This is a genomic window from Shouchella xiaoxiensis (assembly GCF_016907895.1).
Classification (GTDB): Bacteria; Bacillota; Bacilli; order Bacillales; family Bacillaceae_D; genus Shouchella; species Shouchella xiaoxiensis.
This window is the reverse complement of sequence record NZ_JAFBCV010000013.1, coordinates 56,352-111,711: the sequence shown is the minus strand read 5'-3', so window position 1 is coordinate 111,711 and position 55,360 is coordinate 56,352. Positions and strand designations below refer to the sequence as shown.

Annotated in this window: 67 protein-coding genes and 9 tRNA genes (2 of these 76 only partly in view); 55 read left to right on the top strand and 21 right to left on the bottom strand. The window is 38.7% G+C overall.

The window, feature by feature from the left end:
• From JOC54_RS17880 to JOC54_RS17865, 4 genes are all read left to right on the top strand, one after another.
• Positions 1-252, top strand: partial view of an alpha/beta fold hydrolase domain-containing protein gene (locus JOC54_RS17880; protein ID WP_204467971.1) — the end only. It extends 444 nt beyond the left edge of the window; only the last 252 of its 696 coding nucleotides appear in the window; its start codon lies beyond the left edge, outside the window; it ends in the stop codon at positions 250-252.
• 30 nt (positions 253-282) lie between these two features.
• A complete protein-coding gene (locus tag JOC54_RS17875; RefSeq protein WP_204467969.1) occupies positions 283-1,065 on the top strand; it encodes an NAD-dependent epimerase/dehydratase family protein in 783 nt (260 codons plus the stop codon).
• Between the two features lie 107 nt (positions 1,066-1,172).
• Complete coding sequence (locus JOC54_RS17870) at positions 1,173-1,829, top strand: cobalamin B12-binding domain-containing protein (RefSeq protein WP_204467967.1); 657 nt, start codon at positions 1,173-1,175, stop codon at positions 1,827-1,829.
• Positions 1,819-2,562 (top strand): STAS domain-containing protein, encoded by a 744-nt coding sequence (locus tag JOC54_RS17865; RefSeq protein WP_204467965.1) that lies wholly within the window; start codon positions 1,819-1,821, stop codon positions 2,560-2,562. The genes JOC54_RS17870 and JOC54_RS17865 overlap by 11 nt, the downstream gene beginning before the upstream one ends.
• 30 nt (positions 2,563-2,592) lie before the next feature.
• Here JOC54_RS17865 and JOC54_RS17860 read toward each other — a convergent pair whose 3' ends face one another.
• On the bottom strand, positions 2,593-4,197 hold the full coding sequence (locus tag JOC54_RS17860) for a peptide chain release factor 3 (protein WP_204467962.1): 1,605 nt from the start codon (positions 4,195-4,197) through the stop codon (positions 2,593-2,595).
• Between the two features lie 144 nt (positions 4,198-4,341).
• Here JOC54_RS17860 and JOC54_RS17855 point away from each other — a divergent pair, with 144 nt between their 5' ends.
• The 5 genes from JOC54_RS17855 (at position 4,342) to JOC54_RS17835 (ending at position 8,632) form a co-directional block, all read left to right on the top strand.
• Entirely contained in the window at positions 4,342-4,524 is a 183-nt protein-coding gene (locus JOC54_RS17855; protein WP_035420024.1) for a ComZ family protein, read from the top strand.
• Entirely contained in the window at positions 4,521-4,844 is a 324-nt protein-coding gene (locus JOC54_RS17850; protein ID WP_204467960.1) for a hypothetical protein, read from the top strand. The genes JOC54_RS17855 and JOC54_RS17850 overlap by 4 nt, the downstream gene beginning before the upstream one ends.
• A gap of 140 nt (positions 4,845-4,984) precedes the next feature.
• Positions 4,985-5,920, top strand: a complete 936-nt coding sequence (locus JOC54_RS17845; protein WP_054793143.1) for a beta-ketoacyl-ACP synthase III — start codon at positions 4,985-4,987, stop codon at positions 5,918-5,920.
• Positions 5,921-5,969: 49 nt separating this feature from the next.
• Positions 5,970-7,211 (top strand): beta-ketoacyl-ACP synthase II, encoded by a 1,242-nt coding sequence (gene fabF / locus JOC54_RS17840; RefSeq protein ID WP_204467958.1) that lies wholly within the window; start codon positions 5,970-5,972, stop codon positions 7,209-7,211.
• Positions 7,212-7,339: 128 nt separating this feature from the next.
• Positions 7,340-8,632 (top strand): acetyl-CoA hydrolase/transferase family protein, encoded by a 1,293-nt coding sequence (locus tag JOC54_RS17835; RefSeq protein WP_204467956.1) that lies wholly within the window; start codon positions 7,340-7,342, stop codon positions 8,630-8,632.
• 60 nt (positions 8,633-8,692) lie between these two features.
• Here the strand turns inward: JOC54_RS17835 and JOC54_RS17830 are convergent, their stop codons facing one another.
• From JOC54_RS17830 to JOC54_RS17820, 3 genes are all read right to left on the bottom strand, one after another.
• Positions 8,693-11,137, bottom strand: a complete 2,445-nt coding sequence (locus JOC54_RS17830; RefSeq protein WP_204467953.1) for a CBS domain-containing protein — start codon at positions 11,135-11,137, stop codon at positions 8,693-8,695.
• A 71-nt stretch (positions 11,138-11,208) separates the two neighbouring features.
• Positions 11,209-11,661, bottom strand: a complete 453-nt coding sequence (locus JOC54_RS17825; RefSeq protein ID WP_204467951.1) for a hypothetical protein — start codon at positions 11,659-11,661, stop codon at positions 11,209-11,211.
• A gap of 90 nt (positions 11,662-11,751) precedes the next feature.
• Positions 11,752-12,345: a cell wall hydrolase gene (locus JOC54_RS17820; protein ID WP_035420037.1), complete on the bottom strand. Its 594-nt coding sequence runs from the start codon at positions 12,343-12,345 to the stop codon at positions 11,752-11,754.
• Between the two features lie 408 nt (positions 12,346-12,753).
• On the opposite strand from JOC54_RS17820, the gene JOC54_RS17815 reads away from it, so the two are divergent.
• Positions 12,754-13,398, top strand: a complete 645-nt coding sequence (locus JOC54_RS17815; RefSeq protein ID WP_204467949.1) for a CAP domain-containing protein — start codon at positions 12,754-12,756, stop codon at positions 13,396-13,398.
• A gap of 40 nt (positions 13,399-13,438) precedes the next feature.
• Here JOC54_RS17815 and coaA read toward each other — a convergent pair whose 3' ends face one another.
• Both coaA and JOC54_RS17805 read right to left on the bottom strand, forming a co-directional pair.
• Positions 13,439-14,389 carry a type I pantothenate kinase gene (gene coaA / locus JOC54_RS17810; protein ID WP_035420038.1) on the bottom strand — a complete coding sequence of 317 codons (951 nt, stop codon included), beginning with the start codon at positions 14,387-14,389 and terminating at the stop codon, positions 13,439-13,441.
• Positions 14,390-14,505: 116 nt separating this feature from the next.
• Positions 14,506-15,258 (bottom strand): GTP pyrophosphokinase, encoded by a 753-nt coding sequence (locus JOC54_RS17805; RefSeq protein WP_035441869.1) that lies wholly within the window; start codon positions 15,256-15,258, stop codon positions 14,506-14,508.
• A 79-nt stretch (positions 15,259-15,337) separates the two neighbouring features.
• Here JOC54_RS17805 and JOC54_RS17800 point away from each other — a divergent pair, with 79 nt between their 5' ends.
• The 4 genes from JOC54_RS17800 (at position 15,338) to JOC54_RS17790 (ending at position 17,780) form a co-directional block, all read left to right on the top strand.
• Positions 15,338-16,162 carry a DUF2268 domain-containing putative Zn-dependent protease gene (locus JOC54_RS17800; protein WP_204467947.1) on the top strand — a complete coding sequence of 275 codons (825 nt, stop codon included), beginning with the start codon at positions 15,338-15,340 and terminating at the stop codon, positions 16,160-16,162.
• Positions 16,163-16,223: 61 nt separating this feature from the next.
• Positions 16,224-16,970 carry a YjbA family protein gene (locus tag JOC54_RS17795; RefSeq protein ID WP_204467945.1) on the top strand — a complete coding sequence of 249 codons (747 nt, stop codon included), beginning with the start codon at positions 16,224-16,226 and terminating at the stop codon, positions 16,968-16,970.
• Positions 16,971-17,093: 123 nt separating this feature from the next.
• Positions 17,094-17,222, top strand: a complete 129-nt coding sequence (locus tag JOC54_RS23255) for a hypothetical protein (RefSeq protein WP_275582726.1) — start codon at positions 17,094-17,096, stop codon at positions 17,220-17,222.
• A 57-nt stretch (positions 17,223-17,279) separates the two neighbouring features.
• On the top strand, positions 17,280-17,780 hold the full coding sequence (locus JOC54_RS17790; RefSeq protein ID WP_035441873.1) for a MarR family winged helix-turn-helix transcriptional regulator: 501 nt from the start codon (positions 17,280-17,282) through the stop codon (positions 17,778-17,780).
• A 66-nt stretch (positions 17,781-17,846) separates the two neighbouring features.
• On the opposite strand, the gene trpS is transcribed toward JOC54_RS17790, so the two are convergent.
• Entirely contained in the window at positions 17,847-18,836 is a 990-nt protein-coding gene (gene trpS, locus JOC54_RS17785; RefSeq protein WP_204467943.1) for a tryptophan--tRNA ligase, read from the bottom strand.
• Positions 18,837-18,958: 122 nt separating this feature from the next.
• Positions 18,959-19,123, bottom strand: coding sequence for a hypothetical protein (locus JOC54_RS17780; RefSeq protein ID WP_158332289.1), 165 nt, complete (start codon positions 19,121-19,123; stop codon positions 18,959-18,961).
• A gap of 47 nt (positions 19,124-19,170) precedes the next feature.
• Here JOC54_RS17780 and JOC54_RS17775 point away from each other — a divergent pair, with 47 nt between their 5' ends.
• A complete protein-coding gene (locus JOC54_RS17775) occupies positions 19,171-19,731 on the top strand; it encodes a TlpA family protein disulfide reductase (protein WP_204467941.1) in 561 nt (186 codons plus the stop codon).
• 2 nt (positions 19,732-19,733) lie between these two features.
• Here JOC54_RS17775 and JOC54_RS17770 read toward each other — a convergent pair whose 3' ends face one another.
• Positions 19,734-20,258, bottom strand: coding sequence for an HD domain-containing protein (locus tag JOC54_RS17770; protein WP_035420047.1), 525 nt, complete (start codon positions 20,256-20,258; stop codon positions 19,734-19,736).
• Positions 20,259-20,346: 88 nt separating this feature from the next.
• Between JOC54_RS17770 and trhA the strand changes: the two genes are divergently transcribed.
• The 9 genes from trhA to pepF all read left to right on the top strand — a co-directional run bounded on the left by trhA (position 20,347) and on the right by pepF (position 28,120).
• Positions 20,347-20,997, top strand: coding sequence for a PAQR family membrane homeostasis protein TrhA (trhA, locus tag JOC54_RS17765; protein WP_035440632.1), 651 nt, complete (start codon positions 20,347-20,349; stop codon positions 20,995-20,997).
• A 180-nt stretch (positions 20,998-21,177) separates the two neighbouring features.
• Positions 21,178-21,408, top strand: a complete 231-nt coding sequence (locus tag JOC54_RS17760; protein WP_035420048.1) for a MerR family transcriptional regulator — start codon at positions 21,178-21,180, stop codon at positions 21,406-21,408.
• Positions 21,409-21,430: 22 nt separating this feature from the next.
• Positions 21,431-22,657 carry a putative glycoside hydrolase gene (locus JOC54_RS17755; RefSeq protein WP_204467939.1) on the top strand — a complete coding sequence of 409 codons (1,227 nt, stop codon included), beginning with the start codon at positions 21,431-21,433 and terminating at the stop codon, positions 22,655-22,657.
• A 140-nt stretch (positions 22,658-22,797) separates the two neighbouring features.
• Positions 22,798-23,367 (top strand): GNAT family N-acetyltransferase, encoded by a 570-nt coding sequence (locus JOC54_RS17750; protein ID WP_035420049.1) that lies wholly within the window; start codon positions 22,798-22,800, stop codon positions 23,365-23,367.
• A gap of 18 nt (positions 23,368-23,385) precedes the next feature.
• On the top strand, positions 23,386-23,523 hold the full coding sequence (locus tag JOC54_RS17745) for a hypothetical protein (RefSeq protein ID WP_204467937.1): 138 nt from the start codon (positions 23,386-23,388) through the stop codon (positions 23,521-23,523).
• A gap of 237 nt (positions 23,524-23,760) precedes the next feature.
• Positions 23,761-24,156, top strand: a complete 396-nt coding sequence (spxA, locus tag JOC54_RS17740; RefSeq protein WP_035420050.1) for a transcriptional regulator SpxA — start codon at positions 23,761-23,763, stop codon at positions 24,154-24,156.
• A 213-nt stretch (positions 24,157-24,369) separates the two neighbouring features.
• Entirely contained in the window at positions 24,370-25,011 is a 642-nt protein-coding gene (mecA, locus tag JOC54_RS17735) for an adaptor protein MecA (RefSeq protein ID WP_035420052.1), read from the top strand.
• A 106-nt stretch (positions 25,012-25,117) separates the two neighbouring features.
• On the top strand, positions 25,118-26,263 hold the full coding sequence (locus JOC54_RS17730; protein ID WP_204467935.1) for a competence protein CoiA: 1,146 nt from the start codon (positions 25,118-25,120) through the stop codon (positions 26,261-26,263).
• Positions 26,264-26,308: 45 nt separating this feature from the next.
• Positions 26,309-28,120: an oligoendopeptidase F gene (gene pepF / locus JOC54_RS17725; RefSeq protein ID WP_204467933.1), complete on the top strand. Its 1,812-nt coding sequence runs from the start codon at positions 26,309-26,311 to the stop codon at positions 28,118-28,120.
• 1 nt (position 28,121) lies between these two features.
• Here pepF and JOC54_RS17720 read toward each other — a convergent pair whose 3' ends face one another.
• From JOC54_RS17720 to JOC54_RS17710, 3 genes are all read right to left on the bottom strand, one after another.
• Positions 28,122-28,316, bottom strand: a complete 195-nt coding sequence (locus tag JOC54_RS17720) for a hypothetical protein (RefSeq protein ID WP_148298557.1) — start codon at positions 28,314-28,316, stop codon at positions 28,122-28,124.
• A 192-nt stretch (positions 28,317-28,508) separates the two neighbouring features.
• Complete coding sequence (locus JOC54_RS17715; protein ID WP_204467931.1) at positions 28,509-29,405, bottom strand: ClpXP adapter SpxH family protein; 897 nt, start codon at positions 29,403-29,405, stop codon at positions 28,509-28,511.
• Positions 29,406-29,422: 17 nt separating this feature from the next.
• Positions 29,423-29,815, bottom strand: a complete 393-nt coding sequence (locus JOC54_RS17710; RefSeq protein WP_204467928.1) for a globin domain-containing protein — start codon at positions 29,813-29,815, stop codon at positions 29,423-29,425.
• A 162-nt stretch (positions 29,816-29,977) separates the two neighbouring features.
• On the opposite strand from JOC54_RS17710, the gene JOC54_RS17705 reads away from it, so the two are divergent.
• Positions 29,978-30,625, top strand: a complete 648-nt coding sequence (locus JOC54_RS17705; RefSeq protein WP_239586807.1) for a lytic transglycosylase domain-containing protein — start codon at positions 29,978-29,980, stop codon at positions 30,623-30,625.
• 15 nt (positions 30,626-30,640) lie between these two features.
• Here JOC54_RS17705 and JOC54_RS17700 read toward each other — a convergent pair whose 3' ends face one another.
• Positions 30,641-31,234 carry a CYTH domain-containing protein gene (locus tag JOC54_RS17700; RefSeq protein ID WP_204467926.1) on the bottom strand — a complete coding sequence of 198 codons (594 nt, stop codon included), beginning with the start codon at positions 31,232-31,234 and terminating at the stop codon, positions 30,641-30,643.
• 124 nt (positions 31,235-31,358) lie between these two features.
• On the opposite strand from JOC54_RS17700, the gene JOC54_RS17695 reads away from it, so the two are divergent.
• From JOC54_RS17695 to JOC54_RS17665, 7 genes are all read left to right on the top strand, one after another.
• Positions 31,359-31,733 carry a UPF0738 family protein gene (locus tag JOC54_RS17695; RefSeq protein ID WP_204467923.1) on the top strand — a complete coding sequence of 125 codons (375 nt, stop codon included), beginning with the start codon at positions 31,359-31,361 and terminating at the stop codon, positions 31,731-31,733.
• 21 nt (positions 31,734-31,754) lie between these two features.
• Complete coding sequence (gene yjbM, locus JOC54_RS17690; RefSeq protein ID WP_035420061.1) at positions 31,755-32,381, top strand: GTP diphosphokinase; 627 nt, start codon at positions 31,755-31,757, stop codon at positions 32,379-32,381.
• Positions 32,382-32,397: 16 nt separating this feature from the next.
• Complete coding sequence (locus JOC54_RS17685; RefSeq protein ID WP_204467921.1) at positions 32,398-33,198, top strand: NAD kinase; 801 nt, start codon at positions 32,398-32,400, stop codon at positions 33,196-33,198.
• Positions 33,191-34,093: an RluA family pseudouridine synthase gene (locus JOC54_RS17680; protein WP_204467919.1), complete on the top strand. Its 903-nt coding sequence runs from the start codon at positions 33,191-33,193 to the stop codon at positions 34,091-34,093. The genes JOC54_RS17685 and JOC54_RS17680 overlap by 8 nt, the downstream gene beginning before the upstream one ends.
• A 71-nt stretch (positions 34,094-34,164) precedes the next feature.
• A complete protein-coding gene (fabI, locus tag JOC54_RS17675) occupies positions 34,165-34,944 on the top strand; it encodes an enoyl-ACP reductase FabI (protein ID WP_204467916.1) in 780 nt (259 codons plus the stop codon).
• Positions 34,945-35,003: 59 nt separating this feature from the next.
• Entirely contained in the window at positions 35,004-35,381 is a 378-nt protein-coding gene (locus tag JOC54_RS23250) for a DUF1360 domain-containing protein (RefSeq protein WP_367617822.1), read from the top strand.
• Entirely contained in the window at positions 35,381-36,451 is a 1,071-nt protein-coding gene (locus tag JOC54_RS17665; RefSeq protein ID WP_204467913.1) for a glycosyltransferase, read from the top strand. Before JOC54_RS23250 ends, JOC54_RS17665 begins: the two co-directional genes overlap by 1 nt.
• Here JOC54_RS17665 and JOC54_RS17660 read toward each other — a convergent pair.
• The 3 genes from JOC54_RS17660 to JOC54_RS17650 all read right to left on the bottom strand — a co-directional run bounded on the left by JOC54_RS17660 (position 36,436) and on the right by JOC54_RS17650 (position 38,942).
• A complete protein-coding gene (locus JOC54_RS17660; RefSeq protein ID WP_204467911.1) occupies positions 36,436-37,398 on the bottom strand; it encodes a CgeB family protein in 963 nt (320 codons plus the stop codon). The genes JOC54_RS17665 and JOC54_RS17660 overlap by 16 nt on opposite strands.
• Positions 37,395-38,126: a hypothetical protein gene (locus tag JOC54_RS17655; RefSeq protein ID WP_204467908.1), complete on the bottom strand. Its 732-nt coding sequence runs from the start codon at positions 38,124-38,126 to the stop codon at positions 37,395-37,397. The genes JOC54_RS17660 and JOC54_RS17655 overlap by 4 nt, the downstream gene beginning before the upstream one ends.
• A 108-nt stretch (positions 38,127-38,234) precedes the next feature.
• Positions 38,235-38,942, bottom strand: coding sequence for a BMQ_0737 family morphogenetic spore coat protein (locus JOC54_RS17650; protein WP_035420072.1), 708 nt, complete (start codon positions 38,940-38,942; stop codon positions 38,235-38,237).
• Positions 38,943-39,380: 438 nt separating this feature from the next.
• On the opposite strand from JOC54_RS17650, the gene JOC54_RS17645 reads away from it, so the two are divergent.
• A complete protein-coding gene (locus JOC54_RS17645; RefSeq protein ID WP_204467906.1) occupies positions 39,381-40,631 on the top strand; it encodes a nucleotide sugar dehydrogenase in 1,251 nt (416 codons plus the stop codon).
• Positions 40,632-40,641: 10 nt separating this feature from the next.
• Complete coding sequence (locus JOC54_RS17640) at positions 40,642-41,598, top strand: NAD-dependent epimerase/dehydratase family protein (protein WP_204467903.1); 957 nt, start codon at positions 40,642-40,644, stop codon at positions 41,596-41,598.
• Here the strand turns inward: JOC54_RS17640 and JOC54_RS17635 are convergent.
• On the bottom strand, positions 41,587-42,021 hold the full coding sequence (locus JOC54_RS17635; protein ID WP_204467901.1) for a hypothetical protein: 435 nt from the start codon (positions 42,019-42,021) through the stop codon (positions 41,587-41,589). The two genes, JOC54_RS17640 and JOC54_RS17635, sit on opposite strands and share 12 nt — an antisense overlap.
• Before the next feature lie 89 nt (positions 42,022-42,110).
• Here JOC54_RS17635 and JOC54_RS17630 point away from each other — a divergent pair, with 89 nt between their 5' ends.
• Both JOC54_RS17630 and JOC54_RS17625 read left to right on the top strand, forming a co-directional pair.
• A complete protein-coding gene (locus JOC54_RS17630) occupies positions 42,111-43,745 on the top strand; it encodes a glycosyltransferase (RefSeq protein WP_204467898.1) in 1,635 nt (544 codons plus the stop codon).
• 52 nt (positions 43,746-43,797) lie between these two features.
• Positions 43,798-44,886, top strand: a complete 1,089-nt coding sequence (locus JOC54_RS17625; RefSeq protein ID WP_200870821.1) for a glycosyltransferase — start codon at positions 43,798-43,800, stop codon at positions 44,884-44,886.
• Here the strand turns inward: JOC54_RS17625 and JOC54_RS17620 are convergent.
• The gene (locus JOC54_RS17620; RefSeq protein ID WP_204467896.1) at positions 44,860-46,236 is read right to left on the bottom strand and encodes a glycosyltransferase; all 1,377 of its coding nucleotides are present in this window, start codon (positions 46,234-46,236) and stop codon (positions 44,860-44,862) included. The genes JOC54_RS17625 and JOC54_RS17620 overlap by 27 nt on opposite strands.
• A 102-nt stretch (positions 46,237-46,338) precedes the next feature.
• Positions 46,339-48,612: an ATP-dependent helicase gene (locus tag JOC54_RS17615; protein WP_204467894.1), complete on the bottom strand. Its 2,274-nt coding sequence runs from the start codon at positions 48,610-48,612 to the stop codon at positions 46,339-46,341.
• Between the two features lie 79 nt (positions 48,613-48,691).
• On the opposite strand from JOC54_RS17615, the gene hlpB reads away from it, so the two are divergent.
• The 12 genes from hlpB (at position 48,692) to JOC54_RS17555 (ending at position 52,346) form a co-directional block, all read left to right on the top strand.
• A complete protein-coding gene (hlpB, locus tag JOC54_RS17610) occupies positions 48,692-48,997 on the top strand; it encodes an HNH nuclease-like protein HlpB (RefSeq protein ID WP_204467892.1) in 306 nt (101 codons plus the stop codon).
• A 58-nt stretch (positions 48,998-49,055) separates the two neighbouring features.
• Complete coding sequence (locus tag JOC54_RS17605) at positions 49,056-50,039, top strand: ATPase, T2SS/T4P/T4SS family (protein WP_204467890.1); 984 nt, start codon at positions 49,056-49,058, stop codon at positions 50,037-50,039.
• A gap of 20 nt (positions 50,040-50,059) precedes the next feature.
• A complete protein-coding gene (comGB, locus tag JOC54_RS17600; protein ID WP_204467887.1) occupies positions 50,060-51,097 on the top strand; it encodes a competence type IV pilus assembly protein ComGB in 1,038 nt (345 codons plus the stop codon).
• A 167-nt stretch (positions 51,098-51,264) separates the two neighbouring features.
• Positions 51,265-51,337 (top strand) — tRNA-Ala (locus JOC54_RS17595).
• Between the two features lie 9 nt (positions 51,338-51,346).
• Positions 51,347-51,439 (top strand) — tRNA-Ser (locus JOC54_RS17590).
• 54 nt (positions 51,440-51,493) lie between these two features.
• Positions 51,494-51,570: transfer RNA gene (locus JOC54_RS17585), tRNA-Met, on the top strand.
• A gap of 4 nt (positions 51,571-51,574) precedes the next feature.
• A tRNA-Gln gene (locus JOC54_RS17580) sits at positions 51,575-51,649 on the top strand.
• Between the two features lie 6 nt (positions 51,650-51,655).
• Positions 51,656-51,727, top strand: a tRNA-Gly gene (locus JOC54_RS17575).
• 231 nt (positions 51,728-51,958) lie between these two features.
• A tRNA-Gly gene (locus JOC54_RS17570) sits at positions 51,959-52,029 on the top strand.
• Positions 52,030-52,045: 16 nt separating this feature from the next.
• A tRNA-Ile gene (locus JOC54_RS17565) sits at positions 52,046-52,119 on the top strand.
• Between the two features lie 35 nt (positions 52,120-52,154).
• A tRNA-Ser gene (locus JOC54_RS17560) sits at positions 52,155-52,242 on the top strand.
• A gap of 21 nt (positions 52,243-52,263) precedes the next feature.
• Positions 52,264-52,346, top strand: a tRNA-Leu gene (locus JOC54_RS17555).
• A 53-nt stretch (positions 52,347-52,399) separates the two neighbouring features.
• On the opposite strand, the gene yidD is transcribed toward JOC54_RS17555, so the two are convergent.
• A complete protein-coding gene (gene yidD, locus JOC54_RS17550) occupies positions 52,400-52,636 on the bottom strand; it encodes a membrane protein insertion efficiency factor YidD (protein ID WP_035420085.1) in 237 nt (78 codons plus the stop codon).
• Positions 52,637-52,850: 214 nt separating this feature from the next.
• Between yidD and comGC the strand changes: the two genes are divergently transcribed.
• From comGC to JOC54_RS17515, 7 genes are all read left to right on the top strand, one after another.
• On the top strand, positions 52,851-53,159 hold the full coding sequence (comGC, locus tag JOC54_RS17545) for a competence type IV pilus major pilin ComGC (RefSeq protein ID WP_035420088.1): 309 nt from the start codon (positions 52,851-52,853) through the stop codon (positions 53,157-53,159).
• Positions 53,156-53,578 carry a competence type IV pilus minor pilin ComGD gene (gene comGD, locus JOC54_RS17540; protein WP_054793106.1) on the top strand — a complete coding sequence of 141 codons (423 nt, stop codon included), beginning with the start codon at positions 53,156-53,158 and terminating at the stop codon, positions 53,576-53,578. The genes comGC and comGD overlap by 4 nt, the downstream gene beginning before the upstream one ends.
• Positions 53,579-53,591: 13 nt before the next feature.
• The gene (locus JOC54_RS17535; RefSeq protein WP_204467885.1) at positions 53,592-53,855 is read left to right on the top strand and encodes a hypothetical protein; all 264 of its coding nucleotides are present in this window, start codon (positions 53,592-53,594) and stop codon (positions 53,853-53,855) included.
• Positions 53,839-54,276, top strand: coding sequence for a competence type IV pilus minor pilin ComGF (locus JOC54_RS17530; RefSeq protein ID WP_204468004.1), 438 nt, complete (start codon positions 53,839-53,841; stop codon positions 54,274-54,276). Before JOC54_RS17535 ends, JOC54_RS17530 begins: the two co-directional genes overlap by 17 nt.
• Positions 54,224-54,619 carry a competence type IV pilus minor pilin ComGG gene (comGG, locus tag JOC54_RS17525; protein WP_204467883.1) on the top strand — a complete coding sequence of 132 codons (396 nt, stop codon included), beginning with the start codon at positions 54,224-54,226 and terminating at the stop codon, positions 54,617-54,619. Before JOC54_RS17530 ends, comGG begins: the two co-directional genes overlap by 53 nt.
• 50 nt (positions 54,620-54,669) lie before the next feature.
• The gene (locus JOC54_RS17520; RefSeq protein ID WP_035420100.1) at positions 54,670-54,864 is read left to right on the top strand and encodes a YqzE family protein; all 195 of its coding nucleotides are present in this window, start codon (positions 54,670-54,672) and stop codon (positions 54,862-54,864) included.
• A 93-nt stretch (positions 54,865-54,957) separates the two neighbouring features.
• Positions 54,958-55,200 carry a DUF2626 domain-containing protein gene (locus JOC54_RS17515; RefSeq protein WP_035420168.1) on the top strand — a complete coding sequence of 81 codons (243 nt, stop codon included), beginning with the start codon at positions 54,958-54,960 and terminating at the stop codon, positions 55,198-55,200.
• 46 nt (positions 55,201-55,246) lie between these two features.
• Here the strand turns inward: JOC54_RS17515 and JOC54_RS17510 are convergent, their stop codons facing one another.
• Positions 55,247-55,360, bottom strand: partial view of an MBL fold metallo-hydrolase gene (locus JOC54_RS17510; protein ID WP_204467881.1) — the 3' end only. Its footprint extends 519 nt past the window's final position; the window shows 114 of its 633 coding nt (coding positions 520-633); its start codon lies beyond the right edge, outside the window; its stop codon occupies positions 55,247-55,249.

The following is a 55,360-nucleotide window of genomic DNA, read 5'->3' as shown; positions in this document are numbered from 1 at the left end:
AAACAAGCGTTTCAATTAGAAGGCAAAGTGGATCTGAAACAGCTCATTCAATTAGATCAGTCTTCAAAAAGAAAAAAGAAAGCGCCAGTTCCGCCTATGCGCGTTTTCAGGCAGTTAAAAGATGGTTTTGCAAATGTATCTCATCTTTCTTCCACCCAGTTTGTTGATTATTATTTTTTAACGGAAACTTCCTTAACAAATGAATTAAGCGATCAGCTTTCATTTTATTACCAACAGTTTCATATGGATTAATAATGTGTATGTATAAGGGGTGGTTCTACAATGAAGCAGCTAACAATAATTGGAGGTCTAGGCTTCCTTGGTTCACATATGGCAATGCGCTTTTTGCATGAGGGGTATGGGGTAACCATTATTGATCGCATGGATACGAATTACGAAGAGGATCAGGTAAATATTGAAATGAGCATGGGAAGACATGCTCATTATACATTTATTCGTGAAAACATTCGCGATGTATCAGTAAATAAGTCTTGTTCCAATTTCATTTATACTGCGGACAATAAGAATCAAGAGGACCTTCACTCTTTTTTAACCCAGCTTCAAAAAGATGACTTTCTTCTATTTATTTCTACAACAGATATTTTTGCAAATCCTATGACTGAATATGGATTAGAGATGAAGGCAGTAGAAGAAATCGTTCGTGAAAAAGCCTTGGAGGAAGAGTGGACGTTAGTGACGATGCGGTTACCAACCGTATATGGCGTGCACCATAAACTAGATTTGGATATTAATGTGAGCGGTGAAGTGGTGAGCTATCATCAAATAAGAAACCGGACTGAATCAATGCTAGACCTTATTTATATTGAAGATGTAACGGAAGCAGTGGTAAAAGCGATGACAGTGAAGCAAGGAGTAATTGAGTTTCACATAGGTAGTGGATTAAAGCAACCGTGGGGTAACCGCAATAGCCTCAAGGCTCAAGAAGGATTAACAAATGATAAGGCACAGGAACTGATCGGGTTTTCTCCGAAATTTTCACTAAAAGAAGGCATAGCTCATTATCAAGAACAACAAAAAGTGTGGTCAAGACAGAATCTCTTGTAGACTTTCGATCGTTCGGATGTCGCACTTGCGTTCGATCGTTAAAAGCTTTAGTCTAAGAGAAACACTGTATTTCTTAGGAATTTTAACCAAAGGAGGTCTGACAGACAATGAAGAATGCACAATCCATTTTTGTAGAAGCTTTACTCGCTGGTGACGAAGATGCGGCTTGGGACTGCGTCTGTCGACTGTCTGAAGCAGGATTTAATAGTATCTCTCTCTATGAAAATGTCTTTACAAAGGCAATGACACAGATTGGTTTCCTCTGGGAACAAAATAAAGTAACAATTGCTGAAGAACACTTGGCCACGTCAACATGCAATTTTGTCCTAACAAGGTACCATCATTATATGCGCAAATGGAGCAAGCCTAAAAATGGAAAGACGATGATGTTGCTTTGCCTTGATCAAGAACAACATGATCTAGGAGTTAAAATGTGTGCGTGCCTGCTTGAGGAACATGGCTGGACCACGCGTCTGCTTGGCGCAAGTGTACCTCTTGAACAAGCAGAATTAATGGGTGAGAAGTGGCAACCTGATGCGATTGCCTTGTCTGTTTCCATCCCATACCATGCCCGAGGGTTAGACTTATATGTGAATACGTTGGAAAAATTGCCACATAAACCAACCCTACTAATAGGGGGAAGACTCGTATCAATGTACGATCTCCGACCATTATGTACGGAACAAACAATTCTTATCAAGAATTTAAGCGAACTGCAGCAGTGGCAACAAAGTCAAGTAGAGGTGAGTGCGGATGTCCGCTAGTAATCATTTACCTGTGCCTTATTTCGAACTAAATGAAAAATACGTGATTGTAAATCAGTCTATAATAGCTAGTCAATCTTTTAAGCGTACAAACTCGTTTATGGAACTACTCGATGTAGGAAGTACAAATAAGGTACAACAGTATTTAGAAACAAGAAGAAATGGAAAGATTGAAGCGAATATGAGCACGATTCATTCCCCGTTTGTATTATTCACGATGCATATCAATTGGGTTGGAATGAGTGCTCATGTCGTTTGTATTGAGCAGGATGGCAGTTTGCAAGAGTTGATTCAGCAAGTGAATAAACAGAGCCAGCGCTTAGCAAAAACAGATTTCGAGTTACTGGAGAAAAAAGAAGAGTTGGAAGATACGCTGGATCGAGTGAAACGTTTGTCAGCTCCCTTTATAACAATCTCTGCAGAGCTGGCTTATGTACCTTTTTACGGGGAATTAGATGAATATCTAATTTTGATGAACCAAGGTGTTATTTCAAGTAAGGTACATAAAGCAGATTATGACTATTTGTTTTTTGACTTCTCTGGAGTAGGCAGCGTAACGGAGCAAGGTTTAAAAGCGCTCTTACGACTTGTACAAGCATTGCAAATTATGGGGATTCAAATTAGGTTAATTGGATTGAAACCAGAACATGCCTTGTTTTTACAAGGAAATGATTTGAAAAAAAGAGCTGAATTTAATGGGAGCTTAGCAGACGTTCTACGTAAACATATGTAAAAAACCAACCTAAACAGGTTGGTTTTTGTGTTAATCGACGGTTTTTTGATAAAACGAATTTTCATAGAACTGCAGTTCAGGGTATTTATCTTTGGCTGTACGCATCTGAAATTCATTTTCAAATAGGGCAACGATTCGATTCTCTTTATCTGTAACTAAGTTGCGTTGTTTTTCCTTGAATGTTTTTAAAACAGTTTCGTCACCATCAATCCAGCGAGCAAATGAAAACGGTTGACGTTCCATTTGAATATCAACATTGTATTCGCCTTTTAACCGGTGTTCTAGCACTTCAAATTGAAGGACGCCTACAACTCCAACAATTTGCTGCTCAACATATTTATTGTATGTTCGAAAAAGCTGTATTGCGCCTTCTTCAGTCAGTTGTTGTAACCCTTTTTCATATGATTTATGTTTTAAAGCCTCTTTTACAGTAATTGCTGCAAAATGCTCTGGAGAAAAGTGCGGCATCTCACTAAATTCAAAGGAATCTCCTTCAACAAGCGTATCACCAATTCGAAAAGCACCTGTATCAAACAGACCAATAATGTCCCCTGCATATGCTTCATCTACAATGCTTCGATTTTGCGCTAAAAACTGTGTTGGTTGCGAGAGCTTAAGTGGCTTATTCGTGCGTACATGTTTGACGCTCATTCCCCGTGAGAATGTTCCAGAGGTAATCCGTAAGAAAGCGACGCGATCTCGATGTTTTGCATTCATGTTTGCTTGAACTTTAAATATAAATCCAGAAAAACTTTCCCGTTCCATCGGATCAATTGGACCAATTGAACTTTCTCTTGTGGTCGGTGGTGGTGAAAGTTTGAGGAAATGCTCTAAAAATGTTTGTACACCAAAACTTGAGATGGCTGACCCAAAGAAGATTGGTGTTAAATCGCCTTTATCGATTCTTTCTTTATCGTATTCATCACCAGCAACATCTAAAAGCTCTAATTCTTCTCTAAACTGAGCAACTAATTGCTCGTCTTTGATGGCTTCATCTAGTTTAGGATCATCTGGACCGGTAAGTTGAATAATATCAATATCCTTAGGATTATTAGGATTATACAATTCAAGCCTTTTCTCAAGTCGATCATAAACAGCTTTAAACGATTGCCCCATGCCAATTGGCCAACCCATTGGATAGGAGCGAATTCCTAGAAGGTTTTCTAGTTCCTCCATTAGATCAAAAGGGTCTCTTCCTTGTCTGTCTAATTTATTTATAAAGGTGAAGATTGGAATACCACGAAGTTTACAAACTTTGAATAGTTTCTTTGTTTGTGCTTCAACCCCTTTTGCAGCATCAATAAGCATTGCGGCTGAATCTGCTGCGGTTAGCGTACGATACGTATCTTCCGAGAAATCTTCGTGACCAGGTGTATCAAGAATATTCACATGGAAATCATTGTATAAAAATTCAAGAACTGAACTTGTAACTGAGATTCCACGCTGCTTTTCAATATCCATCCAATCACTTACAGCGTGCTTGGCGTTCTTTCTACCCTTAACAGTACCGGCCTCGCGAATAGCACCACCAAATAAGAGCAGCTTTTCAGTTAGCGTTGTTTTTCCTGCATCAGGGTGTGAAATAATCGCAAATGTACGCCGTGATTCAATTTGATCTTTTAACGTCTGTTTCATTTTCATCCTCATTTCCAACATCGATTTTTCTATTATAACAAGAATTAACCATGGTTTCATCAGTAGACATAAATCAATTCACTTGCCACAGGAAAGTTGTTCGGTTAAGTTAAACAGGAAAACCATAAAAGGAGCGAAAATTAAATGACTAATCAAGATAAAAACATGGAATTTATGCAAATTGCGATGAAGCACGTCCCAGAAGCAAAAGCGTTTTTTGAAGGTAAAGGTATTGAAATGAATCTAGAGGATATTCAACCTATGCTAGCCTTGCTTGTTCGCGTGATGGATGAAGCATATGAACTTGGGAAAAAAGAATCGCCATGAGTGACTCATCCGCAAAAATGAAAGCATTTGCTCAACGTATACAGGAAGGAATTGGACTAATTAAGCAAGGGGACTACCAATCAGGATATGAACAATTAAAACCTTATGTCGTTTTAATGAAGGAAGCTGGTTCAACCCCCGTTCGCTTATTTTCTTATTATGCGATTGCGCAATTTAAACAGGGAGACATTGATGGATTTTTGGAAACCTACGAATCGTTAAAAGCGATAGAACCGAGTGACAAGGAAGAAGAAAAAGCAATTGCTACGATAGAAGAATGGTTTCATGCTCTAATGAACGAAATGGGTCAACGAGATTAGCGCTTTTTTTGTTGGAAGTTCCCTTATTCCATTAGAGCCGCAAACTGTAAAAGTACTGGACAAAAAAAGCAGTTGTTTGCTAATATTAGTATCAGGTACTAATTCTTTTGAATTGTGTTAAAGTGGAAGGGGATTAAGCCATGGCTAAAGCAGGGATGCTGGGAATTGGACGCTATGTTCCATCTAAACGTGTAACAAATAAAGAGTTTGAGCAGTTCTTAGATACGTCTGATGAATGGATTCGTACTAGAACTGGAATAGAGGAACGTCGATTTGCTGAAGATACGGAAACATCAGATATGGCCTATCATGCTTCGTTAAAAGCACTCGAATCTGCTGATGTACGAGCAGAGGAGATTGATTTAATTTTAGTTGCAACGGTAACACCTGATATGGCGTTTCCAAGCGTTTCTTCAATGATACAGCATCGCTTAGGTGCAACCAACGCAGCGGCAATGGATATTAGTGCAGCCTGTGCTGGGTTTATTTACGGTGTAGCAACCGCTCAACAATTTATTGAGACAGGTGCATATAAGCATGTCCTAGTAGTTGGTGTAGAGAAGCTTACAAAAATTACGGATATGAGTGATCGAAACACAGCTGTCTTGTTTGGCGATGGTGCTGGTGCTTGTGTTGTTGGAGAAGTTTCGCAGGATCGTGGCATACTAGCATTTGATCTAGGCTCGGATGGATCTGGTGGTAAACACATAAATAAAAGTAAAGATTTCTTAGAGATGAATGGCAGAGAAGTATTTAAATTTGCTGTTAGACAAATGGGTGATGCTTCTATTCGCGTCTTGAATAAAGCGGGCTTGGACAAAGAAGATGTTGATTTCCTTATCCCTCATCAAGCAAATATTCGAATTATGGAAGCATCACGGGAACGGTTAGAGCTACCCGAAGAAAAAATGTCGGTCACGGTAAATAAATATGGAAACACCTCCTCTGCCTCAATTCCAATGGCGATGGTAGAAGAGCTTGAAAATGGTAAGATTAAAGATGGAGATTTACTTGTTTTAGTGGGATTCGGAGCAGGTTTAGTATGGGGCTCACTTGCAATTCGTTGGGGCCGATAATGAAAGATGCAGAAAAGAATGCTAGCTAAATAAAGGAGAGAATAAATCAGTGGAAAAGCGACGAGTTGTTGTTACGGGAATTGGCGCAGTTACGCCACTAGGAAATGATGCGGCAACCACATGGGAATCTGCAATTGCAGGAAAGTCAGGAGTTGGCTATTTAACTCGGTTGGATGCAGATGCCTTTCCAATGAAAGTAGCTGCTGAAATAAGAGAGTTTGATCCTTCTGAACATATTGAAAGAAAAGAAGCGAGGAAAATGGATCGTTTCACTCAGTTTGCGGTTGTAGCTGCGAAAGAAGCGCTGAAAGATGCGAATTTTACAATCACGGAAGAGAATGCAACGCGTACCGGCGTCTGGATCGGTTCTGGGATTGGTGGTATGGAGACGTATGAATCACAATTCCGGATGTTTTTGGAAAAAGGTCAGCGACGCGTCAGTCCTTTCTTTGTGCCAATGATGATTCCGGATATGGCGAGTGGACAGGTTTCCATTTATACAGGTGCCAAAGGACCGAATTCATGCTCTGTAACAGCTTGTGCATCAGGTTCCAATTCGATTGGTGATGCATTTAAAGTGATTCAGCGTGGAGATGCGGATGCCATGATTGCTGGTGGCAGTGAGGCACCAATTACAAACATGGCAGTTGCTGGATTTTGTTCAGCGAAAGCTGTTACAACGTCAGATAACCCTGAAACAGCCTCCAGACCATTTGATGTGGACCGTAGTGGTTTCGTAATCGGTGAAGGTGCTGGTATTTTAATCCTTGAAAGCTTAGAGTCAGCGAAAGCAAGAGGGGCTTCAATTTATGCCGAAATTGCTGGTTTTGGTTCAACGGGAGATGCCCACCATGTGACAGCACCAGCACCAGGAGGCGAGGGTGGCGCACGTGCCATGCAGGCTGCCGTATCTGATGCTGGGTTAGCTCCCGAAGAGATCAGCTACATTAATGCCCATGGAACAAGTACAGAGCTAAACGATTCCTATGAAACAAATGCCATTAAAACGGTATTTGGGGACCATGCTTATCAAGTTGCCATTAGTTCAACCAAATCAATGACGGGTCATTTACTTGGTGCTGCTGGTGCTGTTGAAGCGATTTTTGCAGTGAAGGCTATTAAAGAAGGCGTTGTTCCTCCAACAGTAAATCTGGAAAATCCAGATCCGGCTTGTGATTTGGACTATGTACCAAATGAGGCCCGTAAGATGAATGTTGACGCTGTGTTAAGCAATTCATTAGGCTTCGGTGGTCATAATGCTTCACTTGTATTCAAAAAATGGAATGACTAAAAAGAAAGCTGTTTTCTTGATAATTCTTTATCAGGGAAGCAGCTTTTTATAGTATACTGAATACATAACTGAGCGATCGCTCAGAATAGATAGATACTCTGTTTATTTCATATTAAGGGGAGAGTCAAATGGAAGTAACCGCGCTTTATGAAAAAAAGAAAGTTGAAACCGCTTTTAAATTAATTAATCAAATAAAACCAGAGACGGATATTGTTGTTCCTATTGCTGTAGGAGAACCACGGACATTGGTTGAAACGTTACCAGAACATCAAGGTTTAAAAGGAAACCGCTTGTTTCAGATGCTTTCATTAGGGCCCGTTTTAGATATTGAAAAGGAGCGCTTACAAATTGTATCAATGTTCTTAACTGGCCATGAGCGTGTTGCTTTCCAAGCAGGAAAAATTGATTTGCTGCCGAATCATTTCTCCGATGTCCCGCATATTCTTGAAGAGATATTGCGCGAACCAACTATTATGATTCAAACATCAAAGATGAATGAAGAGGGTTATTTCTCTTTAGGTACAAACGCTGATTACACGATGACAGTAATTGAGAACGGCGCTAAAATTATTGCTGAAGTAAACGAGCAGATGCCTTTTACAGATGGTGAAAACCTCATTCATCTTAAAGATGTTGAAGGATTTATCGAAACAAATCGTCCGTTGCCTACAACGCCGGATATCCCACTCCGACCAGCAGACAAAAAGATTGGACGTCTTTGTGCAGACTTAATAGAAGACGGCTCTACCATTCAGATTGGCTTTGGCTCAATCCCAAATGCAATTATGGATGATTTACATGAACATAAAGAATTAACCGTTCATACAGAAATGATTCCAGATAAAATTGTTGATTTAATGGAAAGTGGTGCCGTTACAAATCAAAACAACGTCTTTGCTCCCGGTTGCTTAACAGCAACATTTGCATACGGTAGTAATCGTTTATATTCATTTATGAACGAAAACCCGCTCATAAAAATGATGCCGGTAAAAGATACAAATGATAGTAGAAAATTAGCTGCTATCCCGAAGCTCGTGACAATTAACGCAGCAATTGAAGTTGATTTATATGGACAATGCAATGCGGAAACGGTTTCAGGATCGTATTATTCATCTACAGGTGGACAGGCTGATTTTGGCATTGGTGCAAGAATGAACAAGGAAGCGAAAGGCATAATTTGTTTGCATGCAAGCGCAAAGGGTGGAGCAATCTCCAAGATTGTTCCGAAATTGTCGGCTGGTGCCGTTGTGACTACGTCTAAAAATGATGTTGATTATGTTGTGACAGAATTTGGTGTTGCAAAGCTTAGAGGAAAAACGGTTCATGAGCGAGCGAAGGCACTCATTGCGATTGCCCATCCTGATTTTCGTGAACAGTTGGAAGAAGATGCGCGCTCTGCAGCTTTACTACCACCTAAGTAAAAAAAGAATATTTTATAAAAACGAAAAAAGCAGCCTTGTTTCAAAGGTTGCTTTTTTCATTCAAGTTAAACTGTTTAGCCAAGCGATCGCATCTTCTTTTGAGCGGATTTGCCCCTCTAACTGCATTCCTTCTATGTCCACTAACCACTCTGAGAAGTGCGGGCCTGGTTGGTAGCCGAGCTCAATTAAATCGTTTCCAGTTAATAGTGGATCTAAATGGGACCGTTTTTCTAAGTAACTTATAATCAACTTTTTCTCAGCTGAATTAGCTAAACCATAAAAAAGCAGGGCGTCGTCTGAAAAAGTCTTAAATATAAGATGCATTTGGTTGAGCGAGTCAGCTGTGTAATGATGTTCAATTATTGCATTGATTTCTTTTAAGAGTTGTTGATCTTTTTTTGTTATAAAGAAGCGTGAGACTTCATTGAGACAGTTGGTTTTATAAGCGAACGCTAAAAGAAAGTAAGGAGCTGTTTTTAAGTGATGCTTCTCTAACGATTGCATGAATTGAGTCGCTTTCGCTGTTAAGCGCTTTTGAAAGAGTGAATGCCATACGTCGAGATCTTCTAATGCTTGGAAACCCGCCAACAACATGTCCTCATTTTCATATTTCGTTAGTTCTTGTAGCACTCGTTGCGGACTGATTTGCTTAATTGCGCTGCCTACAGCTTTAGCTGCTTTTCTTGTATTCAAATCAAGCGTAAATGCTAGTCGAAGTGAAAAGCGAACGGCTCGAAAGATTCGTGTAGGATCTTCGACAAAACTAAGCGGATGTAAGATACGAATATGCCTACTGTTGATATCCTCTTGACCGTTGTATAGGTCAACAAGCTCACCAAAACGTGATTGGTTTATAAAAAGGGCGACTGCATTAATTGTGAAATCCCGTCTTGCTAAGTCCTCGTAAATGGATGTCTTATGAACGTCAGGGAGTGCCCCAGGTGACTTATAATACTCTTTTCGACATGAGGCAACATCAATTTCTTTTCCGGAGGGAGTGCTCCAAGTCGCTGAAAAAAAAGAATGGTAGGCCTTCACTGATCCTCCAAAACGAACAGCTAGTTCTTCTGCAAAGGCAATGGCATCTCCTTCAACCGTCAAGTCTAAATCAGTATGTTTCTTTTGCATAAAGAGATCTCGAACGACACCACCTACTAAAAATACGGACTGTCTTAATTCATCTGCTATGAAACCAATTGATTTAAGCAGTTGGTAGGTTGAACCGAAATATGCTTCTATTGTGGTTGGAGGAACAAGTGACGGTTCAAAAAAGGATTGTTGAATTAAGTTCGTACGGGTTACAATACCAACTACTTTGTTCTTTTCATCTATAACAGGTAGTCGACCTATGTGATGATAGGCTAATTTTTCATGTGCCATTTTAATCGTATCGGTTTGAGTGAGTGTGATTACTTTCGTTTTCATTACCGCTTTTATCGGAGAATGCTCGTGCCCCAGTTGTTTCGCTTTGATAAGATCAGCTTTGCTAATGATACCAACCATTGTTTGTAATTCATCTACTACAGGAAAGGAACTATGACCATTCTTAAGTAATTGTGTCCATGCTTCTTCAATCAAGTCTGTATCGTAAACAGTTTGAACGGGCCAAGTCATAATTGTTGTAACGAGTGGATCACTAATAATGTGATTAGGTAAAGCGGTCTGTAACTGTTGATACACAATATCGAGCTGTTGATTTTTAATTTGTGCAGACGCTGCTTGAGGATGTCCACCACCTTCAAACAAAGCAAAGAGTTGGTTTAAATCAATTACGGACGGACGTGCTCTCCCAATAATATAGGTGTGCTTACTTAGCTGGCAGCAAATAATGGTTGCATCTAATTGGTACAAAGAATGGAGCTCTTCTACAACAGCAGAGACACCAGCTACATAAGTTGGGTGGACGCAAGTTGAAATCCCAATGGACTGACCGTTGATTGTTTTCACTTTAAGTGCTGAGAGTAAGGGTTTAAAAAGCGGGTTTTTAGCAACAGGTTGATGCAAGTATGATGTAACAATCGTCAAATCCATTCCTTTTTCAAGTAAATAAGCAGCGGCCTGTAAATCAGCTGCATGTGTAGTTGGAAAGGAAAAGCAGCCTGTATCTGAATATAAACCTAACCCAAATAATGTCGCTTCCATCGGAGAAATATCAATATTTTTCGATCTTAGTTTTGAAACAAATAAGGTTATGTTAGCTCCTGCTTCAGCTTGTGTATGATGATCCAAATATTCCATATGTACGTCTTTATGCACAAGATGATCAATACCCGCTCGTTTTGTAGAGGAAGTATCTACAAATAGAATCGATTTCACGGTTTCCCAATTTACTTGCTTATAATTGACGAGAGGAAAAGAATCGATATAAAGATCTAAGTAGGCTTGAACATCTGGAGACTGTGTGAAAGCAATTGCTGCAACAGCTGACGGATTTAGCTTTTTTGCTGCTACAATTGATGCGAGACCATCAAAATCAAGATTCTGATGACTAAGAATGATTTCCAAGGTAGTACTCCTTTCCGCTGACTTCTCTTATTACAGTATAGCAAAAAAGCAGCGGTTTTAGCCGCTGCTTTTTAACCGTAATGATCAATTGCAAGTCCTTTTAAAGGTTGTTCTATTAGTGCGTCAGAACGCTGATTTAAATGAAGTGTAGATCCAAGTTGTTTTAATTTGTCTGGTTCAATGATTGTTTGTCTGGTATCTTCATGGTTGGAAGAGTGGAATATAGAAGGGAATTTTCCGGTTATATAATTATAAAGTGGTGCTGTTTTACTGTGAATAGATAGACGCTTAAAAGCAGTTAATGGATGGTCGTTGGCCTCGTTCTTCGGCTGAGATTTAAGTATCCGATTCTCTTTAGTAAGGGCATATCCATATGCAATAAGGTCATTTTCTGAAACATGTGCTCTTGTAGCTTGAGTACGTACTGGTCGAGATACTCGGTCAACTGTTCCAATATGAGTCGGTTGCACCCTAGCATGGATAGACGATTCAACAATACGGTCATAGCGTAATGATCTAACCATCTCTCTCGCCTCCTTAATAGGCTATTACCCTATTTTATGAAAAATTAACCAAAGAAGCACATCACGAAGGTCGTGATGTGCTCATTTTTTTTATTTAGCGAATACATGATTACCAATGACGATGGTTTGTTCACGTGTTGCTACCCAACCACTTGTAGCAGTCGCGGGATTATAGAAATAAAGCGATTGTTGTCCTTGGCCTCGTGCAGAAATGGCTTCATTAACGGCTTTACGAGCTTCTCCATCAGGTACAGTATGAATCGCACCATCAAGTACAGGTGAGAATGCGTAATGACCAGATGGTGTTACTTGATAGATCACTTCAGAAACCGTATCTGGATAATCTGCATGATCAACCCGATTTAACACTACGGTCGCTACAGCTACTTTACCTGCATAGGACTCACCTTTGGCTTCAGCGTGTACGAGTTGAGCAAGTAGCTCTCGCTCTTCCGAAGTAACTGCTGCTGGAATTGTTAATGTTTGACCAACTTCAATCACGTTTGAATTGATATTGTTCATTCTTTTAATAGAATCTGCACTTACTCCATATCGCTCACTTAATGTAAATAGTGAATCGTTTTGTTGAACAGGATGTTTTAAGGCCTTACTCTCGGCACTGTTTTGAGAAAACATACTTATACCTATAAAAACAGAGAATAAAAATAATGATTTAAGAATCATTTAATCACTCCTTATTAAAATGTAATAGCGAGTATGGTAAATCCACACCTGTATACTTTAACAAAGGAGTTGCTCTAATGAACTAGTGAATGTTTTCCAATTCGTATGCTGGTTGTGTTAAATGCTGTTGCTATGAAGTTGACAAGGTATTGTTACTGTTCTGTAACCGAACGACCTGTTTTTACAATTGTGTAACAAATCAACGCTAATTTCCAGTTCACTTGATTAAGGTATGAAGCAATCAATTACGCTATAAGAACGTGGAATCGTATATTACAAAAGATAACAAGCTGGATACGGATGATTTTTTTTCCATTTAAAGCTCGTATATGCTGTGCTAGGATGTGTTTGTACCTCAAGCGAGAGTATGCAATTCAAAAACACGCACAGTGGTGTAGGAGGATAACAATGAAAAAATTAGCAGCAACAACGTTTGCAGCAGTTGTACTTATAGGAATAGGACAAGGAGACCAGGCAGAAGCGTCAAATGGTCAAAAACATATGCAACCGGTATTTAATTACGATTGCTTTCAAATAGAAAAACCTTCATTCAATGAAGGTGCCCAAGAGCCCATTCAAGAGGATTATGAGTATGTAAATCCAACGGAAGAAGAGGCTGAAACTGAGGCAGAAGAAAATGGAGCAGAAGAAGTTCAAGCAGAACCAGCTGATGTATCTGCAGATGAGCAACAGATGGTTGATCTTGTTAATCAAGAAAGAGAACAAGCTGGACTAGCGCCTCTAACGGTTAATGACGAATTAACAGAAGTAGCACGTGTAAAAGCACAGGATATGATTGATAACCAATACTTTGCCCACGAATCTCCAACATACGGTTCACCGTTCCAAATGATGGATCATTTTGGAGTGACTTATCAAACTGCTGGTGAAAATTTAGCGGGCAACCAGACAGTAGAAAGTGCTCATACATCGCTTATGAACTCACAAGGACATAGAGAAAACATTTTAAGCAATAATTACAGCGAAGTGGGTATTGGTGTCGTCGACGGCGGACCTTACGGAAAAATGTTTGTACAGCTTTTTAAAGGATAAGTAAAATAGAAAAACCGACTGCCTTAGGCAGTCGGTTTTTCTATTTCCGTAGCTGAATTTGTTCGACTCGGTGGTTTTCCCCTTTTGTTAAAATCAAATCTGCTCGTAATCGCGTTGGTTTAATATTTTTTTCTAGGTTAACCCCGTTGATTGAGCGCCAAATGGACGTAGCCATTTCCGATGCTTCTTGATCATTCAAGTCTCGATAACGGTGGAAATAGGAATTTGGGTTCTGAAAAGCGGTGTTTCGTAATAAATGAAAACGCTCTATATACCACTCTAAAATATTTTCTTCTTCAGCATCAACGTAAATACTATAGTCAAAGAAGTCGGATACAAAAACATGAGGCATCCTTTTGCCTTTCTTGTTAACTTGGAGGACGTTAATTCCTTCAACAATAACCACATCTGGAGCGTGAACTTCTTGCTTATGATCTTGTTCAATATTATATGTTAGATGTGAATACACAGGAGCTTCCACGGTGGAAACGCCAGATTTTAAATCAGTTAAAAAAGCGAGTAATTGACGAATATCATAGCTTTCTGGAAAGCCTTTACGCTTCATTAAGCCACGTTCTTCTAACACTTCATTTGGGTAAAGAAACCCATCAGTTGTCACGAGTGATACGGTTGGATTACCAGGCCATCTAGTTGCGAGTGCTTGGATTAAACGGGCTGTTGTACTTTTTCCAACTGAAACACTGCCAGCGATTCCAATGATAAATGGAACTCGTTTTCGTTCTTTTTGTAAGAAATGGTTCATATCATCGTGTAAATTCATACTATGTGTCATTCGTTTAAATAAGAGCTCCGATAATGGGAGATAGATGTCATTTACTTCTGATTCAGAAATCGTTTCATAAATACCTTCAAGCTCTTTACGTTCTTCTTTAGATAAGGTCGAACTAATCCCTTTACTGAGCTTTGCCCAGTCTTTCCGAAAAAAAGGGGTAAACGCATCTAAACTTCTTGTAAGTTCATCCGTTGTCATATAGATCTCCTTTGCTTCAAACGTGTTGCATTCGTAATTGAGAGTAGCACGGTATGGTACAGTAAGCAAGCCAATTCGATTGAACATGAATTAGACGGTAAAAATGAGCGGGTTAATTAAGAATCCGATAAGTCTTGCAACTGCTCTAACAATTTTTGTGGGATTGCAAACGATTGATTGTTCATCTGAAGCTGCTGCCATTTCGAATCGGTTTTGGTAAGCTGTTGTTCTTTTACTTCTTGAACTTCAACCTGTAAGTTTTCCATTTTTGCATCAAGTTCTGCAGCGGTCTGAGCAGCAATAGCAAGCTCATTTGTTAAGTGAACAGGAATACTTTTTTCGTATTTATAAAAAATCTTATGTTCTAAGCTTGCCCAAAAATCCATCGCTATTGTTCTAATTTGAATTTCAACACAAACATTTTCACGTTTTTGTGACGTATAAACAGGTACTTCAACGATTAAATGTAAACTTCGGTAACCATTTTCTTTAGGGGTCTTAATGTAATCTTTTACTTCTAATACTTTCATATCCGTTTGTTGCCGTAACATCTCTTCTAATTTGTAAATATCGGATATGAAAGAACATGTAATTCGAAGTCCGGCTATATCTTGAATATGGGTTTTAATCGATGCTAAATTTGCATTTAACTTTTTTCGCATCACCTTGTCGAAAATACTTTCTGGTGATTTCAATCGAGTTTTTATATGCTCGATTGGGCTGTATTCATGAAGTAATTCAAATTCTTCCTGAAGAATGGACATTCGCGTTTCAATTTCGTCAAGCGCAAATTTATACATCATCATAAACTCAGTAAGAGACTGTTTTAACTGTTTAAGAGCATTGTACGTATGTAATGATTTATCCATTGATGGCTCACCTCAGCTATATTGTGCTGTTCCTTTGCCGTAAAGTCAAATAAACGATTTGAACAAAGAGGTGAAATAAATGGCGTTGATTCAAACAAATAAATGGATGGAGAGGTATATCCAGTATGGGAAAAATCAAGCAAATAGAGAGCTGTATTTGAAACTATTTATTAGTCCACTTCAAGCTCTTTTTTCTTACCCATCAGACGGTGAATTAGCCAATTATTTAAATAGGAACGGTATGTTTACACCTGATGATATAGAAGATGTAAAGATGATCATCGAGCAGGATTACTGGAGTTATGCAAATGAACATTTTCTTTATTTAAAGAAACGATGGAATGGTCCGAATGTGCCTGTCTATTTGCTTCTCGCAAGTAAAAAGAAAGCGCGTGAACTAGCAAATGTAGGAGGGAAAATGGGCTTAAGCTTCGCAGATGGAATTGTGTTATTTATTCAAAGTGATATAGAAAGATTCGATTTACTTGCATTGCTAACGCATGAATATCATCACGTTTGTAGACTGACGCATACAAATGAAAAAGAGAATACGATTACTTTTCTAGAATCTATAATCATGGAAGGTTTGGCAGAGTTAGGGGTGCAAGAAGAATTAGGGGAACGGTATTGTGCACCTTGGACTGAACTTTATAAGGAGACGTGGAAAAAAATATGGGAGGAACGATTTATAACAGAGCGGTTAATGCAAACGGGTAGAAAGAATTACAAGGATATTCTGTATGGACATTCAAAAAAAAACATCCCACCGATGTTAGGTTATTACTACGGATATTTACTTTGTACTCGTGCTGCTGAACGATTACAAACAAATACTCAAGAGTTATTAACAACACCAGCAGAGAAAATATATAAATGGGGTTTAGGGGAAGAAAAGCGTGTTTAAGATTAAAACCACATGACCATACTGTTTTCAAGAGCAAACAAGTAAGGAGGCAGTTAAAATTATGGTTATGATGCGAGATGTGTGGGTTAATTGGTTTGAAGGTGAAGAGAACGGGTATAACGTATGCGAATTTCATGAGTGGAGAAGTGAAGATCGTGTTGAAGTGTTGGATCAAGTCAAGTTAATAAAGGCTTCAAGTCAACTGTTTTCGTATATTGAAGATCAGCTGCTGGATTTACCTGAGGCATTATTAGAATCTGTTCATCAAAAAAGCTACCTTCGTAAAAATATGTCGAGAATTCAGCTTGATTACTGCTTTATTGTCTGCGATGGCGAACGAATTTTAGCTGTAGACACAATGGGTTACAAAACACCTATACGAAAAAGTCGAATGACGCCGAGGCAAGAGCAACTTATTTATGAGGCTCTGGTTGATCAAGAAATAGAGCAATTTGATTTAGAAAGAAAACCTACAGAAAAGGAATATCACATGCTTTCGTTAAGTCCTGCCGACTTACAAGGGTTAACGAGAAAAGAACGACAATTAAAACAGCTTTTATTCATGGTTCTTGACCAACTACATTCTAGTGCTTCTGACGCAGAGTTAAAATATTGGTGTACAGAATGGAACCCGCTTGCATATGAGAAGTTGAGGAATACTGAGCGAGAGGATGTCTGGAATTACTTAATTGATGGGGTGAAAAAGGGATGGAGTCCTGATCACTATGCGTTGTGTGAGGCGATGGTAAAAGGGCATTCGTTTTATGAAAAGTTGTGGGAGCTAGAGCATCCTGAACGAGTAAAATAAGCAAAGAAGGAACCTGCCAAAAGAATGGCAGGTTTTTATTTTGTACAGTCTAAAGGTAGTTGTATTTACATGCAAAGCGCTTTCTTTTATAATGAAAAATAAAGTGAAAAGGAGGTTATCACTATGGACGCGGATACAATGGATGGTTTTGCGCATCTCGTCATGCAAATTTTTACGGTTGTTTTACTTGTGGGTACGTTAGGTTTTTCTTTTTTCGTGGGAAAAGTACTGAAAAAGCAAAACGGCTATTAAAAAGAGATAAAGGGTTCCGAGTGGAAGCCTTTTTTTCTTGAGTAGGAGTAGAAATAAATGGCTTCTATAAAGGATGTGTATGGATTGAGTAAGCCGTTTTTACAAGCAATGGATGTGTTTAAAGATGTCTTTTTTTACAGTCAACAAATTGTTTCTGAAGAGTTAACTCACGAATTTAGTCATTTATCTCAAGAGCAATTAGCAGTTCTTATTTTAATCGATTTGTCAGGTCCTTTAACATCGACAGAAATAGCTACTTTTCAAGGAACACATAAAAGTGCCGTTTCAAATCGATTAAAAAAACTTCAGATGAAGCAGTTAATAGAATTTCAAGAAGACCAGCAAGATAATCGCGTTAAATATGTCTGCTTATCTGAAGCTGGTAAACAAAAAATGAATGCATATAATGATGAGATACTTGCATATTTTGAAGGGTTGTTTTCTGATCTCGACGTAAATGAAATTAATCAATTTAATTTATTATTAAGCAAGGTAAGGGATCGGCTAAAACAACATAGTCCTCTTATTCGGGTGAATGAAACGAAGCACCGTGAGTGAAATAGTAAAAAACACCTTTCGTATGAATCGATTAACTTGATTCGAACGAAAGGTGTTTTTGCTTTTTTATCTTTTTTTTCGGCCAAGCCCCATTGCATTCTCTGCCTTTTTAAGTGTCTTACTCGCGCTACTAGTTGCTTTTTCTGCACCTCTATCAAGAATCTCATCCAGCTCACTTGATTGGATGAGTTCGTAGTAACGTTCTTGGATTGGCGAAAGAGTATCAATAACGGCTTGTGCGAGATCAGCCTTGAATGGACCATATCCTGAATGAACATATCTAGCTTCGATCGTTTCAATTGTTTCATCTGTACAAAGAGAAAAAATCGAGAGTAAATTCGATACAGCTGGCTTTTCTTTGCTATCAAAACGAATCGTCCCGTCTGAATCAGTTACGGCACTCTTTATTTTCTTTTCAATTGTCTTTGGCTCATCTAATAATGAAATATAGCTTTTAGGTTGAGGATTTGATTTGCTCATTTTCTTAGTCGGGTCATTAAGAGACATAATTCGAGCACCGACTTTAGGAATTTGAACATCTGGAACAGTGAATACTTCACCGTATTTTTGATTAAATCGTTCAGCTAAATTACGGGTTAATTCCAAATGCTGTTTTTGATCTTCACCAACTGGAACAAGTGACGTTTGATAAAGTAGAATATCTGCAGCCATTAATGGTGGGTAAGTCAAAAGCGAGGCAGAAACCCCATCTTTTCCGCTTGATTTATCTTTGAATTGCGTCATTCGTTCAAGTTCACCTATGTAAGAAACACACTGCATCATCCATCCTAGCTGCGCATGTGCAGGGACTTCAGATTGAATAAATAACGTTGATTTCTTCGGATCAATACCTGAAGCGATATATAGGGCGGCTAAACTACGAATGTTTTCTCTCAGTTTCAAACGATCCTGTGGAACCGTAATTGCGTGCTGATCAACAATACAAAAATAACAGCTATAATCATCCTGCATTGAGGAAAAATGTTTAAGTGCGCCTAAATAATTCCCAAGTGTTAATGTCCCACTAGGTTGAATTCCAGAAAATACGGTTTGCATACATTCAACTCCTGTAAAGTTTCTATCACGTAATCGTAATGCAGATTCCGTTCAAATGCAACAAATGGACGACTAGAGTCAACTTATTTAGCTGTCGTAAAAGAAGTTGTCCATACATACATTTAAGTAGATTGTTTTTGTTTCTTTTTACGAATAACAAATAAAGCAATATTTATTCCTAACAGTAAAGAAAACCAGAGAATTGAATAGGGAATGTCTTGTAAAAAAACAACAAACAGCAAAAATACGGTGCAAGCAATCAATTGAGAGAATTCAAGTTTTTTCATGACGAGATCAGTCTCCTTAAACTTTTTAAAGAAGGCAGGTGAAGTGAATGACTTTTTTTAAGAAAATGGTGCTAACTTTGACCGTTCTTTTTGCTGTGGTTCTTGCGGGATGGTTTCACTATCACACAGAATCGGTTTACAAGCACGTTGGTGTACAGGTAAATGCACAAATAGAAGAGGGTGTTTATGTGGCGCAACGGGCTCCTGAATTCCAGTTAAAAACCTTGCAAGGAGAAGAAAAAAGCTTTCAAGTAGGTGAAGCTCAAATCACAGTTGTTCATTTTTTTGCAACATGGTGCTACCCGTGCCAGGAAGAGATGCCAATAATTGTTGATTTGTATAATGAATTAACAGCTCAAGGAAATCGTTTTGTTGCTGTTAATTTAACAAGTTCTGAACAAGGAATCAGTCAAATACAACCTTTTTTAACGCATTACAAAGCCCCATTTGATCCCTTATTGGACGAACAGGGTCTTGTACAAGACATGTATCAATTATTCGGTGTTCCCACAACTTTGCTCATTAATAAAGAAGGAATTATTTTGAAACGGATTAATGGTCCATTGAGTCAACAAGATTATGAGGAAATCGTAACGGAAGCTCGTTAAGTTTATTTATTTGTCCCAAGCAAATGACCGTCAATACGGGCATCTAATTCCATTAAAAGTTGGCGAGCCTGTTGCGGTGATATAGTCCGATAGTGGTGGTCTCCTGCTGGTTCTTCATCCATCTCGTCTGCTTTGGCAACAATAAGCTGCAAAGGAGATAAGTGAAGGGAGCCAGGGGGCAGGTATGAATCAGTATGAAGCAGGATAGCTAGAGCTACTTCTTTTGCTTTCTTTGGATGTTCTCCGAGCCTGATTAATAATTTATGAGCTCGTTCTGCCCCTTTTATCGCATGGATATCGTACGCTTTATATAAAGAAAAGTCCCATTTACCATTTTTATACCATGTGTAATGACCAATATCATGTAAAAATGCGCCTTTTGTAGCTAGGTCTGGATCAATTTTTTCGTTAACTGCTAATGAAAAAGCGTGGTAAGCGCAACGAATTGCATGTGCCATTCCTGAGCGTTCTACGTATTTTTGCGTAATGCGATGATCAAATAAATCGACTAGTTTAACCTCTCTCATCTATTCACACTCCTTACTTTTGATGGATCGATATTTTTTTATTACATATGCTATAATGATCAAAAGCATTTGTAAAGGGGAGAAACTTTTGGCAGAAACACATGTATTTACGAAACGTGAAGAAATAGCAAATGCGATTACGCACGGAATTGGCGCTTTACTTAGTATAGCCGCACTTACGTTACTTATTGTTTACTCAAGCTTATATGGAACGGCATGGCATGTGGTTTCATTCACGGTTTATGGTGTAAGTATGTTGCTGCTGTACGTATCGTCAACAATGGTTCATAGTTTCCCACCAGGAAAAGCAAAGGATTTTTTTGAGATCTTAGACCATGCGGCTATTTACGTCTTTATTGCCGGATCTTATACACCGATCTTTCTTATATTGGTTGGCGGTGGATTAGGTTGGACTTTGTTTGGAATTGTCTGGGGCTTAACGGTTGTCGGGATTTTATTTAAAATCTTTTTTGTAAAAAGGTTTTTAATTGTATCGACGTTGTTGTACTTAGCAATGGGCTGGCTCGCTTTATTTGCTATTGGTCCCATTATTAACGCCCTATCGACAGCTGGGTTGTGGTTTCTTTTTATCGGGGGACTTTTTTATTCTGTTGGAACGATTTTTTACATGTGGCGTGGATTTCATTACCATCATATGGTATGGCATTTGTTTGTAATTGCAGGCTCTATTTTTCATTTCTTTCTCGTATTTTATTACATCTTACCTGTTAACGTCTAAAAGATGCTTAACGGGTTTTTTTATGGTCACAATGATGTTTATCAAAAAAACGGTAAAAAGCGAAGTGGCAGGCTTTTGTGAAAAAAGGAAGCTTTTTCAAAAAAAAGCTCGACTTTTTTTTGTTTTTGATGGCAAAAGAAGTAAAATGAAGGTATAATTTATGTCGAGGAGGCTCGTTATTTGTATATATCTTTAAAAGAATTAGCAGAGTTCCTTGGAGTAACTGAATCGTATATTAGACAGCAGCTTTTAGTTGGAAATATAATGGGTGTTTTTGATGGAGAAAGGTGGCTTGTTAATAAATCGCAATTTACGATACATAAACAACAGCTGGAAGCCAAACGAAAACAACTGTTAAAAGATGACGAAGAACTCATTCCAGATGACTGGGATGCGAAAGATGAAGATTAATTTGATATAAGGGTGTGACTGTATGAAAAAAATAGTAATGGGTGGGCTAAGTGCCTTTGCTTTTAGCGCTGCGTTGGTTTTAACACCAGCTACAGAGGTGGCTAATGCTGAGACAAGTTCAGGGCAGCTTGTTTTGTCTCATGCGCCAAAAATGATCAGTCAAAATACGTATGAAACACCAACGAGTTCGGCGCGTTTTGTTTATCAGTCTGGCTATCATTTTGATTATCCTGAAGATGGAGTTAGAGGTATTTTCTTAACCGCTCACTCAGCCGGAGGTTCTCGTTTAAACACTCTAGTAGACTTTGTAAATGATACTGATTTAAATGCAATGGTTATTGATATTAAGGATGATTATGGAAATATTACGTATATGCCTGATGAGGACTCTCCTTTTTATGATATCGCCAAAAACTATATTGATGACCCCGCAGCAATGATGGATGTACTTGAAGAAAATGACATCTATCCAATTGCAAGAATCGTTGTATTTAAGGATTCCGTTCTTGCTAAAGAACGACCAGACTTATCTTTCCAAGAAAATGGTGAGGTCTGGACGAACCGTAGAGGCGATGCCTTCGTCAATCCATTTCTTGAAGAAGTATGGGAATACAATACGCAAGTAGCAATTGAAGCAGCGAAAATGGGCTTTAAGGATATTCAATTTGACTATGTTCGTTTTCCAGAAGGATTTATCGGACGAGCTGACCAACTTGTTTACGGCAAAGGCACTTATGGAGACGGAGATGGTGACAATGTAGAAAGTCGTATTGACGCTGTTGCTGACTTTGTTGGATATGCACGTGAAGAGTTACAAGCTTACGGAGTCGATGTATCAGTTGATATTTTTGGAGCTGCGGCTCGAGGTTTTGAAGAAAACGTTGGCCAAGACTTCGTGAAAATTTCTGCGAATGTAGATGTGATTTCTTCCATGCCTTATCCAAGTCACTGGGGTCCGTTTTCAATTGGGAACTTAGATAAACCAGACTTATATCCATATGAAGTAATGGATGAGTACTCACAATTAGAAAATGGTGTTTTAGATGAGCTTGGAGATGACCGACCTGTTTCTAGACCGTGGTTACAGGATTTTACAGCAAGCTATTTAGGATCGGGTAATTACATTCCATACGGTCCAGCGGAAGTTGAAGCTCAAATTAGAGCGCTTTATGATAATGATATTCATGAATTCTTACTCTGGAACGCAGGCAATACGTATACAGAGGGTGTAAACTATAGCAATCCTTAAGTAAAAAAACAGTGTTCTAGGAATTTTCTAGGGCACTGTCTTTTTTTGTTAAGAGGGATAAACCCAACGGTTAATGTTTACATTAACTAAAATAACGGTATAGATAATGGTGTCTAAGAATGTATATGGAGGTTATTATGATGACAACATGGTATGAAAAACTTGCTGAATATTTTCCTGTTGAAGAGATGAAATCTGAAAAGCATATGGAGTTACTCTTGCGAGAGAAAAGCGAAATTTATCACAAGGATGAAAGCAACAAGCATGTATTGATGTACGTTGAAACAGAAGACTTTGTCTTTGTTGACTATTTGTTTGTTTCAAGTGAAGCAAGAGGAGAAGGTCTTGGCCAAAAATTAATTGAGGAATTGAAAAAAAAGAAGAAGCCGATTATACTTGAAGTGGAACCAATTGACTATGAGGATACGGATACAGAAAAGCGTCAGCGTTTTTACGCAAGAGAGGGCTTTAATCATGCAGTATCAATTGGTTATCGTCGACGTTCTCTAGCGACGAATAAAGTGACGGAGTTAGAAATCCTCTATTGGTCGCCAGAGAACGAAGATGAGCATAGTATTTATGAAAAAATGAAGCATACGTATGAAGTGATACATACGTATAAAGATAAAGACTTATATGGTCAGTCATATGAGGCTGTGGAAGACGTGCTGACGCTTAACAGTGAGCAGGAAGGATCGACTAAACCATAAGTTGAGGTGGTGTGCGTGATGAAACAGAAGAATAAGGTAAAACAAAGAAAAAAACGCAGAATTTGGGAAGATGTTCTAAAGAAAAGATTAGACAACTGGAAAAAACGCCGATCAGATCAAAATCCTTATCCGCAATCACGCAAGAGCATCGCTTAAAACTTTACTCAAAAGAGTAAAGTTTTTTTTGAAGATAGGTTTAACGGGTTTAAGGTGGGGGTATATAAACACAGAAAGCAAAACGAATTCATGTACTTTCCCACATTTTTTGTTTAATCTTTGTATAAGTTTAATCGTTATACACTATACAACAATTAGACAAACTTGTATAATAAGAATGTGATTAAGTGAACGAATACCTATAAACTGATTTGGATAAAGGAGAGGTTCAATAAGATGGTCACACTACTAACATCCCCTAGTTGTACATCTTGTAGAAAAGCAAAAGCATGGTTGGAAGAGCACGATATTCCATTTGAGGAGCGCAATATTTTTGCAGCACCACTCTCTGTAGAAGAAGTAAAGCATGTCGTACGAATGACTGAGGATGGTACGGATGAAATTATTTCAACTCGTTCTAAAGTATTCCAAGAGCTTGACGTTGAATTAGAGTCATTACCTCTTCAAAAACTGTTTACGATTATTAGTGAAAATCCAGGGTTGCTGCGTCGTCCAATTATATTTGATGAAAAACGACTGCAGGTTGGTTATAATGATGCAGAAATTCGACGCTTTTTACCAAGAAAAGTTCGTACATTCCAATTACAAGAAGCACAACGTCTTGTAAATTAAATTCAAACCTTCTGTAGTCAATACAGGAGGTTTTTTTACCTCTTGACATTCGTTGTTCATTAAGGGAAAATAATAAATTACATTAAAGATTTTTCGAATCATGCAGATTTATTTCATTTTGCTCTGATTTATCATACAATGGTAATAGAAGAGTTGAGCTCACTGTTTCCTGGTAAGATATAGGCTTAACAGATTATAGGAGGGGGAGCGATTATGGAGATCGAAAGAGTTAATGATACAACGATTCGGTTTTTTATTACGTATAAAGATATCGAAGAGCGTGGGTTTGAACGTGAAGAGATCTGGTACAATCGTGAGAGAGGCGAAGAACTTTTTTACGACATGATGAATGAAGCCAGTGATCGTGATGACTTCGAGCTAGATGGTCCCCTATGGATTCAAGTACATGCTCACGATAAAGGGTTAGAAATTCTTGTTACACGAGGTCAACTATCTGATGGAAATATGAAATTAGAAATTCCTGTAAACGATGAAGTCGATACAGTTGATGAAAAAGATAATTCTTCTGAAGATGATAATAGCCGCTCAGAACAACCTTACGATCATTTAGAGTTAATTGTCGGGTTTAAAGAGCTGGAAGATATGATTGCACTAAGTCATAGTGTTCAACCAGAATATGTTGAGAACTCTCTCTATCATTATGAAGGTCGTTACTATTTGTATATTTACTTTAATAATGATGAATACACAGAAGATGAGCAAGATAATTTGCTTAGCCGCATGCTAGAGTTTGGCTATGAATCCGAATTAACGATTCACCGTTTGCAAGAGTACGGTAAAGTAATTATGGAGTCTGATGCAATCAAGAAAACTAAACAAACGTTTAAAGCGTAATGTTTAAACGAGACTGATCCAATGTGATTAGTCTTTTTTTATTTTAAAGGAGCTTCCTTATTTTTAGCGAAATTAATTATACAATCTACAGAAAAAGAGGTGAAAAATGAAAAAAGCGATGAAGGCAAATAAGACGATTGTTACCTTTCTTGAAGAAAGAGGTGAGTCGGAGTGGAGAGAATGGAGGGATAATGAAAAATTTTATTGTATTGATTGTCAAGCAGAAGTGCTATTACGATTAGGAAACAAACGAAAATGGCATTTCGCTCATAAGAAAAAAACGGTGTGCAAAGGCAGTCACAATGGTGAAACAGAGAAACATCAGAAAGGAAAAACCGACTTATATCATTTTTTTCAAAAGGATCATATTGTAGAATTAGAATCTTATATACCATTAACAAAACAGCGTCCAGATATTCTTATTAAAGATAAGCAGATGTTAGCTGTAGAGTACCAGTGTGCGACGATCGAAACAGCAACAATTTTTGATCGGAATACACGTTACCAATCAGCTGGGATTAACGCAATTTGGATACTGGGAGGAAACCGATTAAAACGTCAAAGCACTTACTTATTTAAACTTCATGGTTTTGAGTGGCATGCTTTACAAACGTACAAAAATGAATCCTATCTAATTTATTATGACTCAGAGGATAAATTATTCTGTACATTACGTCATATTACAGCTTTACAATCAGATCTTATCCTTGCTCATCTAATAGAAAGACCAATTGCTCAAGCTTCGTTTTCCATCCTTCATAAACCTGAACCGCTAAATGCCTCCTTTCATCAAGCATATAAACAATACCGGATAAAAACGGTGGTCAATATCCTTCTTTCAAATCGAAAATTCCAATTCTATCTATACAAACAGAATAGAAGAGAACTACCTCTCTTATCAGGCTGGCCAATTCCAGCGCAAAAGTATATACAACTATCCCCCTTTATATGGCAAAGTTTTTTCCTCTTGCAATTTCTTCAGCACATTCCACTAACGCAATCCATTTCCTTCAACAGCATTCGATCGGGCTTAGTTACGGTTATGAGTAAACAATTACACCCTATTAAGCCTTTTTGCTCCTATCAAAAAGTCATCAATCAAGCAGCAAAACAATATCTTGATCTCCTGTGTACGTTTCAAATTTTTAAGCGACAAGACAATCAAACGTATAAACGAGTTTGTTCAATCGATAGAATTTCGATAAGCGAAGATAATTTGATTAAGCTTTGGCATACAACGATACATTTTTAAGAAAAATTGTTATGATAATTAAGAACCTTTAAAGGAGGATGACAAATGAGTCAAGAAGAAGTGAAAAAACGTAGTGAGATTCAACCGGAATCAAAATGGGATGTCGAATCTGTATTTATTGATGATGAAGCATGGCATAAAGCCAGTCAAGAATTCCAAATTAAAGTTGAAACCTTTGAACAACAAGTTAAAGGGAAAATTGCACAATCTGCAGCTGAACTAACAGATGCATTAGCGTTCAGAGACCAACTATCTGTTGATCTTGGCAAAATTTATGTATATGCGCGGTTGAAGATGGATGAGGACGCGACTAATTCGTTTTATCAGTCGCTGTTTGAAAAAGCAGAAAAACTACGAATTTCTTTTAATAAACATCTATCTTTTTTTGAACCTGAATTATTAGCGGTGGAAACGAAACAATTACAGGTTTTTATGAACGAAGATGAACGGTTACAAGGGTATCGTACATACTTCGATGTTCTTCAGATGAAAAAAGAACATATTCTAACTGAAGAAGGTGAACAACTCTTATCTAGATTGCAAGAACCTTTTGGAGTGGCGACTAATGCGTTTACGCTATTTTCGAACGCTGATTTAAAATTTCCAGCAATTACTGGAGAAAACGGTGAAAGTTTGTCTGTAACCCAAGGTCGCTTTGTAACACTGCTGAGTAATCCTAATAGAAAGATCCGTAAGCAAGCGTATGAGTCTGTTTACAATACGTATAAACAATTTAGTAATACACTCGCTGCGCTATTAAGCGGAGAAGTGAAGGGGAAGAGTTTTACAGCTTCAATGAGAGGATTTGCACGTGCACGCGAAGCCGCTTTAAAAACCAATCAAATTCCTGAACGTGTTTACGATCAGTTGGTTGAAACAGTTAATGAGCATCTTCCATTGTTACATCGTTATATGAGGCTTCGAAAAAAACTACTAGGTCTTGAACAGCTAGAAATGTATGATTTGTATGTACCCATCATAAAAGATACGGATTTGCCATTTCGGTATGACGAAGCAAAGGAGACACTAATTGAAGCGGTAAAGCCTTTGGGTGAAGAGTATGTATCAATTGTAAAAAAAGGATTTGAAGAAGGTTGGGTTGATATTTATGAGAACGAAGGGAAACGGAGCGGTGCTTATTCTTCTGGTTCCTATGCTACAAAACCATTTATTTTAATGAATTGGCAAGATACACACGACAGTCTATCTACGCTTGCTCATGAATTTGGTCACAGTGTTCATAGCTACTACACAAGAAAATATCAGCCGAGTGTTTATGGATACTATACGATTTTTCTCGCTGAAGTTGCTTCGACATTAAATGAAGCATTGTTACATGATTATTTAATCAAGCGGGAATCGGACAAAAACAAAAAGCTGTACTTATTAAACCAATATTTAGAAGGAATACGAACGACGGTTTTTCGGCAAACGATGTTTGCTGAATTTGAGCACTTCTTATATAAGCAATATGAGAGTGGTGGTACCTTAACTCAAGAAACGATATCCAATGAATACCATAAATTAAATAAAAAGTACTACGGTGAAGATGTTCATTCTGATGAACTAATCTCGTATGAATGGGCTAGGATTCCTCATTTTTATATGAACTATTATGTGTATCAGTACGCAACTGGTTATAGCGCTGCTCAAGCTTTAAGTAAACAAGTGCTAAGTGGAGAAGACTCAGCAGCGGATCGATTTATTACATTTTTAAAATCAGGCATTTCCGATAAACCGATTGAGTTGTTGAGAAAAGCGGGTGTCGATATGGAAACAAAACAGCCTGTTGAAGACACGATGACAGTATTTGAAGAAACATTAAACCAAATGGAAGCGCTCCTTGGCGAAGAGTAGCTCAGTTTTTGTATGAACGAGAGCGATACCCTCTAAAGCGTTGTTTTTTGCGAATGGGAGAAAACAATAAAATCGTTGAACTCATTAATAAAGGAATGGATAACCAAAATGGAACGAGATGGAGCAAACTCATAATGTATAAATAAAACGCTCCACATAAGAAAACCAATCGAATAATTATCGCTCGCTTTTTCAATGGATAAGCACTCCCTTTCACTAAAAGGTATGAATGAGACACAAAAATATGAGCAAATTGAAATAAATCTCGTGAACGTTTTATGAAAAGGTTGATTCATCTATATGATTTAAGGTATGATAAGTAGTGCAACTCACATTTCCTTCGTATAATAGAAAAGGCTACCCATTGGGTAGCCTTTTTTGGTATTATTTAAGCAATCCATTTCCAAAAAGTTCCGTATTTGAAGGGGACTGCCTCAACTTTTTGCTGCAACATCAGTGATTTTAATTTCCGCTCAACTTCCTCATTTGTAATATCTAAGACTGTCGCGATTTCCGTCGTAGCTAAAAAACCGTAGTGTTGCAAAAAAGCTTCTAACTCGGGATGGGAAGCTTTTTCAGGTTTAAAGCCAAGCATGTCTTCAAGTAGCTGGACGTAAATATGGTACGGATACTGACCTGAAACCTTAATGCCTGCTTCGTCTGAATTACCATTAAAAAACACGAATGTAGGAACGGCTTCAACATCCATCTCTGATGTTGTTTGAATGTCACACTGCAATGCCTTTGTAGCGCTTGCTGAATGGAAATCAGAATCGAACGCTTCTAAATCAAGGTTTGCCTCTTCAGCACACTGCTTTAAAACTTGCTCATCGGTAATATTACGTTTCATTAGAAATAATGATTCTCTTAGTTTACGTAAAAAACGATGTCCGGCACGTGGTCCTTGTAGTTCTGCTGCTTTAATCGCTAGAAAAGCGCTGTATGGCTTTAATTTTTCTGTTCGATTAAACTCAACATTTCCAGCACAGCACATGTTTGAATCCGATAAGTGACCTTTGTTTATTTTCTTTTTAGATGGTAGATCGCAAGCGTTCCATATGGACAGCTTTCCTGCAAGTAAAACACGTATTTTAAACAAATGTCCGTATTCAACTTGAAGTTTCTTTATAATCGGTTCAATTGCCCAACAATCGGAACAAAGTGGATCGATAAATGTATATATTTCAATTGGTTTTTTTACCGGCATGTCTTCTCTGGAATCGGATATCCCACAAATGCCAAGTTTTTGATCACATTCTTGCTGTACATGATGCTTGAGGTTCATGGGCCAACTCCTTTCTTTTATCTAGACGTTGTGTGATTGACCATATGATGAGCTGTTAACGTCAAACGGTGCATCATATAATCACGAATGTCACCTGATAAATGTACGTCGTCCATGGCACGCTCCATACATGAGAGCCACGCTTCAGCTTGAACCGTTGTAATTGTAAAAGGCAAATGACGTGCCCTTAATCGAGGGTGACCAAATTCTTCTGTATACAACGGCGGTCCGCCAAAAAACTGGGTTAAAAAATTCTTTTGTTTATATGCGGTTTGAGTTAAATCGTCTGGAAATAAGTGGCGGACATCATCATGCTCTTTGATATACGTATAAAATCGATCAACTAACTGATCAAGTACCTGCTGACCGCCCAATGCTTCAAGTGGGCTTACTTCATTATTACTCGGCACAAAAATGTCTCTCCTTTATTGTTTACCTATCCTTATTGTAGCAACGTTTTTCAAGTTCAGCAAATAATGTGTTTGCAATTAAAAAAAGTAGGGAATTGTTATTGTCGAAATTACCAACTTCTTGATAAAATAATAAGAAGAAAGTGAAAATAGGAGGAAACAATGGATATAAAATTTTGGCCAATGACGTCAGTAGCTTCTTCGGCAATAAATCATATGCCTAGTCGTAACGCAATTGAGTCATTTCAACCTTATTTACTGGATGCAATGAAAAGCTCAACAGCAAATCAGCAAAACGCTCTTTCCCTGCCGTTTTTATTACCTTTGTTAACGCACTCTTCCTTTGCTACAGAGCCGTCTCAACAGGTTGTACAGGCTACTAAAATAAAAACGCAAGCCCAATCAGAACATGTTACTACAGACCAGAGAGCACAGAAATTTATGCCTCTAATTAATCAAATTGCTGCTGAACACGGAGTTGATCCAAAACTCATTTACGCCATCATTAAGCACGAATCGAATTTTAATGAAAGCGTTGTGAGTTCTGCTGGGGCAAGTGGACTTATGCAATTAATGCCTGGAACTGCGCGAGGACTTGGTGTAACATCTATTTTTGACCCTGAACAAAACATTCGTGGAGGGGTTCGATATATTAAGCAAATGCTAAATCGATATAATGGAGATGTCTCTCTTGCACTTGCCGCGTATAATGCTGGGCCTGGAAATGTTGATAAGCACGGAGGAATTCCACCTTTTAAAGAAACTCAAGCTTATGTGCCACGAGTGATGAATACATATCGAAATGCATAAAACCAAGCGCATGCTTTACATGCGCTTGGTTTGATTTTTCTTTATGAATGTTGCTTCATAAAAGCGAGCGATTTTACTTTTAGCAGGAGTTGGTTTTATATGTAGCTCTGTTAATAGCGAAGTAAGAACTGTTTGTGCGTGTGCCATTGAATATCCTTCATATTCAACTTCATAATCCTCTATGTCTCCATACTCGCTATGATCTAAGAAAAGTGTGCCTTCTTTATATGGCGTTTCCATTCGGTTTGTTGTCAATTTTCCAAAGCATTCAATGAATTGGTCTGAACCAATTAATGAAGCAACTTCCTCGCTTAAATCACCTATTGGTAAAACATTTGTCGTATAAATTCTTTTCGCAACGTCCCTATCAATCGTTTGATTAAACTCTTCTAGACCATCGTCTGTCGGCTTTTTTAGTGTAAGTTCAATATGGCTTTCTTTATAACGAATGCGTAGAGCTGCGCCGGCTTTCTTTAAGCGAAATTGAGGTGTATCGAAATAATCATTTTGTTGGGAAAGGCTAGACGTTAACTGAAAGACTTGTTTAATCTTATAGAAATCATCTTTTGTAAGAAGTGACTTAGCTTCATATTCCATTTCTCTTATCATAATTACTCCTTATTGCTGTATTTGTTTCCATTATACGAACTATGGTCAGCTTGTGCAAAGTGTAGGTTTCATTCGTTATTTATGATAAAATATAACCGACATGAAGCAAACTTTGGGGGAACTAATGAATCAAATTAAGGTAGAATCAATCGATGTAAATATAGAAGTTAGTAACATACACTTGAGTGTTGAACTGAATGAACAACAAGCTTTTGAACTTCAAGCTGGTGAACGGATGTTGGTTGATTCAGATCAATTTGCGTTTCTTTATATTGTTGAAGATCAAGATGGGTTTCATTCTCTAAGATTTGAGAAAGACTGTTGGCCAGCTTTAAAGGAAGGTTATTTAAACAGAACTGCTTTTTATGCCGTATTAAATGAACATACGCGTCTGGCTCTCGCAAACCTTAATGAAGAGCTTGATTTTTTGTTAGAGAATATCCAAGGCAATGGAAATTATGGCGAAGCGTTTGAAGAGGCAGTCAAAGCTATATTTTAGTTGTGAAAAGTAGGTGGAAGCATGGATTGGGACTCTTTCTTAACACCGTATAAGCAGGCTGTTGATGAATTAAAGGTGAAATTAAGGGGAATTCGCGAACAGTACCAAAAAACATCGTTACATACACCAATTGAATTCGTTACGGGACGAGTAAAGCCGGTTTCAAGTATTTTGAACAAAGCCGAAAGAAAACAAATTCCGCTTAATCGACTTGACGCGGAAATGCAAGATCTAGCAGGTGTTCGCATTGTTACACAATTTGTTGAGGATATTGAAACGGTCATTGAACTCGTTAAAACGAGGACTGATTTCGAGATTGTTTCGGAACGCGATTATATTCTTCAGAAAAAGCAAAGTGGTTATCGTTCTTATCATTTAGTATTACGCTATCCTGTTCATACGATTGAAGGAGAACAAAAGATTTTAGTTGAACTTCAAATACGAACGCTTTCAATGAACTTTTGGGCAACGATTGAACATTCCTTGCGTTACAAATATAGTGGAGAAATTCCAGAGGATATTAACATGCGCTTACAACGAGCTTCAGAGGCGGCATTTTGGCTAGACGAAGAAATGTCGATTATTCGTGATGAGGTACAAGAAGCGCAACGAATTATTACTGCTAAACAAAGGCAGAGCCGTAGTTAAGAAAGGCGGAATTGGATTGAAATTTACCGTAACTTCTCGAGGAGATACACATTCGGATCAATTATGCGAGATGATTAAAAAGGAATTGCAGCTGGGCGAGCTTGTTTTTGATGAAGAAGCCCCTGATATTGTCATAACGGTAGGTGGAGACGGGACACTACTCGAAGCGTTCCATGTTTATGCTCATCGACTAGAAGAGACTGCTTTTGTAGGAATACATACTGGTCATCTCGGTTTTTATGCTGACTGGGTTCCGGAAGAAGTGGAGCATTTGGTTACGCATATTATTAAAACACCTTATCAAATTGTTGAATATCCATTATTAGAAGTTGTTATTCGCTATCGTGATGGAAGAGCTTCAAAAAGGCATCTTGCTTTAAATGAATGTACGGTGAAAAGCACAGAGGGATCGCTTGTATGCAATGTTGAAATTAAAGGAGAAACATTCGAGACATTCCGGGGAGATGGATTGTGTATGTCTACGCCATCAGGAAGTACCGCCTATAATAAAGCGTTGGGCGGAGCGATCCTTCACCCATCACTCGCTTCCATGCAACTTTCTGAAATGGCTTCTATTAATAATCGTGTTTACCGTACGCTCGGTTCACCGCTTGTACTGCCTCAACATCACACATGTTTGTTGAAATTGTTAAATGATGTATCTGTCCAAGTGACAATTGATCACTTTAATATCCCGAATTATGATGAGAATGTCGATACGATTCAATGCCGAGTGGCTGAAGAAAAAGTTCGATTTGCTCGCTTTCGACCTTTTCCTTTTTGGAAACGAGTGAAGGAGTCATTTATAAGTGAATAGGAGAGAATTTAAATGGCGTGTAGATAAATTGGAAGAAGAACTGATCCTACGCGCTTTTTTGCATGAAAAAAAGGGGGTCTCCAAAAGGTTGCTAGCTGCGGTAAAGTACAGAGGTGGAGCACTTGCTGTAAATGGGCAGGCCGTAACCGTCAGACATCAGCTGCAAATAGGAGATGAGGTTACGCTAAAATTACCACCGGAAAATCAAAGTGAACTCATTCTTCCTGAGAACATTGATTTACAAATTTGTTACGAGGATTTAGACTTGCTCATCATTAATAAGCCTGCGCAAATGGCAACAATGCCTTCCATGAACCATCCAAGGCAGACACTGGCAAATGCTGTTTTATTTTACTATAAAGAGACAGGAACGGAAGCGACGTTTCATGCGGTTAATCGACTTGATCGGGGCACAAGTGGCTTGCTAATCATTGCGAAACATCGCTATGCGCATGATTTACTCTCTCAGGCGCAGCAGACAGGACGACTGACGCGCACGTATCAAGCGCTTGTTGCGGGCACGTTAATGGATGAAGGGATCTTTAATGCGCCGATTGGACGGAAACCGACGAGTATTATTGAAAGAATGGTGCGAGAGGATGGGAAAAAAGCCGTAACTCTATATAAATCGCTTGCTTCTTCCGAAGGGTATTCGTTAGTCGAACTCTCATTAAAAACAGGAAGAACCCATCAGATTCGTGTTCACTTATCGGGCGCTGGCTTTCCATTGCTTGGAGACGAATTGTATGGAGGCGATCGCTCGCTTCTAGATCATCAGGCACTCCACTGTAACAGAGTGAAATTACAACATCCCTTTACTAACGAGCCTCTTGTAATTGAATGTAAGTCACCGAGCAGTTGGACACCAATTATTCGCCGAATGAATCTTACGTAAAAAGGTTAGTGATCTCGCTAAGTTTATATGATAAACTATTAGTACCAGATAATAAATTGGAGGGTCTTCAGATGAAAACAATTGATTTAACAAATCGAACCTACGTTGTTATGGGTGTTGCAAATAAACGAAGTATTGCTTGGGCAATCGCACGTTCTTTAGCAGATGCTGGCGCGCGATTAATTTTTACATATGCTGGAGAGCGACTTGAGAAAAATGTCCGGACTCTTGCGGAAACACTTAATGGCGATCATCTTGTGCTTCCATGTGATATAACGGATGATGCTGAGATTGAATCAACGTTTGCAGAAATAAGACAGCAAGTTGGAGTTATACACGGTCTTGCTCACTGTATTGCATTTGCGAACAAGGAAGAACTTGAAGGTGAATATTTAAACGTTACGCGTGATGGTTATTTATTAGCGCAAAACGTAAGCGCCTATTCTTTTACGGGGGTATGTAAAGCTGCTAGACCTTTAATGTCTGAGGGTGGCAGTATTATAACAATGACCTACCTTGGCGGTGAGCGCGTTGTGAAAAATTACAATGTGATGGGTGTTGCCAAAGCAGCGCTTGATGCGAGCGTTATGTATTTAGCAAACGATTTAGGTAAAGATGGAATTCGAGTAAATGCAATCTCTGCAGGACCGATTCGAACATTGGCTGCCAAGGGAATTGGCGGGTTTAATGATGTCTTAAAAGAAATTGAAGAAAAGTCTCCACTTCGTAAAACAACAACGCAAGAAGAGGTAGGCGATACGGCACTCTTCTTAGTAAGTGATTTAGCAAGAGGGATTACCGGTGAAATTATGCATGTAGATGGCGGTTACAATAAATTATCTTTATCCTAATACTTGTTTGAAAGCATAGTGCGTATGTCACTGTGCTTTTTTTGATTTTTGAACGCTACATAAGACACTCACCTACCTCATACATATGTAAAAGAGGAGGTGGCGGTATTCTTACCTTATTTCACTGGTTTTTACTTGTTTTAGCAGCGGGACGATTAACAAGGTTAATTGTGACAGACGATATTATGGAGTGGCTTCGAAAACCTTTTCTTGAGTGGCGAGAAGAGGATGATATCTTGTATGCTTACCCGAAAGGAAAAGGGCTTCAAAAATTTATTGGAGAATTGCTTTCTTGTTATTGGTGTGCCGGGATTTGGGTGGCTGCTTTTTTGTTAACTGGCTTTCTGTTATGGCCTGTTCTTTTTGTTCCATTTGTCGTTTTTTTAAGCATCGCCTACGGTGCCTCCATTATTGAATCAATCCTGAGAAGAGGATAATGCCTACCTTACTTATTCATCACAATGGTGGTGGAGGTGTAGAACAGTTTTTAAAAGGCAAGCTGACAAATCACGCGTATCAGCTTTACAAACAAGGAGAACACTTTATTTTGGTTGGGCCAGCTGCTCGTGCTCAAGCCTTCACATCTTTTCGATCTCTTGTAACTCGTTTATACTTGCTTGGAATTACGGACGTTTTAATTCATCATTTGTGGGGGCATAAGCTTGATGATGTGGAGGCTTTACTTGGTACATTGAATTGTCCCTACTCCATATATTTGCATGATCATTACGCATGCTGCCCTCTTCTATTCTTTGTAACGAGTGAAAATCGCTATTGTGGAATGGAGCTTGATCCAGATTCATGTGATCAATGTGTAAGTTTAGCAACTGGGAATCATATGAGAAGAATAACAACTAAACCAAACCAATCTGTTCGAGAGTGGCGAAGTGAATTTCTTTCCTTATACAAAAAAGCAGAATCGATCATTGCACCTAGTCAATCAACAAGAGAGAATTATTTGCGCTATTTCCCTGAACTTACCATTAAAGTTGAGCCTCATCATGTAGCTAATTTATTTCCGAAAGCAAAAGCGGATTATAGCCACACCGATTTGCACGTTGCCATCATTGGAAATGTTTTTGCGCATAAGGGTGAACAACCATTAGCTGAGTTGTTACATCTAACGCAGAACAAGCCTGTCCGTTTCTTTTCATATGGAAAGATAGCACCGTCTTTACAAAAATACAAAAACATTATTGAAAGAGGAAGTTACAGTCAGGATGTTTTAGGGGCATATTTGCGAAACGACGAGATTGATTTAGTTTGTATACCGTCGTTTTGTCCAGAAACGTTTTCGTTTACAACTCATGAGTCACTGCAATTAGGTTATCCCGTTCTTTGTTTTCGGTTAGGAGCACAAGCGGAAGCGGTGATGAAGAATAATGCAGGCTGGACCGTTAGACCTTTCACGGGTGAAGCTTTATTTAAAAAAGTGATGAGTTTAACAACTGACTTGAATCAAATTAAAATTAAAAAAGAGGAGATGAGCTCTCATTTTAACAAATGAGAGCTCATCTCCTTCACTATTCTGTCGGCTCGTTTTTGAAAGGAATCTCGATTGCTTACAGTCTCGTATCCAGCTAAGGCAACTTTGTTACGCCAAGTTTCGTTTGACAAAGCACACTGAATGGCTTCAAGGCATTGATTGTGAGTGGAGAAAGTGGATAAGCTCTCTTTTTGAAAAAAGGTGTGAATGTCGGGTTTCCATTCAGTTAGTTGAAAAGACTGGCAAGCAGCAATTTCAAATGTTCGATTATTTATGCTTTGTCCAGTCAGAACGCTCTCATTTTCTTTTAGTGTTGCTGGTCGATACGTATTTAATACGACCTTGCTTCGTCTGTATAATGCACCTGTTTCTTTAGGTGGAAGCCATGTAGCGATGTGTTCCGCCTGTTTTGGCAGCTGGTCTTTTTGCCAAGGGCCAGCAACGGCAACTTGTATAGGTTGTTTGCTACAGATTAACTCAAGCAGCTTGACTCGATTAGGATAGGGATAGCCAACAAAACAGAGATCATAGGTTGATTGCCCATTCTTTTTTGGGGGGAAATAACTAGATGGATCAAAACCAAGTGGTAAGTGAACCACAGAACCTTTACTCACTTTTTCATAGGTTGAAACGACGCTTAACTCAACAGTGAAAACAAGTTTAGCAAGCGGTAGAATCATTTTTGAAGACTGCAAAAGATAAGGGTCTTCAGTGAACCAGACGGCTAAGGGCGGAAGTCGATCTTCAACGAAACTAGGGTAAAAAGCTTCTTTAATTTCGTTACCTACTAACATAAAGATCCAGTCAATTCGATGCTGATAACAGAATTGCTCTAGATGAACAGGATGTTTGAACGAACGCAACGGTTTTTCTAAAACGGTGGCATGTGATTTAAAGCCATTCACTAAAGCTGTTTCAAAGCTTGGGTAAACGCCGCCGTAAGATGTTTTAAGGAATAATAAGTTCATGAGAGTGTTAACGCAATCGTATTAAGAGAGGGTTTACCTTCTGTTAACTCTGCCCCGTATAGAAAACCATTCAGCTGAAGTGAAATGGATTTTTGCTCCTTTTTCATGGGAATCACAACCTCAAAATCCGGAAATAAAATAGTTGATTGAGGCGGGATTTCATTTATAGGAGATTTTAGCCAAAATTGTCCAGTTTTCTTTGCCTGTTGATCTGCTTTCTCCTCCACAAAACTCCATGATTCCGTTACACCTTCTCTTGATACAGAGTACTGACTTGCTTTGTTTTTAGAACGTTCAATTCGACCAGAAAGATTGGCATACTCTGGTTTATTAAAGGAGAGGCAAATGACCGGCTCTTGAAACGAAAGATCACCACGGTTTTCAATGACAAAATTCCCTTTTATAAGAAACGGCTCATCATCACTTACTTCAAACGGAGCCATAATGGAATAAGTGAAATAGCAATGCATATCAAAAGAAAGGCCAATCGGTTCTTTAACGGGTTCGCTTGAATCCATGTGTTCTTCCTGTTGGATAATTGTTGGTTGTTTTGTTAATTCCTCTAGTCGATCGGTTAGACTATCAATTATTTGATCTTGCTGAAGCAACCGCTTCGTTTTTTCTGTCAGCAATCGTTCTTGTTTTACCACTTCTGAGCGAAAGTGTAGTAGTTTTTGATTCAGCTGAATGAGCTGTTTGTCTGGTGTATTTATTCGGTTATGTGTCATTACGCTATCGCCTCGCTTTATGAATTAGACTATTGATTTATTCTATGTAAGCACCAGCAAATTAAGAAGAAAAAACAAGAGCCGCTTATGGGAGAGCGGCTCTTGTTATCAGTCTTTACCAGCTGTTGATTTTTTTCCAAAGCCTTTTCCTGGAAAAACGATTGGGCACTGTGGTGGAAATTTGTTTTCTTTGCAAATGACATCAGACACAGGGAATTCGTGTCTTGGTTTGCAATAAGCTGCTTCGATCTCTAAACGAACATCTGCAAACACATGAACATCTAAGCAGAAAGAGAAAGAGATATCAAGTTGTGAAAATGTCGCATCACAAACAATTTCTGCGTCACATTGACCAGCAGAAATGAAGGCATCTACTGATGTTCCTTCTGGTGCGCACAAGTAAAACGTTTGAATCGTAGCAAAATCAATTGGACTTGAAGTGACAATTAGATTTCCTAATTCGTCGAGTACATCAACTTCAATTAATCCTTTTGCCAAAACTTTAACCTTCTCTAAGCAAACTTCTTCGCCATTTGGTAAAGTAACTTCTACTTCCGTACGTCCGAATGGGTTCGTTACTTCATTCGTAAGAAGTGAACTTTCAATTACGCGGCAAACCGTTTGGTAGTTTGGAAATGCTTGAAGTAAAGCACATAGTGAACCTGGACCAGGTGTTGGTGAACCGCTACCTGGGAAGAGAGTAGATAAATCGGGCTCTCTAAAGCTAAGCGTTGGTAAATCCACTTGACGTGTAACCCAATCAAACACCTTAGGTACACTAATGCAAACACTGTGTTTTTCATGCTCGTGACTCATGGAGGGACCTCCTTTTATTTTGACCTAAAAGCAAGCTCTCACTTGTAAGCCGCTAGAAGGTGTTCGGACTACTGTATAGTATGACTTGCGTCTAAATATGTGCGGCTTATTTTAAAAACAAAAACAATCGGTCTCGATAAGGCATAGGATAGAGAGAAGAAAAAGAGTGATGAAAGGAAGTGAGCGAGAATGAACTATAAAAAAGCACGACCAGGCTATTTCGTTAATAAGCAGACACAATCAAAGCCTCAGCAAGGCAATAAAAACAGCACAGGATGTTGTTGTGGAAAGAAAAGACCGAATTAATAAAAGACCATTTACCTTATGAAAAGATAAGGTAAATGGTCTTTCTTTCGTTGAACACTTTTTTTCCTATTGAATAGTGTAAGAGAAATAGGCGACTGCGTAGAAGAGCACGCGAAAAAGGGGTTACGTATTGTGAATCCAAAAGTAGCAATTATTGGTTTAGGTTATGTTGGTTTACCATTAGCGATGTTGTTTGCAGCGAAAGGGTACCAGGTTTTTGGAATTGATCACGATCATAAGAAAGTACAGATGTTAGAAGCGGGTTTATCGTATTTAATGGAAGTATCAAATGAGGAAATCCAGACGTTAACAAACTCCGCTTTTTCAGTATCGACAACATATCAAGCCATTAATGAGGTTGACAGTATTATCCTATGTGTACCAACTCCACTTTCAGAAAGTCAGCTGCCGAATCTTAGCTATGTTCAAACGGCAATCCATGATCTAATACCTTTTATGAAGGAAAATCAACTTGTTGTACTTGAAAGCTCTACTTATCCAGGTTCAACGGAGGAGGTAGTGGTTCCATTATTTAAACGTGCAGGTTTTATTGCAGGAAAGTCAATCGCAATTGGCTATTCTCCTGAGCGAATTGATCCTGGTAATGCGCACTATCGACTCGAAAATATTCCTAAAGTAATTAGTGGAGTGACGTCATCCTGTACAGAAAAAATCATAAATTTGTATAAGCCGATTTTTTCACAACTTGTACCTGTTTCATCTCCAAAAGTTGCTGAGATGGCTAAAATGCTTGAAAATGCCCAGCGGTTCGTAAACCTTACTTTTATGAATGAAATGGCCAGAGTTTGTCACGAATTAGATCTTAACATTTGGGAAGTGATAGAAGCTACGGAAACGAAACCGTATGGGTATTTTCCTTGTAAACCAGGTCCGGGGGTAGGTGGGCATTGCATCCCTGTAGATCCTCTTTATTTAAAATGGAAAGCCAACCAAGCTGGTTGTTTAACTGAATTTATTGATCTCGCAAAGAAAATAAATGACGATCAGCCTTCCTATTTAGTTGAGCGAATTAAAGCTTTGCTCCCACCAGAACAAGGATCTACGGTTTTGTTACTTGGGTTAACGTATAAAGGCGATAGCAATGATCTTCGCGAGTCGGTAGGGCCAATTCTTGCTAAAACACTGGTTGATGAAGGTTTTATTGTTGATGTTTATGATCCGTTTGTGGAAGAGGTAAACCTTGGTACTGTAACAATAAAGTCCACACCTTTTACTACATCCTCATTAAGAAAATATGATTTAGTTGTTTTAGTGACGGATCATTCCAGCTTTCCATATGAAGAGATAGCGAGTGAAAGTAAGCTTGTTTTTGATACAAGGAATTGTTTTAAAAATGGGGTTAGTCATATCCATAAATTGTAGGGGGAGTTTGATGAAGGTCTTTATAACGGGTGGCCTAGGTTTTATTGGTTCCCACTTAACTACGTATTTGTTGGAACAAGGAGAAGAGATTCGTGTTATTGATCAAATTGAAAATGACTCTCTAACAGAACAGTTCTCCTGCTATCCAACGTACACTCAAGTTACAGGACTTGTCGAAGCGGAGAATGTGATGGAGGAGCATATTGCTTGGTGTGATGTCGTTATACACTTAGCGGCAACGTTAGGCGTGCGTACTTGTGTTGAAGATCCCACAAAGATTATTGAAGGGAATTTATTTCCTACTTTAACTATTCTCAAATTAGCAAAGGCCCATAATAAAAAAGTTGTGTTTGCGTCTACTTCTGAAGTATATGGCAAAAGTGAAGACTTGCCTTTTAAAGAATCAGGAAACCGGCTGCTTGGAGCGACCTCAACGCATCGCTGGTGTTATTCCTCTGTTAAAGCACTGGAAGAGCATCTCTTTCTAGCTGCTTTTAAAGAAGGGCTACCTGTCACAATAGTCCGCTATTTTAATGCTTACGGAGCACGGGCAAAAGCAGGAATGTACGGAGGGGTTGTTCCAAAATTTATTACTGCCGCGCTGCACGGTCAACCACTTACTATTTATGGAGATGGAAAGCAAAGTCGTTGCTTTACGTATGTCTTGGATTCAGTAAAGGCAACGACTAAAGCGATTGCAAATCATTGCGATGGCCAAATTATTAATATTGGTTCAAGCCGTGAATTAACAATAAACGAGTTGGCCAAGAAAGTTATTGAGTTAACAGGAAGTAATTCACCTATTTGCTACGTACCACATGAAGAGGCATTTGGAGAAGGTTTTGAAGATATGCAAACGCGAATTCCATCAACCTCGAAAATGGAACAATTACTTAATATGAAGGCGGATACGGACATTGACGATGGCTTACTTGAAACGATTTCCTGGTATCGTTCACTTCTTTGAACGCGTTTTTATACTGCGGGAAAACCAGCTAGAAGTTTCATCTTGGTTTTTCTCAGCCTCTTGGTTTTTCTTTGCGGATGTACTTGAATTTATAAAGACGGAGTCGACTGGATCTTCAGCTTCAACCGGTTCAGCAGGTTTTGTTGTGCTATTTTCTTGCACGGGCAATGAGGCCTGAGACTTACTTGAAGTGGGTTCTGATGGTTTTTGATGTTGATTTTCGTTAACGTCAGATTTCGCCTTTAATTCTTCGTAGAGCAAATGTAATTGTTCATTTTCGTTGCTTAACTCATCGATCATGCTGTAGTGATAATCATTTTTATATCGCTCCAGTTCTTTCTTTAATTTGGCGATTTCAGCTTGGGCGTGAATCAATCGTTGTTGGAGCTGAACAGTTGTTAATCGAGTTGTAGGTTGATTCATATATGTCAGTCCTCTCAACATTATTGTTACTTCAACTATATGTTTAACTAAACAGTTTCATGAGTAATAAGAGGAAAGGACGTGTTAAGTTGATTCAGAAATTTAGTCGACAGAACCAAAATCAACAAAGAAGATCACGTAAACCTTTGGAAAGTAAGAAGGTTGCTCGGGACAAAAGATTTACGCTGGCGGTGATTATTCCTGCGATGAACGAAAGTGATACGATTGGAGGCGTCATTGATGAAATTAACCGCTTAGATCCGAATTACTTGGTTGTTGTTGATAATGGATCGACAGACCAAACCGCAGCAATAGCCACAAATAAAGGTGCAAACGTTGTCCATTACCCGTATCCACTTGGAAATGATGTAGGTCGTGCCCTTGGTGCTATTGAAGTAGAAGCTGATATATACCTGTTTACTGATGCAGATATTGCCATTAAAGCAGAAGCGTATTTACCATTTATTAAAGCAATTGAGATGGGTGACGATGTAAGCATTAATTCAATCGATTGGGTAACGTACTATCAAAAAGCTGATTCCATTTCAGCTGGCCGATATTTCCTTAATTATATCCAAAATCGATCTGATTTACGGGCAGAAAATGTATTGACCATTCCACATGCGCTGAGCCAATCCATTATAAAACGTATATCTGCAGCAGTGCTTGTTAACCCTGTACTCGCAAATTCAATTGCGTTGGAACAGACAGAAAAGGTATCTAGCCCAGGAGCAATTGATGTCTTAAGGATGAATAAGGTACGTAAAAATCATTTTGCAAAACCAGATGAAATCATCTCAACTGGGTTGCAGCGAATGCAAGGAGATACGTATGAGGCATTGCATTATGTCTTAACACGTAGCGGTCGATATAGGCAACAAGCGCTAATTGAGCATGATGAAGAAGAAATAAAGCGAATAAAAGCACAGTGGGATAAAGTATGCACCAAAAAACCTGTTTCCCTTGTTATCCATATTGATGAAACCTTCTGTTCGTCAACAAAGCAACTGATCCAAGTGCTTATGGCAAACGAAACGGTTGAATTAGTTCCTGTTGTTTCAAGCGAGTCGACATCATTCATTGCTTGGCTAGAAGAAATAAAACAGCCCCATCTTCTATATCAACTTAAGCAAGGAGAGGGAGCATCCTATCATTTAGGGTCAATCATTGCCCAAGGAGATAATTTGTTGTTTCACAATGCAAATCAAGAATTATCACTTCATCAAGTCGCTCGTTTTATTGAACAGGCGAGTCTGAACCCTAATGCATGTGTTGTAAATAATCAAGAGCATCAGTATACGACATTAGATGAAATGAATAACGTCTTTATTGGGAATCAATTGATCAACATGGCGAATTCAGGACAGAAATTAATCACCTCTGGTTTTGTGCTACCACCTTTTCTAGTTCCTGCTAAACTGCTGGTCGAGAAGCAGCTCCTTCAAGCCCCTGTCAAATTGCAAGTGGAGTTGTTATTGAAAAATCAATTGTTTGTAACAGGACCATCAGTAGACGTGACCTACCCGTTAAGCACAGGAAAACAACAATCCGTGGAAGCTTTATTAGCTGGTTTTTCTTATCTATTCGATCAGACGAATGAACGAGGCTCTTTTACTGATGAGGGAAGGCGAAGAGAGTTAATTCCCTTTACATTACCAGAAGCTTGTATAGAAGAAACAAGGGAATTGATTGTACAAAGAGTTGAAATAAATCAATCTCTATGACAGGCACGGTGACTAGCGGCTGGGCATAAGGTATGTTGTGGAGGTGTCGCTGTTGATTGAAATTAGTTTGTGTATGATTGTTAAAAATGAAGAGGCTGTACTCGGCAGGTGTTTAGAGAGCGTGGCTGACGTAGTGGATGAGATTGTTATTTTGGATACGGGGTCATCGGATCAAACAAAGGAGATTGCCAAACGTTACACAGACAAAGTTTATTCATTTGAATGGGTTAACCATTTTGCCAAAGCACGTAATACTGCGTTCTCATATGCTTCTAAGCCTTATGTGTTATGGCTAGATGCTGATGATATTCTTAAAGAAAAAGACGCAAAGAAATTAAAACAACTAAAATCAACGATACAACCAGAAGTCGATGCGGTTTCAATGGATTACCACCTGGCCTTTGATCAGAATGGAGCAGTAACATCGAGTATTAGACGATTTCGCTTAGTGAAAAAAGAAAATCAATTTAAATGGCATGGAGCTGTGCATGAATACCTAGAAGTCTTTGGACATCTTGAACATAGTGAGATTGCCGTGACGCATCTATCTGTTGACGATGGACATGATTTAACACGCAATCTAGAGATCTATGAAGGTATGAAACAAAACAATCAAGAGTTTACCCCAAGAGATTTGCTTTATTACGCCAATGAATTAACTGATCACCGCAGGTTTGAAGATGCCATAAATTATTACATTAAATTTATTGCATCTGAAAAGGGATGGTCTGAGGATGTTATTCGTGCATGCAATAAGCTAGCGGATTGTTACAGTAATTTAGGTATCAGTGAAAAAGCAAAAGATTGGTCGTTTCGAGCATTAGAATATGGGAAGCCTAAACCTGAAACATGTTGCAGGATTGGCCATATTTATATGGAGAAACAATTATTCTCTGATGCAGTCTACTGGTATGAACAAGCAATTGCAAATAAGGAGGAAAATGCATACTTTCAAAATGTTGCTTGTGAAACTTGGATTCCTCATTTGCAACTTGCCGTTTGTTACGACAAACTTGGATTACACGAAGAAGGTAGCAAACATAATGAATTAGCAGGAACGTTTTTACCGAATGATGAACGCGTTGCATACAATCGGAATTACTTTAAAGACAAATTAGCGCTTCTTAAGGCGGATGATTGACTGGTAGATTTGACTATCATCGGCAATAGTCGAGAAGTCAAATCCAAACTTCTGACCTAATAAGCGCAATTCATAAAAGAACGTTCGTACATTCACATCAGTCGGTACATGAGTAGAAAACTGTTGTCGAACATCATATTCCTGTTGTGGGAATAACGATAAAATGGTTTGTGGTGTAAAGAAACGCAAATGGGTTTTGTCTAGAATACCAGCACTTGTGTAATCAAACCGACCCATTAATAAAGGAAGTAAAGCTTCAGCATGTGAAATATTAGGAATGCTAGCAATGATGGATCCGCCTTGTTTTAAGAAAGTCGCATAGTGCTTCACAATCTTCCACGGATCTTTTAAATGTTCGAGCACATCGGCGAACAATAGAACATCAAATGAATCAGGTTCAAAGGTAGGTAACTCGTTATCTAGATCCAGTACGGATATATGTTCATAGTAGCTTGAAGCCACCTTGGCCATATCTGGGTTGCCTTCGATTCCTGACAAGCGACAGTTCTGACGATTAATTAGCTCCAAGCCTGTAGCGCCCGCTCCACAACCAATGTCCAAAACGCGTTTAGCATCTTTTGGGACCAAGTCAACGAGTTCGGGGCGGGCATGCATGAAATACGTTACATCTATGCCCCATTTTGCAACATACCTTGCTCGATTTTCTAAGTAAGTTTGATTGAAATTTATTTCAGGACTTCCAGTAAATGTAGCATGCCCATGGTGATGTACATGGGTATCAAGTGCAATGGCCAGTTTAAACCCAGCAGAAACTGCTCGCAAGCAATAATCATCATCCTCAAAGGAACCAATAGCAAATTGTTCGTCAAACCCACCGATCTTTTCAATGACTGTACGTTTAACAAGGAGACAGAAGCCAACAAGGCGCAACACATATTTGTGTTGTTGATCGTATTTTTTTCTTCTTTTCTTTGCGTACTCATCTACTTGATCAAGACTTGTATAGGGATCGTCAATTAATTGTGAACCACTTACATAATTACTCATGGGCCCGACCATTCCAATTGTCTTTTCTGAGTGAAGGAGCTTTCTTAAGCGCACAAGCCAATTATCTGTGACGATTGTATCATTATTTAAGAAGAGAATGTCTTCTCCTTTCGCCATTTTTACCCCTTGATTACAGGCTTTAGCAAATCCTTGATTTGTTTGGTTCTCAATAAATGTAATTCGATTCTCTTTGTTCAAATGAGCTTGAGTTCCGTCAGTTGAGCCGTTATCAACAATAATAATTTCGGTTTCAGACAGGTCCGTATGTTTAAACAGACTAGTTAAACATAGCTTTGTCAGTTCTAACTGGTTATACGTAAGGATAACAATACTCGTTTTCATGATTCATCCCTGCCTTTCGTTTGCCAGTCTAGCTATTGTATAAATCATCCTTATCAGTTTATGCAGAGGTAAGTTGTACTAGTCCAGAGGAAAAAGCAGCCTTCATGAAGAAGAGCTGCTTTTTAATAATGGACGCAGAAACCGAGAGGGAAAGCTGCGATTGTCTCTGTAATGAGTAGGAACAGAAAGGAAAACGTTTTTAATAGCTCTTGTGATCGCCACATACATCAGACGGCGTTCCTCTTGTAACGGCTTTTCGTCTCCCTCACGTAAGGCGTCAAGAGCGTATTCATGAGGGATGCTACGATCGACACAACCTAAAATATAGACATAATTAAATTCTAAGCCTTTCGAGCGATGAACGGTCATAAGCTGAATGCCATCTGGAGAAGTTTCGAGTGATGAAGAATGTTTAGCAATAACATGATCTGCATGATTTAAAAAAGCCTCAATCGTTTCAAACTGTTTAGCAATGACCTTAAGCTGTTTAAAATCATCGCTGCCTTTTTCCATCTTATTGCCCTCTTGACCTTGTTTACGCATGGTATCTTTAAACCCAAGCTCATTTTCGATAAATGTTAATGCTTCGTATGGTTTTAATTGTGTTAATTTACGACATTGCATGGGGAGCTCTCTTAATTTCTTTTGTTGAAATGGGAGGAGGTCACTTAGAAATGAAAACGAATCAAGTAACGTGCAGCCACGCTGTTGTTGGATTTGTTTTAATTCAATTTGTTTGTCTTGTCGAATAAATAAAGCTTGCAACAGATCTTGAATAACAATATTGCTGTCCTCATTTAATGAAATTCTAAAAAAAGATAGTGCGCGCCGAATAAGAGGTCTTTCATAAAAGCAATCAGGCTTTTGATCAATAGAAAAGGGAATGTTTGAATCAAGCAATCGTTCTAACAAAGCTCGTACACTTACATTTGTCCTGTAAAGAATCGCTATTTCACTTAATAAGCAACCTTGATTGAGCTTTTGATAAATATCTTCAATCACCATTGTTGCTTCTTCCTCTTCATTCAATGGATAAAAGAACAGTGGTTTATCCTTTGAATCTTCTTGAGCGAGCAGTTGCTTGTCTAAACGGTCTAGGTTCTTCTCAATTACACGCTCTGCAGATGCCACAATCGGATGGGTTGATCGATAGTTTGCACTGAGATGAATGGTTTTAGCAGCTGGATATATAGTAGTAAATAGTTGAATATATTCTGGGTTACTTCCCCTAAAACCATAAATGGATTGGTCGTCATCCCCGACCACACATAAATGTTGATGGGGCTGTGCTAATAATTTGATGATCTCAAATTGGATTTTATTAATATCTTGAAATTCATCAATCGATAAGTAGGTAAACCGTTGTTGATAACGCTCCAATAAATGTCTGCTTTCTTGGAGTAAGTTGAGGCAACCTACTAGAACGTCATCGAAATCAAATAAGGTTAATGCTTCTTTTCGGTCTTCGAAACGTTTATAAAGGCCCAAGCATTTTTCTTCAAACGGTGTTTTTGGAGAAATAGAAGAAGGGAGAAGCATATGATTTTTCCACCAACTAATTTGCGTAAGCGCTTGGTCATACGCAAACGTACTCTCGTCTAGTCCTAATTCAGTTCCTACTTCTTTCAATAGGGATTGGGGCCATTTTAACAAATGGGACATGTCCCATTTTTGCGGGTTAGCATGTTGAAGCATTTGGATAAACAAGCTGTGGAATGTACGGACAAGTAGTTGGTGTGCAACTTTAGTTGTCACTCCTGGATATAAGCGCATTCGTTCACGCATTTCTTTAGCTGCTTTCGCAGTGAACGTTACGAGTGCCATTTGATTAACGGGAATATGTACTTCGGTTAACATATATGCAGCTCGAGCAGTAAGCACACGGGTTTTGCCGCTCCCCGCACCAGCAAGCAAGAGCAGGGGGCCTTGAGTGTGTGTGACTGCTTCCCATTGATTGTGATCAAAAGAGAGGTTTGCATCCAATAACTGCTGACGATAAGGACTATAGCTAGCTTTCTTATTATTTGAGGGAACGAAAGTTGGAATGGAAGAAACAGGATCTGGACTTTTCCATTGATTCTCAACTTGATTAATTTCGGTTCTTCTTGGAAGAATAAAGCCGTGTACTGTTTTTCGGTCTTCCGTCTTTTTTTGCGATTGTTCATATGCTTTCACTTGTTGTTCACAGTCAAATGATGACGTAACTGTATGATGAAAAGAAGGTTCTTCATATATGGAAAAAGTCATTTTTAATGGGTCTCCGCAATGAAGACAAGTGACTGAGCCGCGCCGACTTGCTAAATAGAGCTTGTGCCATTGCTCTCGATCGAATGTTGGTAAATAAACGGGTTGTTTCAAATAAAGTGCTGTTTTCATGAAAGCTCCTTTCAAAACAATATCGTATCAATGAAAGGAACATGCTGCAATAAAAAAGTAGCTAAGTGAGAGGTGAGATATGAACAAGAATCAAAAAAAGAATTGTGAACTTTGTGGAAGAATGAATGTAAAGACAACTGTACATCATCTTCTTCCAAAAGAAGAAGGGGGCTTGTTTGGTCCAACAGCACATCTCTGTATTCCGTGCCATAAGCAAATTCATGCTCTCTATACAAACAAAGAAATTGCAGCGCGTCTAACGACTGTAGAAAACTTAAGAAGAGACGAATCACTGAACAAATTTATAAAATGGATTAGAAAACAGCCTGCAGACACGATACCGAGAACTAAAAAATCAACTATAAGAAAAAAAGGAAAACGGTAGGAGGATTTTGTTTATTGGAGTCGAATGATGTTAGTAGGAAAAACGAGGAGGGATGTGCTTGACTGATATTGAACGAACAAGTAAGGATTTAATAAATGAAGCCATTCTTTTAGGAGCAACAGATATACATTTCATGCCGCTAAAAAATGGTTACCAATGCCGATATCGAGTAGCCGGATCGTTAACAATGGGGAGCTTTTATCAACAAGACATAGCCGAAAAAATGATTAACTACCTTAAATATAGTGTGGGTATGGATATTGGCGAACGTCGTAAATCCCAGAGTAAGTCAATGCTTTATACCCATCAATCTACTTCTTTTACACTTCGATTCTCCACTTTACCTGCATCACCTACTGAAAGCTTAGCTATCCGAATTGCCCCTTTTACATCACCATATTTATTACAATCCTTATCCTTTTTTCAAGCGGATCAATCTCACTTAAGTCGAATTTCACTTTTAAATGAAGGTCTAGTTTTAATAACTGGTGCAACAGGTTCAGGAAAAACAACGACTATTTACGCTTTGTTGGAAGAATTTAAAAAAAGGGATCAAGCAATCATTATTTCAATAGAGGATCCTGTAGAACGTCCGTTAGAAGGTGTTATTCAAATGGAGGTTAATGAAAAAGCAGGCATTACCTTTACTCATGCTCTACAGGCTATTCTTAGGCATGACCCTGATATAATCGTGATTGGAGAGATTCGTGATGAGCAAACTGCGGTATTAGCGATTCAAGCAGCAATGACGGGACATCTAGTGTTAGCAAGTTTACATGCTACTAATGCATTTTTATCGTTTATGCGTTTAACAGAGCTAGGTGTGACCAATGGTTTCGACTGTATTAAAGCTGTTGTACATCAAAAGTTAGCTGTTATTAAAGGAACAACCATGAGGTTTTCAGTCTACGATTGGCTCGTAGGTGATGATTTAGTTCAGGCTATTAAGGGGGTAAAACCAAAAAGGTCAAATTGTACTTCCCTAAAGCGAGCATGGGCAATCAAGGCAATCGACACTGAAGAATGTTTACGATTACTATAATGGATGAAAGGCGTGGCTCCTTGAAAATTAAGAAGAAAATAAGAAGTACAGATGAACATATCCTATTTATAAGACGATTAGGTGAATTGTTGTCTAAAGGTTACGAGATTGAGCAAGCCTTGCGCTTTTTGCATGTCCAAGCATCTAGTAACCTGCAAGCAAATATAGAGTTTATTCGGAATGAGTTAAAAAGAGGTTCAAGTGTTTGTGCTAGCTTAAACAGTCTGAACCTAGCTGGAGAAATTCAATCGTTTATTTATTTTTATGAAGAACAAGGTAGGCTGGCAGAAGGGTTAGTTGAGGCAGCTCACCTTGCCCAAAAAAGAACGATATTAAAAAAACAGTTTCAAAAACTGTTAAGATATCCCGTATTTCTAATCTGGGGAGTTGTGATTGCCTTAATTATAGTGAATCAATTTATTGTTCCACACTTTATATCATTGTTTCAAACCATGCAAAACTCACCCCCATTACTGACACGCCTGTTTTTTTCTTTTTTGTCCATCTTCCCCTATGTAGCACTATTTTTATTCATAGTAGGAGCTATTTGCGCCTATATCATCACCCAAAAATATAAGACAAAATCTGCTCATGAAAAAATGGCAGTTCTATTAAAACTGAACCAATCAAAGATTGTTGTTCAGCAACTTGTTTCTTATTTTTTCTCCATGCAGCTTGGCCGTTTGCTTTCCACCGGTATGACGATACAACAAGCTCTATCCATTTTTGAAAAACAGAATTATTTAGCTTTTTTTCGTCAGGAAGCCTATTATATGAGGACGGCTTTAATGAAAGGTGATGCGCTATTCACTTATATAGGTAATCGAGATTATTATACAAATGAGCTAGCAATTATTGTTGAAAACGGAATGAAAACAGGGAAAGTAGCAGAGGATTTACAGTATTATAGTCAGTGGCTTTTTCAAGAAATTGAAGAAACGATCCAAAAAAGAATGGCGATTATGCAGCCGTTTTTACTAATAGGCGTTGGAGGATTTATTTTAATGTTGTTTTTAGTTGTGATGCTCCCGATGTATGAAATGATTGATTCAATGTAAGAGCAAACTTGCTATCAGCTTTCATTATAGGTACAATAAGAAGTAGATTTCAGAAAAGAATTGAACGGCAAAAAAAATAATAAAAAAACCTTGTTATTTTAAATGAGCTATGATATATTATTAAATGTCGCTGGCGTTACTCGCCATGGCATTACATATTGTAATAGGGGGCCTTAGCTCAGCTGGGAGAGCGCCTGCTTTGCACGCAGGAGGTCAGCGGTTCGATCCCGCTAGGCTCCACTTTTTCTCGGAGGAATACCCAAGTTCGGCTGAAGGGATCGGTCTTGAAAACCGACAGGCGGGTCAAACCGCGCGGGGGTTCGAATCCCTCTTCCTCCTCCATTTTCAGCAAAGTTTATTATAGTTATAGCAACGCAAAGTATCATTTATAATCGTCGCGGGGTGGAGCAGTCTGGTAGCTCGTCGGGCTCATAACCCGAAGGTCGGTGGTTCAAATCCGCCCCCCGCAACCAATCTTGGGCTATAGCCAAGCGGTAAGGCAACGGATTTTGATTCCGTCATTCCCTGGTTCGATCCCAGGTAGCCCAGCCATTTTATGCGGAAGTAGTTCAGTGGTAGAACACCACCTTGCCAAGGTGGGGGTCGCGAGTTCGAATCTCGTCTTCCGCTCTCTGTTCTTTCGTTTGAATAGGTGGCGCAGTTAGTAACATAGGAGAACAACAATTGGATTATGATTGATTAACATGCGGGTGTAGTTTAGTGGTAAAACCTCAGCCACGAGCAAAGCTTCAGTGAGATTGCTACGAGTTGTCTCGACGGATTTACTTCATGGAGTAAACTTGTAGAGGAAGAGACATGATCAGGCGTTAGGTAGCATTATGAAAATCATATTATTAACATGCGGGTGTAGTTTAGTGGTAAAACCTCAGCCTTCCAAGCTGATGATGTGAGTTCGATTCTCATCACCCGCTTTATCTTTTTTTGTAGGGGCCTGTAGCTCAGCTGGTTAGAGCGCACGCCTGATAAGCGTGAGGTCGGTGGTTCGAGTCCACTCAGGCCCATCACCTTACTAAAATTGGTAAGTGTTTTTTTATTTGGGGAAGTACCCAAGTGGCTGAAGGGGCGCCCCTGCTAAGGGTGTAGGTCGCGCGAGCGGCGCGAGGGTTCAAATCCCTCCTTCTCCGTATGTAAGTTTATAAAGCTAAGCGGGTGTGGCGGAATTGGCAGACGCGCTAGACTTAGGATCTAGTGTCTTTATGACGTGGGGGTTCAAGTCCCTTCACCCGCACTATTGAAAAAAGCTTCACGCATTTGCGTGAAGCTTTTTTCAATAGTGCTGTATTATTTATTTGTTAATTTCTTGTGTGGATTAGGAACATCATCAAAACCACCTGGGTGAAATGGATGGCATTTTAATAACCGTTTTAACGTTAAAAACCCACCTTTCCACGCGCCAAACCTTTGAATCGCTTCTATTCCATATTGAGAGCATGTTGGATAGAAACGGCATGAAGGCGGGGTTAATGGAGAAATAAAGCGCCTATAAAAGCGTATGAGAGCTAGCAATACCATTTTCATATGGGGAAATCCTTTCACTGTCCTATTTTGTAAGTATAACAAATTAACTAAGAACTTAAAAACAAGAAGCCACCGCAAAGGTATTAAATAGATTTCGACATTTGCGTCTTTTTTGAAGGAATAACAGAGAAAAGGTCGAATAATGTTATTGAAGCTAATAGAAAGGGGGATAGGGTAACTGGAGCGTCACCATAAAACATTAAAGAGGTGAGTAATGAAAAAGAAACGAAGCAATGAAAAAGGTTTTACCTTAATTGAAATGCTCGTTGTACTGATGATTATCTCTGTTTTATTGTTAATTGCACTCCCGAATATGTCAAAAAATACGGATATGGCTGGCGATAAGAGTTGTGAAGCAACCCGTAAACTGGTTCAAACGCAAGTAGCCGCATATGAAGTCGAACACGGTTCAATCCCTCAAAGCATTGATGTCCTGATTGAAGAAGGCTATATTGACCAAGTGAGCTGTGCCTCCGGTAAACGAATTGTTTTAAATGGCAAAACCGTTAGTATCTCGCAATGAACAAAGGGTTTACCCTCATCGAATGTCTGTTAACTCTCCTATTACTATCCATTCTTTTATTACTTCCTACATTATTTTCAAATTCAAATCATTTGCAAAAGGACGAACGTGTCACAATCGAAAAACTGCGTAATGACCTTGTATATGCTCAACACTTGGCAATGACAGAAGGAAAAAGGGTAACCGTTTTATTTGAAGGGAATGAGCTTATTCTTTTTTACAATCGTGCTGAGCAATTCCGATTTCACTATGAGCATGAAATCCAGTTGAAATCAATCACAATGAGTATGAATGATATCGTTTTCTTAGCAAATGGCCACCCACATAAAGCTGGATCGTGGGATGTATTTACAGATCATATACACGCTCGATTTTCCATTCAAATTGGAAAAGGGAGGATTGTTTATCGCGAACAATAAAGGATTTATTTTAATGGAAGCGTTAGCCTCTCTATTAGTGATTAGCTTAATGGGATCTGTTATTTTGCCCCTTTTTTTATGGGTCTACGAGCACAAGCAAGCTTTACAGCAAGAATATCAAGATCTAATGACGTTAGAAGAGAAACGCTATTCCTTTTATTTAGTGGAAAATGATCATGGATGGAAACATACAGAAAATAATCATGTGATGGAATATTGCCTTAAGAGCGAGGTGGGGCAGAACGAGGAAAACTGTGTTTATGCTTTTAAGAAATGACAGTGGATTTACATTAATCGAGCATTTAATCGGATTAAGCTTAATCGCGCTTGTTGCTCTATTGCTTCCTAATTTTTTAATAAGTATTCAAGCAAAAACAATAAGTGTTCAACCTGACATCGTTGTATTTCTGAATCATGTTTCTAAAGAAGCAAAAGAAGCAGATGCTTTAATGTGGAGAGATGACACGATTTTTATTTATCAAAAAGATTCAGTTATTACGTATGAGTTAAGAAACAACAAACGAATACAGCGATATCGCGACGGTAAAGGTGTTGTAATAATGGCCGAGGATGTAAACGAATTTATCTGTTTACCAAAGGAAATAGCTTATTTTTGTCAAATTGAATTAGAGAGTGGAAAACGCTATGAGCGATCTTTTTGGTCGGTTAAAGAATGGGCTACGCACGCATTGGAATAATCAAGAAGGTGTTGTTTTTCCAATTACACTCGCGGTTTTTATTGGACTAACCAGTTTATTGCTTTGGCAGATCAATGAATACAATCGCGAAAGATTAATCGTTCATCAGCAAAAAGAACTTTTGCAATTAGAAACATTAATTCAGCTTGGTGTGGTTCAAGCACTAGTCGATCCGAAAACAGAAGAGAGGACGATCAACCTTTCTGATGGAATGGTCACTGTACGAGTAAATGAAGCCAATTCTTATGTAGATTTGCATGCAGTTCTTAAAAAGGGATCTGAGCGAAAGGCGCGAGTTTATTATGAAGGAAAGCGAATTATTCAATACGATGAGGGCTTTTGATGGTTAGATTAAATTGAAACTGGACAGGCTAGGTAAGAGGTGAAGTAACCATGTCTTTTCAGGATTTATTAAAGTATGCCACTCAGGAAGCAGTTAAACAAATTGATAAGCCAAAACCTGTCCGCCAAGCTGAGCGTGAAAGAAAAAAGGCAGCTAAAGAACCGTTAACTCACTGGGCATTTGGGGTTATGCCCTTTGCGTTTTCTTTCCTAAAACGACGAATCAAAAATAGTAAGGACCAGTAAGTCCTCATTATATTGAAGTAAGCATTTACAAAAAAACATGTCCTCGTATATAATGAATAAGACAGTCGTTTTTGAAGAGGAGGGGTAGACATGATGGACCGCATGTATCGGGTCTTAGGATTTTGGACAGGCATTTTCGCAGTTCTGTTCTATATTGGAAATATGTATAATATGGCGCTCCTGTTTTTTGCGCAAACCGTCATTTTAGTTGCGCTCGGCTACCTGAAGCTGTCAGAACGAGTTTATGTGTATATTTTTGCTGGTTATTGTACAGTGTTTTTCGTAGGCTTTACGTATTACGCTGTTTTTATCAATGTACCAAGCTTTGGGCATTAATATATACATACAAAACCGCCGCTTTGAGTAAAAGCAGCGGTTCTTTTTAATATGCAGCCAGAAAAGGGTTATGGTCCATTTCAGCACCAATCGTCGTTAAAGGTCCGTGGCCAGAAGCGACAACCGTTGACTCTGGTAAGGTGAGAAGATACTGATGAAT

Bases quoted from the DNA above. Each gene is read 5' to 3' on its own strand.
- JOC54_RS17875 (WP_204467969.1), top strand. From the start codon at position 283: ATGAAGCAGCTAACAATAATTGGAGGTCTAGGCTTCCTTGGTTCACAT.
- JOC54_RS17870 (WP_204467967.1), top strand. From the start codon at position 1,173: ATGAAGAATGCACAATCCATTTTTGTAGAAGCTTTACTCGCTGGTGAC.
- JOC54_RS17865 (WP_204467965.1), top strand. From the start codon at position 1,819: ATGTCCGCTAGTAATCATTTACCTGTGCCTTATTTCGAACTAAATGAA.
- JOC54_RS17860 (WP_204467962.1), bottom strand. From the start codon at position 4,197: ATGAAACAGACGTTAAAAGATCAAATTGAATCACGGCGTACATTTGCG.
- JOC54_RS17855 (WP_035420024.1), top strand. From the start codon at position 4,342: ATGACTAATCAAGATAAAAACATGGAATTTATGCAAATTGCGATGAAG.
- JOC54_RS17850 (WP_204467960.1), top strand. From the start codon at position 4,521: ATGAGTGACTCATCCGCAAAAATGAAAGCATTTGCTCAACGTATACAG.
- JOC54_RS17845 (WP_054793143.1), top strand. From the start codon at position 4,985: ATGGCTAAAGCAGGGATGCTGGGAATTGGACGCTATGTTCCATCTAAA.
- JOC54_RS17835 (WP_204467956.1), top strand. From the start codon at position 7,340: ATGGAAGTAACCGCGCTTTATGAAAAAAAGAAAGTTGAAACCGCTTTT.
- JOC54_RS17825 (WP_204467951.1), bottom strand. From the start codon at position 11,661: ATGGTTAGATCATTACGCTATGACCGTATTGTTGAATCGTCTATCCAT.
- JOC54_RS17820 (WP_035420037.1), bottom strand. From the start codon at position 12,345: ATGATTCTTAAATCATTATTTTTATTCTCTGTTTTTATAGGTATAAGT.
- JOC54_RS17815 (WP_204467949.1), top strand. From the start codon at position 12,754: ATGAAAAAATTAGCAGCAACAACGTTTGCAGCAGTTGTACTTATAGGA.
- coaA (WP_035420038.1), bottom strand. From the start codon at position 14,389: ATGACAACGGATGAACTTACAAGAAGTTTAGATGCGTTTACCCCTTTT.
- JOC54_RS17805 (WP_035441869.1), bottom strand. From the start codon at position 15,258: ATGGATAAATCATTACATACGTACAATGCTCTTAAACAGTTAAAACAG.
- JOC54_RS17800 (WP_204467947.1), top strand. From the start codon at position 15,338: ATGGCGTTGATTCAAACAAATAAATGGATGGAGAGGTATATCCAGTAT.
- JOC54_RS17795 (WP_204467945.1), top strand. From the start codon at position 16,224: ATGGTTATGATGCGAGATGTGTGGGTTAATTGGTTTGAAGGTGAAGAG.
- JOC54_RS23255 (WP_275582726.1), top strand. From the start codon at position 17,094: ATGGACGCGGATACAATGGATGGTTTTGCGCATCTCGTCATGCAAATT.
- JOC54_RS17790 (WP_035441873.1), top strand. From the start codon at position 17,280: ATGGCTTCTATAAAGGATGTGTATGGATTGAGTAAGCCGTTTTTACAA.
- trpS (WP_204467943.1), bottom strand. From the start codon at position 18,836: ATGCAAACCGTATTTTCTGGAATTCAACCTAGTGGGACATTAACACTT.
- JOC54_RS17780 (WP_158332289.1), bottom strand. From the start codon at position 19,123: ATGAAAAAACTTGAATTCTCTCAATTGATTGCTTGCACCGTATTTTTG.
- JOC54_RS17775 (WP_204467941.1), top strand. From the start codon at position 19,171: ATGACTTTTTTTAAGAAAATGGTGCTAACTTTGACCGTTCTTTTTGCT.
- JOC54_RS17770 (WP_035420047.1), bottom strand. From the start codon at position 20,258: ATGAGAGAGGTTAAACTAGTCGATTTATTTGATCATCGCATTACGCAA.
- JOC54_RS17755 (WP_204467939.1), top strand. From the start codon at position 21,431: ATGAAAAAAATAGTAATGGGTGGGCTAAGTGCCTTTGCTTTTAGCGCT.
- JOC54_RS17750 (WP_035420049.1), top strand. From the start codon at position 22,798: ATGACAACATGGTATGAAAAACTTGCTGAATATTTTCCTGTTGAAGAG.
- JOC54_RS17745 (WP_204467937.1), top strand. From the start codon at position 23,386: ATGAAACAGAAGAATAAGGTAAAACAAAGAAAAAAACGCAGAATTTGG.
- spxA (WP_035420050.1), top strand. From the start codon at position 23,761: ATGGTCACACTACTAACATCCCCTAGTTGTACATCTTGTAGAAAAGCA.
- mecA (WP_035420052.1), top strand. From the start codon at position 24,370: ATGGAGATCGAAAGAGTTAATGATACAACGATTCGGTTTTTTATTACG.
- JOC54_RS17730 (WP_204467935.1), top strand. From the start codon at position 25,118: ATGAAAAAAGCGATGAAGGCAAATAAGACGATTGTTACCTTTCTTGAA.
- pepF (WP_204467933.1), top strand. From the start codon at position 26,309: ATGAGTCAAGAAGAAGTGAAAAAACGTAGTGAGATTCAACCGGAATCA.
- JOC54_RS17715 (WP_204467931.1), bottom strand. From the start codon at position 29,405: ATGAACCTCAAGCATCATGTACAGCAAGAATGTGATCAAAAACTTGGC.
- JOC54_RS17705 (WP_239586807.1), top strand. From the start codon at position 29,978: ATGGATATAAAATTTTGGCCAATGACGTCAGTAGCTTCTTCGGCAATA.
- JOC54_RS17700 (WP_204467926.1), bottom strand. From the start codon at position 31,234: ATGATAAGAGAAATGGAATATGAAGCTAAGTCACTTCTTACAAAAGAT.
- JOC54_RS17695 (WP_204467923.1), top strand. From the start codon at position 31,359: ATGAATCAAATTAAGGTAGAATCAATCGATGTAAATATAGAAGTTAGT.
- yjbM (WP_035420061.1), top strand. From the start codon at position 31,755: ATGGATTGGGACTCTTTCTTAACACCGTATAAGCAGGCTGTTGATGAA.
- fabI (WP_204467916.1), top strand. From the start codon at position 34,165: ATGAAAACAATTGATTTAACAAATCGAACCTACGTTGTTATGGGTGTT.
- JOC54_RS17665 (WP_204467913.1), top strand. From the start codon at position 35,381: ATGCCTACCTTACTTATTCATCACAATGGTGGTGGAGGTGTAGAACAG.
- JOC54_RS17660 (WP_204467911.1), bottom strand. From the start codon at position 37,398: ATGAACTTATTATTCCTTAAAACATCTTACGGCGGCGTTTACCCAAGC.
- JOC54_RS17655 (WP_204467908.1), bottom strand. From the start codon at position 38,126: ATGACACATAACCGAATAAATACACCAGACAAACAGCTCATTCAGCTG.
- JOC54_RS17650 (WP_035420072.1), bottom strand. From the start codon at position 38,942: ATGAGTCACGAGCATGAAAAACACAGTGTTTGCATTAGTGTACCTAAG.
- JOC54_RS17640 (WP_204467903.1), top strand. From the start codon at position 40,642: ATGAAGGTCTTTATAACGGGTGGCCTAGGTTTTATTGGTTCCCACTTA.
- JOC54_RS17635 (WP_204467901.1), bottom strand. From the start codon at position 42,021: ATGAATCAACCTACAACTCGATTAACAACTGTTCAGCTCCAACAACGA.
- JOC54_RS17620 (WP_204467896.1), bottom strand. From the start codon at position 46,236: ATGAAAACGAGTATTGTTATCCTTACGTATAACCAGTTAGAACTGACA.
- JOC54_RS17615 (WP_204467894.1), bottom strand. From the start codon at position 48,612: ATGAAAACAGCACTTTATTTGAAACAACCCGTTTATTTACCAACATTC.
- hlpB (WP_204467892.1), top strand. From the start codon at position 48,692: ATGAACAAGAATCAAAAAAAGAATTGTGAACTTTGTGGAAGAATGAAT.
- yidD (WP_035420085.1), bottom strand. From the start codon at position 52,636: ATGAAAATGGTATTGCTAGCTCTCATACGCTTTTATAGGCGCTTTATT.
- comGC (WP_035420088.1), top strand. From the start codon at position 52,851: ATGAAAAAGAAACGAAGCAATGAAAAAGGTTTTACCTTAATTGAAATG.
- comGD (WP_054793106.1), top strand. From the start codon at position 53,156: ATGAACAAAGGGTTTACCCTCATCGAATGTCTGTTAACTCTCCTATTA.
- JOC54_RS17535 (WP_204467885.1), top strand. From the start codon at position 53,592: ATGGAAGCGTTAGCCTCTCTATTAGTGATTAGCTTAATGGGATCTGTT.
- JOC54_RS17530 (WP_204468004.1), top strand. From the start codon at position 53,839: ATGCTTTTAAGAAATGACAGTGGATTTACATTAATCGAGCATTTAATC.
- comGG (WP_204467883.1), top strand. From the start codon at position 54,224: ATGAGCGATCTTTTTGGTCGGTTAAAGAATGGGCTACGCACGCATTGG.
- JOC54_RS17520 (WP_035420100.1), top strand. From the start codon at position 54,670: ATGTCTTTTCAGGATTTATTAAAGTATGCCACTCAGGAAGCAGTTAAA.
- JOC54_RS17515 (WP_035420168.1), top strand. From the start codon at position 54,958: ATGGACCGCATGTATCGGGTCTTAGGATTTTGGACAGGCATTTTCGCA.